The organism is Pseudomonas sp. NPDC089743 (assembly GCF_044748785.1).
Classification (GTDB): Bacteria; Pseudomonadota; Gammaproteobacteria; order Pseudomonadales; family Pseudomonadaceae; genus Aquipseudomonas; species Aquipseudomonas putida_X.
Genome location: NZ_JBIVGS010000016.1, coordinates 56,674 through 111,641 on the forward strand (window position 1 = coordinate 56,674; position 54,968 = coordinate 111,641).

Annotated in this window: 45 protein-coding genes, 1 other RNA gene and 2 pseudogenes (1 of these 48 running past the window's edge); 12 read left to right on the forward strand and 36 right to left on the reverse strand. The window is 62.3% G+C overall.

Annotated features, from left to right (window positions below; all coding sequences use genetic code 11):
• Together gabT and gabD are read right to left on the reverse strand one after the other, a co-directional pair.
• Positions 1-273, reverse strand: partial view of a 4-aminobutyrate--2-oxoglutarate transaminase gene (gabT, locus tag ACIPZC_RS21910; RefSeq protein ID WP_039601890.1) — the 5' end (the start) only. Its footprint begins 1,005 nt before the window's first position; 273 of the gene's 1,278 nt are visible here — the first part of the coding sequence; the start codon lies at positions 271-273; its stop codon lies beyond the left edge, outside the window.
• A gap of 178 nt (positions 274-451) precedes the next feature.
• The gene (gabD, locus tag ACIPZC_RS21915) at positions 452-1,894 is read right to left on the reverse strand and encodes an NADP-dependent succinate-semialdehyde dehydrogenase (protein WP_349976004.1); all 1,443 of its coding nucleotides are present in this window, start codon (positions 1,892-1,894) and stop codon (positions 452-454) included.
• 342 nt (positions 1,895-2,236) lie between these two features.
• Here gabD and ACIPZC_RS21920 point away from each other — a divergent pair, with 342 nt between their 5' ends.
• Positions 2,237-3,922: a GspE/PulE family protein gene (locus ACIPZC_RS21920; RefSeq protein WP_400629514.1), complete on the forward strand. Its 1,686-nt coding sequence runs from the start codon at positions 2,237-2,239 to the stop codon at positions 3,920-3,922.
• 89 nt (positions 3,923-4,011) lie between these two features.
• The gene (locus tag ACIPZC_RS21925) at positions 4,012-4,326 is read left to right on the forward strand and encodes a DUF2388 domain-containing protein (RefSeq protein WP_400629516.1); all 315 of its coding nucleotides are present in this window, start codon (positions 4,012-4,014) and stop codon (positions 4,324-4,326) included.
• A 34-nt stretch (positions 4,327-4,360) separates the two neighbouring features.
• Here ACIPZC_RS21925 and gcvP read toward each other — a convergent pair whose 3' ends face one another.
• The 10 genes from gcvP to ACIPZC_RS21975 all read right to left on the reverse strand — a co-directional run bounded on the left by gcvP (position 4,361) and on the right by ACIPZC_RS21975 (position 16,686).
• Positions 4,361-7,234, reverse strand: coding sequence for an aminomethyl-transferring glycine dehydrogenase (gene gcvP, locus ACIPZC_RS21930; protein ID WP_400629518.1), 2,874 nt, complete (start codon positions 7,232-7,234; stop codon positions 4,361-4,363).
• A gap of 131 nt (positions 7,235-7,365) precedes the next feature.
• Positions 7,366-7,749, reverse strand: a complete 384-nt coding sequence (gene gcvH / locus ACIPZC_RS21935) for a glycine cleavage system protein GcvH (RefSeq protein WP_267819553.1) — start codon at positions 7,747-7,749, stop codon at positions 7,366-7,368.
• Positions 7,750-7,796: 47 nt separating this feature from the next.
• The gene (gcvT, locus tag ACIPZC_RS21940) at positions 7,797-8,879 is read right to left on the reverse strand and encodes a glycine cleavage system aminomethyltransferase GcvT (protein ID WP_400629520.1); all 1,083 of its coding nucleotides are present in this window, start codon (positions 8,877-8,879) and stop codon (positions 7,797-7,799) included.
• A 123-nt stretch (positions 8,880-9,002) separates the two neighbouring features.
• Positions 9,003-10,625: an ABC transporter permease gene (locus tag ACIPZC_RS21945; RefSeq protein WP_400629522.1), complete on the reverse strand. Its 1,623-nt coding sequence runs from the start codon at positions 10,623-10,625 to the stop codon at positions 9,003-9,005.
• Positions 10,626-10,715: 90 nt separating this feature from the next.
• Positions 10,716-11,717: an extracellular solute-binding protein gene (locus ACIPZC_RS21950; protein WP_400629524.1), complete on the reverse strand. Its 1,002-nt coding sequence runs from the start codon at positions 11,715-11,717 to the stop codon at positions 10,716-10,718.
• Positions 11,718-11,872: 155 nt separating this feature from the next.
• Entirely contained in the window at positions 11,873-13,090 is a 1,218-nt protein-coding gene (locus tag ACIPZC_RS21955) for a 2-octaprenyl-3-methyl-6-methoxy-1,4-benzoquinol hydroxylase (protein WP_400629556.1), read from the reverse strand.
• Positions 13,091-13,099: 9 nt separating this feature from the next.
• The gene (locus ACIPZC_RS21960; RefSeq protein ID WP_241805487.1) at positions 13,100-13,582 is read right to left on the reverse strand and encodes a DUF4442 domain-containing protein; all 483 of its coding nucleotides are present in this window, start codon (positions 13,580-13,582) and stop codon (positions 13,100-13,102) included.
• Positions 13,579-14,778 carry a 2-octaprenyl-6-methoxyphenyl hydroxylase gene (gene ubiH, locus ACIPZC_RS21965; RefSeq protein ID WP_267819563.1) on the reverse strand — a complete coding sequence of 400 codons (1,200 nt, stop codon included), beginning with the start codon at positions 14,776-14,778 and terminating at the stop codon, positions 13,579-13,581. The genes ACIPZC_RS21960 and ubiH overlap by 4 nt, the downstream gene beginning before the upstream one ends.
• Positions 14,775-16,109: a Xaa-Pro aminopeptidase gene (gene pepP, locus ACIPZC_RS21970; RefSeq protein WP_400629527.1), complete on the reverse strand. Its 1,335-nt coding sequence runs from the start codon at positions 16,107-16,109 to the stop codon at positions 14,775-14,777. The genes ubiH and pepP overlap by 4 nt, the downstream gene beginning before the upstream one ends.
• 22 nt (positions 16,110-16,131) lie before the next feature.
• Positions 16,132-16,686: a YecA family protein gene (locus tag ACIPZC_RS21975; protein ID WP_241805484.1), complete on the reverse strand. Its 555-nt coding sequence runs from the start codon at positions 16,684-16,686 to the stop codon at positions 16,132-16,134.
• 181 nt (positions 16,687-16,867) lie between these two features.
• Between ACIPZC_RS21975 and ACIPZC_RS21980 the strand changes: the two genes are divergently transcribed.
• The 4 genes from ACIPZC_RS21980 (at position 16,868) to ACIPZC_RS21995 (ending at position 18,240) form a co-directional block, all read left to right on the forward strand.
• Positions 16,868-17,050 carry a TIGR02449 family protein gene (locus ACIPZC_RS21980; protein ID WP_042112137.1) on the forward strand — a complete coding sequence of 61 codons (183 nt, stop codon included), beginning with the start codon at positions 16,868-16,870 and terminating at the stop codon, positions 17,048-17,050.
• The gene (locus ACIPZC_RS21985) at positions 17,047-17,367 is read left to right on the forward strand and encodes a cell division protein ZapA (RefSeq protein WP_241805483.1); all 321 of its coding nucleotides are present in this window, start codon (positions 17,047-17,049) and stop codon (positions 17,365-17,367) included. Before ACIPZC_RS21980 ends, ACIPZC_RS21985 begins: the two co-directional genes overlap by 4 nt.
• 17 nt (positions 17,368-17,384) lie before the next feature.
• A non-coding RNA gene (gene ssrS, locus ACIPZC_RS21990) (6S RNA) lies at positions 17,385-17,564 on the forward strand.
• A gap of 67 nt (positions 17,565-17,631) precedes the next feature.
• Positions 17,632-18,240, forward strand: a complete 609-nt coding sequence (locus tag ACIPZC_RS21995) for a 5-formyltetrahydrofolate cyclo-ligase (RefSeq protein WP_400629529.1) — start codon at positions 17,632-17,634, stop codon at positions 18,238-18,240.
• 20 nt (positions 18,241-18,260) lie between these two features.
• Here ACIPZC_RS21995 and ACIPZC_RS22000 read toward each other — a convergent pair whose 3' ends face one another.
• Positions 18,261-18,410, reverse strand: coding sequence for a hypothetical protein (locus ACIPZC_RS22000; RefSeq protein ID WP_241805481.1), 150 nt, complete (start codon positions 18,408-18,410; stop codon positions 18,261-18,263).
• A 178-nt stretch (positions 18,411-18,588) separates the two neighbouring features.
• Here ACIPZC_RS22000 and ACIPZC_RS22005 point away from each other — a divergent pair, with 178 nt between their 5' ends.
• Positions 18,589-19,041: an EVE domain-containing protein gene (locus tag ACIPZC_RS22005; protein ID WP_400629531.1), complete on the forward strand. Its 453-nt coding sequence runs from the start codon at positions 18,589-18,591 to the stop codon at positions 19,039-19,041.
• A 33-nt stretch (positions 19,042-19,074) separates the two neighbouring features.
• Here the strand turns inward: ACIPZC_RS22005 and ACIPZC_RS22010 are convergent, their stop codons facing one another.
• Positions 19,075-19,479 carry a flagellar basal body-associated protein FliL gene (locus ACIPZC_RS22010; RefSeq protein ID WP_241805479.1) on the reverse strand — a complete coding sequence of 135 codons (405 nt, stop codon included), beginning with the start codon at positions 19,477-19,479 and terminating at the stop codon, positions 19,075-19,077.
• Positions 19,480-19,635: 156 nt separating this feature from the next.
• Between ACIPZC_RS22010 and ACIPZC_RS22015 the strand changes: the two genes are divergently transcribed.
• Positions 19,636-20,613: an NADPH:quinone oxidoreductase family protein gene (locus ACIPZC_RS22015; protein WP_267819571.1), complete on the forward strand. Its 978-nt coding sequence runs from the start codon at positions 19,636-19,638 to the stop codon at positions 20,611-20,613.
• 70 nt (positions 20,614-20,683) lie between these two features.
• On the opposite strand, the gene ACIPZC_RS22020 is transcribed toward ACIPZC_RS22015, so the two are convergent.
• From ACIPZC_RS22020 to trxA, 5 genes are all read right to left on the reverse strand, one after another.
• Complete coding sequence (locus ACIPZC_RS22020) at positions 20,684-21,334, reverse strand: gamma-glutamylcyclotransferase (protein WP_349976017.1); 651 nt, start codon at positions 21,332-21,334, stop codon at positions 20,684-20,686.
• A gap of 245 nt (positions 21,335-21,579) precedes the next feature.
• Entirely contained in the window at positions 21,580-22,548 is a 969-nt protein-coding gene (locus ACIPZC_RS22025; RefSeq protein ID WP_400629534.1) for a CDP-6-deoxy-delta-3,4-glucoseen reductase, read from the reverse strand.
• A complete protein-coding gene (gene ubiD / locus ACIPZC_RS22030; protein ID WP_012316791.1) occupies positions 22,548-24,014 on the reverse strand; it encodes a 4-hydroxy-3-polyprenylbenzoate decarboxylase in 1,467 nt (488 codons plus the stop codon). The genes ACIPZC_RS22025 and ubiD overlap by 1 nt, the downstream gene beginning before the upstream one ends.
• A 204-nt stretch (positions 24,015-24,218) precedes the next feature.
• Positions 24,219-25,478 carry a transcription termination factor Rho gene (gene rho / locus ACIPZC_RS22035; protein WP_003253661.1) on the reverse strand — a complete coding sequence of 420 codons (1,260 nt, stop codon included), beginning with the start codon at positions 25,476-25,478 and terminating at the stop codon, positions 24,219-24,221.
• A 228-nt stretch (positions 25,479-25,706) separates the two neighbouring features.
• A complete protein-coding gene (gene trxA / locus ACIPZC_RS22040) occupies positions 25,707-26,036 on the reverse strand; it encodes a thioredoxin TrxA (protein WP_009684153.1) in 330 nt (109 codons plus the stop codon).
• Positions 26,037-26,279: 243 nt separating this feature from the next.
• Here trxA and ppx point away from each other — a divergent pair, with 243 nt between their 5' ends.
• Positions 26,280-27,782, forward strand: coding sequence for an exopolyphosphatase (gene ppx, locus ACIPZC_RS22045; protein ID WP_400629537.1), 1,503 nt, complete (start codon positions 26,280-26,282; stop codon positions 27,780-27,782).
• Here ppx and ppk1 read toward each other — a convergent pair.
• Complete coding sequence (gene ppk1 / locus ACIPZC_RS22050) at positions 27,769-29,949, reverse strand: polyphosphate kinase 1 (RefSeq protein ID WP_372490516.1); 2,181 nt, start codon at positions 29,947-29,949, stop codon at positions 27,769-27,771. The two genes, ppx and ppk1, sit on opposite strands and share 14 nt — an antisense overlap.
• A gap of 275 nt (positions 29,950-30,224) precedes the next feature.
• Here ppk1 and ACIPZC_RS22055 point away from each other — a divergent pair, with 275 nt between their 5' ends.
• On the forward strand, positions 30,225-30,869 hold the full coding sequence (locus ACIPZC_RS22055; RefSeq protein WP_241805473.1) for a DedA family protein: 645 nt from the start codon (positions 30,225-30,227) through the stop codon (positions 30,867-30,869).
• A gap of 501 nt (positions 30,870-31,370) precedes the next feature.
• Here the strand turns inward: ACIPZC_RS22055 and ACIPZC_RS22060 are convergent.
• A pseudogene (locus ACIPZC_RS22060) lies at positions 31,371-31,997 on the reverse strand (sterol desaturase family protein); the annotation flags it as partial.
• Positions 31,998-32,110: 113 nt separating this feature from the next.
• Between ACIPZC_RS22060 and elbB the strand changes: the two are divergent.
• Positions 32,111-32,776 (forward strand): isoprenoid biosynthesis glyoxalase ElbB, encoded by a 666-nt coding sequence (gene elbB / locus ACIPZC_RS22065; RefSeq protein ID WP_267819584.1) that lies wholly within the window; start codon positions 32,111-32,113, stop codon positions 32,774-32,776.
• Here the strand turns inward: elbB and ACIPZC_RS22070 are convergent, their stop codons facing one another.
• From ACIPZC_RS22070 to ACIPZC_RS22110, 9 genes and pseudogenes are all read right to left on the reverse strand, one after another.
• Positions 32,777-33,229, reverse strand: a complete 453-nt coding sequence (locus ACIPZC_RS22070; RefSeq protein ID WP_241805471.1) for a YaiI/YqxD family protein — start codon at positions 33,227-33,229, stop codon at positions 32,777-32,779.
• Between the two features lie 132 nt (positions 33,230-33,361).
• Positions 33,362-34,325: pseudogene (locus tag ACIPZC_RS22075) on the reverse strand (FTR1 family protein); the annotation flags it as partial.
• A 317-nt stretch (positions 34,326-34,642) separates the two neighbouring features.
• Positions 34,643-35,539: an RHS repeat-associated core domain-containing protein gene (locus tag ACIPZC_RS22080; RefSeq protein WP_400629558.1), complete on the reverse strand. Its 897-nt coding sequence runs from the start codon at positions 35,537-35,539 to the stop codon at positions 34,643-34,645.
• Between the two features lie 225 nt (positions 35,540-35,764).
• Positions 35,765-37,183, reverse strand: coding sequence for an efflux transporter outer membrane subunit (locus ACIPZC_RS22085; protein WP_400629540.1), 1,419 nt, complete (start codon positions 37,181-37,183; stop codon positions 35,765-35,767).
• Positions 37,180-38,055, reverse strand: coding sequence for an HlyD family secretion protein (locus ACIPZC_RS22090; protein ID WP_241805469.1), 876 nt, complete (start codon positions 38,053-38,055; stop codon positions 37,180-37,182). The genes ACIPZC_RS22085 and ACIPZC_RS22090 overlap by 4 nt, the downstream gene beginning before the upstream one ends.
• On the reverse strand, positions 38,052-38,264 hold the full coding sequence (locus tag ACIPZC_RS22095; protein ID WP_209862598.1) for a DUF1656 domain-containing protein: 213 nt from the start codon (positions 38,262-38,264) through the stop codon (positions 38,052-38,054). The genes ACIPZC_RS22090 and ACIPZC_RS22095 overlap by 4 nt, the downstream gene beginning before the upstream one ends.
• On the reverse strand, positions 38,261-40,348 hold the full coding sequence (locus ACIPZC_RS22100; RefSeq protein ID WP_400629543.1) for an FUSC family protein: 2,088 nt from the start codon (positions 40,346-40,348) through the stop codon (positions 38,261-38,263). Before ACIPZC_RS22100 ends, ACIPZC_RS22095 begins: the two co-directional genes overlap by 4 nt.
• Complete coding sequence (locus tag ACIPZC_RS22105) at positions 40,345-40,797, reverse strand: MarR family transcriptional regulator (RefSeq protein ID WP_349976023.1); 453 nt, start codon at positions 40,795-40,797, stop codon at positions 40,345-40,347. Before ACIPZC_RS22105 ends, ACIPZC_RS22100 begins: the two co-directional genes overlap by 4 nt.
• Before the next feature lie 102 nt (positions 40,798-40,899).
• Positions 40,900-41,697, reverse strand: coding sequence for a tetratricopeptide repeat protein (locus tag ACIPZC_RS22110; protein ID WP_400629545.1), 798 nt, complete (start codon positions 41,695-41,697; stop codon positions 40,900-40,902).
• Positions 41,698-41,903: 206 nt separating this feature from the next.
• Between ACIPZC_RS22110 and ACIPZC_RS22115 the strand changes: the two genes are divergently transcribed.
• On the forward strand, positions 41,904-42,461 hold the full coding sequence (locus tag ACIPZC_RS22115; protein WP_400629547.1) for a WYL domain-containing protein: 558 nt from the start codon (positions 41,904-41,906) through the stop codon (positions 42,459-42,461).
• 13 nt (positions 42,462-42,474) lie between these two features.
• On the opposite strand, the gene ACIPZC_RS22120 is transcribed toward ACIPZC_RS22115, so the two are convergent.
• The 6 genes from ACIPZC_RS22120 to ACIPZC_RS22145 form a co-directional block, all read right to left on the reverse strand.
• The gene (locus ACIPZC_RS22120; RefSeq protein WP_241805464.1) at positions 42,475-43,338 is read right to left on the reverse strand and encodes an ABC transporter permease; all 864 of its coding nucleotides are present in this window, start codon (positions 43,336-43,338) and stop codon (positions 42,475-42,477) included.
• A gap of 14 nt (positions 43,339-43,352) precedes the next feature.
• The gene (locus ACIPZC_RS22125; protein ID WP_241805463.1) at positions 43,353-44,216 is read right to left on the reverse strand and encodes an ABC transporter ATP-binding protein; all 864 of its coding nucleotides are present in this window, start codon (positions 44,214-44,216) and stop codon (positions 43,353-43,355) included.
• Between the two features lie 6 nt (positions 44,217-44,222).
• Positions 44,223-45,242 carry an ABC transporter substrate-binding protein gene (locus tag ACIPZC_RS22130; protein ID WP_267819609.1) on the reverse strand — a complete coding sequence of 340 codons (1,020 nt, stop codon included), beginning with the start codon at positions 45,240-45,242 and terminating at the stop codon, positions 44,223-44,225.
• 17 nt (positions 45,243-45,259) lie between these two features.
• Complete coding sequence (locus ACIPZC_RS22135) at positions 45,260-46,159, reverse strand: TauD/TfdA dioxygenase family protein (RefSeq protein WP_400629551.1); 900 nt, start codon at positions 46,157-46,159, stop codon at positions 45,260-45,262.
• A 217-nt stretch (positions 46,160-46,376) separates the two neighbouring features.
• Positions 46,377-46,718 carry a tryptophan synthase subunit beta gene (locus ACIPZC_RS22140; protein ID WP_241805699.1) on the reverse strand — a complete coding sequence of 114 codons (342 nt, stop codon included), beginning with the start codon at positions 46,716-46,718 and terminating at the stop codon, positions 46,377-46,379.
• A gap of 156 nt (positions 46,719-46,874) precedes the next feature.
• A partial coding sequence (locus ACIPZC_RS22145) for an immunoglobulin-like domain-containing protein (protein ID WP_400629553.1) occupies positions 46,875-54,968 on the reverse strand: 8,094 nt, incomplete at its 5' end.

Here is a 54,968-nt window from a genome sequence, read left to right on the forward strand (position 1 = left end):
GCACAGCTCTACGTAAGGCTCGTAAGCCAGTACCTGGAAGCAGGTGTGGCTGACTTTGGTCAGCTGCTCTTGAACAGCGGCGACCACTTTAGGGTGCAGATGGCCGGTGTTCAGGACTGCGATGCCGCCGGCGAAGTCGATCAGTTCGCGGCCTTCAACGTCGATCACGGTCGAGTTCTTCGCGCTTTCGACGAAGATCGGGTGGATCTGGCCTACGCCACGCGGGACGGCGGCTACACGACGTTGCATCAAGGATTCGTTGGTCTTGCTCATAATGCCCTCATTTGCGCCGATCAGCGGCGCTTTTATTCGGGGGTGGCTGGGAGTGCTCGCGAACAGTATTCGTTGATCGACTGCCGTGAACGCCCTGGCCACCAGGTGCTGCGATGTCAAAAAAGCCAGCGAGACGTCGCTCTCGCGCCCCGCTGGCAGAGGTAAAGCCTTCAGCGCATCAGACGCTGATGCACAGGTACTTGATTTCGAGGTAGTCCTCGATACCGTACTTGGAACCTTCACGGCCCAGGCCCGAAGCCTTGATACCGCCAAACGGCGCGACTTCGTTGGAGATCAGGCCGGTGTTGATACCCACCATGCCGTATTCCAGCGCCTCGGCAACACGGAACACACGGCTCATGTCGCGGGCATAGAAGTACGAGGCCAGGCCGAACTCGGTGTCGTTGGACATGGCGATGACTTCGGCCTCGTCCTTGAAGCGGAACAGCGGCGCCAGCGGGCCGAAGGTCTCTTCCTTGGCGACGGCAGCGGTCTTCGGCACGTCGACCAGGATGGTCGGCTCGAAGAAGTTGCCTTCGATCAGCTTGCCACCGGACAGCACCTTGGCGCCTTTGGAGACGGCGTCCTCGATGTGCTCCTGAACCTTGGCGACGGCCTTGCCATCGATCAGCGGGCCAGTGGTGGTGCCGTCGTCCAAGCCGTTACCGATCTTCAGCTTGGCCACAGCGGCCTTGAGCTTCTCGGCGAAGGCATCGTAGACGCCGTCCTGCACGTAGATACGGTTGGCGCAAACGCAGGTCTGGCCGTTGTTGCGGTATTTGGAGATGATCGCGCCCTCTACCGCCTTGTCCAGGTCGGCATCGTCGAACACGATGAACGGGGCGTTGCCACCCAGCTCCAGGGAAACCTTCTTGATGTCCTTGGCACATTCTTCCATCAGCTGGCGACCGATTTCGGTCGAGCCGGTGAAGGACAGTTTGCGCACCAGGGAGTTGCCGGTCAGCTCGCCGCCGACTTCGCCAGCGCTGCCGGTCACCACGCTCAGCACACCAGCCGGGATGCCGGCACGGGTAGCCAGCTCGACCAGGGCCAGGGCAGAGTACGGGGTTTGCGAAGCAGGCTTGAGCACCATGGTGCAGCCAGCGGCCAGGGCCGGGCCGGCTTTACGGGTGATCATCGCCGCCGGGAAGTTCCACGGGGTGATGGCCGCGGTAACACCGATCGGCTGCTTGATGACGATCAGGCGCTTGTCAGGCTGGTGACCTGGGATGGTATCACCGTAAACGCGCTTGGCTTCTTCGGCGAACCACTCGATGAACGAGGCTGCGTAAGCGATTTCGCCTTTGGCTTCGGCCAGTGGCTTGCCTTGTTCGGTGGTCATCAGGCGAGCCAGGTCGTCCTGGTTCTCGATCATCAGTTCGAACCAGCGGCGCAGCTTGTTCGAGCGCTCTTTGGCGGTCAGAGCACGCCAGGCCGGCAGGGCCTTGTCGGCAGCTTCGATGGCGCGGCGGGTTTCCGCAGTGCCCATCTTCGGCACGGTACCGATGACTTCACCAGTGGCCGGGTTGGTCACATTGATGGTCTGGCCGCTGTCCGCATCCAGCCATTCACCATTGATGAAGGCTTGCTGGCGGAACAACTGAGCGTCTTTGAGCTGCATGTCGGCTTCCCGAATTGTTGATTGTTGAAAAGCGCCCAAGGCAGGGCATCGAGCGTTTGAAATCTCAAACGAATGCTAAGCGGCTGCTGGGGTATAGGACAATAGCCTGTTCGAAAAAAAGAACGAATGGTTGCACAGCCCATCTGAAAGCCCCCGGCAGCGCCCCGTATAGGGTAGACGACGGCGCGCAGCTCCAAGGTGATGGGAGTACCAGCCGACAGCACTCTGCGCACGACAGTACTACGACCAGCCCGGCAAGATCCCGAAACCTTTCACCCACGCTCGAACCCGCCCACCCGGCTAGCCTTGATCAGGACCTCATAACCTGGCACGGACGCCGCCATGCACAACCCTGACGATCAATCCCTCGACCTCAAACGCGTGCTGGACACGTTGCAAGCCGACCAGCTCCTGAGCGCCAGCGACGCCTGGCAAGTACTCGAATACGCCAAGGCACGGCCACCTTGCCATCCGCTCGAAGCCGTAGCGGCGCTGGAACTCCAAGACCGCCGGCACCCCGGCCAGCGCCTGCACCTGGACAGCCTGTGCCAATGGCTCGCCAGAAAAGTCGGCCAGCCCTATGAACGTATCGACCCACTGCAACTCGACCTGTCCAAGGTCAACGGGCTGATATCGCCAGCGTTCGCCCAGCGCCACGGCATACTCATCCTGGCCAGCGACAGCCTGGGCATCACCGTGGCCAGCGCGCAGCCTTACCAGTGTGACTGGCAAACCGATCTGGCCCGCAGCCTGGGCAAGCCGATCCGCCGCGTGTTCGCCAGCCCCCTGCAACTGCGCCAGGTGGGCCAGTCACTGTTTCGCCTCGCCCACTCGGTGCAAGGCGCCCAGCATCAGCAGTCGGCAAGCCTCGGTGAGCTCGAGCAATTGCTCGAGCAGGACAAGCGCCTGGGCAACGCCACGGCAGATGACGCGCATATCGTGCACATCGTCGACTGGCTGCTGCAGTACGCCGTCGAACAGCGCGCCAGTGATATCCATCTTGAGCCGCGCCGCGAACAGGGCCGCTTGCGCTATCGCATAGACGGCCTCCTGCATACGGTCTACGCCTTCCCGGCCGGCGTCACCCTTGCGGTCGTCAGCCGCCTGAAGCACTTGGGCCGCATGGATGTCGCGGAGAAACGCCGCCCGCAGGATGGCCGCGTGAAGTGCAGCCTGCCAGGTGGCCGCGAAGTGGAGCTGCGCCTGTCTACGCTGCCCACCCCCTTTGGCGAAAAGCTGGTGCTGCGGTTGTTCGACCCACAACAGCTACAGGAAGACTTCGACCGCCTGGGGCTGGAAGGTGAACAACTGCACCAGTGGCTGGCCCTGCTGCAACGCCGTCAAGGCATCCTGCTGGTCACCGGCCCTACCGGCTCAGGCAAGACCAGCACGCTTTACGCGAGCCTGAAGCAATTGGCCACGCCGGAGGTCAACCTGTGCACCATCGAGGACCCGATCGAACGTCTGGAGCCGGCATTCAATCAACTGCAGGTGCAGCCGACACTGGACCTCAGCTTCGCCAACGGCGTACGCGCGCTGTTACGCCAGGACCCGGACATCATCATGATCGGCGAGATCCGTGATCGCGAGACGGCTCTGGTAGCCGTGCAAGCTGCCCTTACCGGGCACCTGGTGCTCTCGACGCTGCACACCGACGACAGCTGTGCTGCCATTACCCGCCTGCTGGAGCTTGGCGTGCCCGATTACCTGATCAAGGCCACCCTCGGTGGGGTGATGGCGCAGCGCTTGGTGCGCTTGATTTGCCGTGAGTGCCAGCGCCGCGCAGCATCGGCCAGCGGCCACCCTTGCCTGATGTGTCGGGGCACCGGCTTTCATGGCCGAACGGGCTTGTTCGAGCTGCTGGTGCCGAGCGAAAACCTACGCGCCCGGATAGGCGCTGGGGCGGACCTTGCCAGCTTGCGGCTACAGGCGTTGAGCGAAGGGTTGCTGGACCTGAAACGCTGCGGGGAAGCCAAAGTGGCCCGTGGGCTGACCTGCCAAGAGGAAGTGCTGCGGGTCTGCGCATGAGCAAAAAACCCTTGTTTTCGAGGAACTTGCGCCCCGCAGGCACAATCAAATCGGGCTCCATCAGCCCTCACCCTTCGAGGTGTTTCATCATGCGTCTCCCAACCGCCATCGCAGCCGCTGCCCTGCTTTCGCTGCCCATTGGCTCCGCCATGGCCGATACCTTCTGGCGCAACGTGATTTCTTCCGGCGCGACCACGGCATCGACCTACCTGACCTCCAAAGATCACAAGTTGGTCGTCGCGGCGCAGGAAGACGCCGGCAGCTTCGTGGCCAGTGAAGGTGCTATTCGTGGGCCGTTCCTGGAGGCGGCAATGCGCCAGGTGCGGGCTGAGAACCCAGGCATGCAAGCCAGCGACATGGAACTGGCAAATGCCATCCTGGCGAAGAATGCGATAGTCGAGTAAGGCCCTGGGGCTGCCGTGCAGCCCCAGCTTCAACTCAGCGATACGCCTCCACCGGTACACACGCACAAAAAAGATTCCTGTCCCCGTACACATTGTCGACCCGGTTCACCGCTGGCCAGTACTTGTGCTGGCGCACGTGAGCGCTGGGGGCCACCGCCTGCTCAAGACTGTAAGGCCGGCTCCACGGCGCCAGCACATCGGCCAGGGTATGCGGGGCATGTTTGAGCGGATTGTCTTGCGCCGGCCAGTGACCCTCTTGCACCTCTTCGATCTCCGCCCGGATCGCCAGCATGGCTTCGACGAACCGGTCCAGCTCGGCTTTGGACTCACTCTCTGTCGGTTCGATCATCAAGGTCCCAGGAACCGGGAATGACATGGTGGGGGCATGGAAGCCATAGTCCATCAGGCGCTTGGCCACATCCTCTTCCGTTATCCCGGTAATGGCCTTGAGCGGCCGCAGGTCAAGGATGCACTCATGTGCCACCCGCTGGTTTCGGCCTCTGTAAAGCACCGGGAAGGCACCCTCGAGCTGCCTGGCCAGGTAGTTGGCCGACAGGATGGCCACTTCGCTCGCATCGGCCAGTTGCGGCCCCATCATGGCGATGTACATCCAGCTGATCGGCAAGATGCTCGCGCTGCCCCAGGGCGCGGCGCTGACCGCGCTGTTGTTCGGGTCCAGGCCCGGCACCGGCACCACCGGATGACTGGCGACGAACGGCTTGAGGTGCGCGCGGATGCCAATCGGCCCCATGCCGGGGCCCCCGCCGCCGTGCGGGATGCAGAACGTCTTGTGCAGGTTCATGTGCGAGACATCGGCGCCAATGTCAGCCGGCCGCGTGAGGCCGACCTGGGCATTGAGGTTGGCGCCGTCCATGTACACCTGCCCGCCCTGCTTATGAACGACTTCACAGATGTCCCGAATGCCCTCCTCATACACACCATGGGTCGACGGGTAGGTAACCATCAGGCAGGACAGCCGCTCGCCTGCAGCATGGGCCTTGGCCCTGAGGTCGTCGAGGTCAACGTTGCCGTGGTCATCGCAGTCGACGATCACCACGTCCATGCCTGCCATCTGCGCCGAAGCAGGGTTGGTGCCGTGGGCCGACGAAGGGATCAGGCACAGCGTGCGCTGGTGTTGATGACGGCTGCGGTGGTAACGGGTGATTGCCATCAGCCCGGCGTATTCGCCCTGGGCACCCGAGTTGGGCTGCATGCAGATGGCGTCGAAACCGGTAATAGCGCACAGCCAGCGCTCCAACTCGTCGATCATCGTTTTGTAACCCACGACCTGAGCTTCGGGCGCAAAGGGATGAAGCTGAGCGAACCCGGGCCAGGTAATGGGGATCATTTCGCTGGTGGCGTTGAGCTTCATGGTGCAGGAACCCAGCGGGATCATCGATTGGTTCAGCGCCAGGTCCTTGTTCTCCAGCTGCTTGAGGTAGCGCAGCATCTGCGTTTCGCTGTGATGCAGGTTGAACACAGGGTGGGAAAGGAACGGCGTGCGCCGTTGCAGCCCGGCGGGAATGCCGCCTGCCAGGGCCTGCTGGTCAAGCGCGGTGACCTCAAGGCCGTGATCCACGCCAAGAAAGATGTCGAACAGCCGAAGCACGGTGTCTTCGCTGCACGTTTCGTCCAGGCTCACACCCAGGTGGCCGCGGCCCAGAATGCGCAAGTTGATGCACGCCGCTTGCGCACTTTCGATGATGGCCGCCTGGGCACCGCCGACCTCCAGGGTAAGGGTGTCGAAGAAATGCTGGTTAAGGCGTTTGATGCCCTTGGCCTCAAGGCCGGCAGCCAACACGACAGTCAGCCGGTGCACGCGCTGCGCGATGCGCTGCAAGCCCTCAGGGCCGTGGTACACCGCGTAGAAACCGGCGATGTTGGCCAGCAGTACCTGGGCCGTGCAGATGTTGGAGTTGGCTTTTTCGCGGCGGATGTGTTGCTCGCGGGTCTGCAGGGCCATTCGCAGGGCGGTGTTGCCACGGGCGTCACGCGACACACCGATGATGCGCCCCGGCATCGCCCGCTTGTAGTCGTCACGGCAGGCAAAATAGGCCGCGTGCGGGCCGCCGTAGCCCATGGGCACGCCAAAGCGCTGGGTCGAGCCAAGCACCACGTCTGCGCCAAGTTCACCCGGCGGCGTGAGCAGCACCAGGCTCAACAGGTCTGCCGCCACGCATGCCAGGGCATGCTGGCCGTGCAACTGGTCAATCAGCGGGCGCAGGTCACGCACTGCTCCATGGGTATCCGGGTACTGCAGCAACGCGCCGAATACCTGGTGCTGGGCAAGGTTATCCACAGCGTCGACGATCAGTTCGAAACCAAAACCTTCGGCCCGGGTTCGCAACACCGACAGTGTCTGCGGGTGGCAGTCTTCATCGGCAAAGAAAGCATTGCTCTTGTTGCGCGCCACACGTTTGGCCAAGGCCATGGCTTCGGCTGCGGCGGTGGCTTCATCGAGCAGTGAGGCATTGGCCAGGGCCAGGCCGCTCAGATCGATGACCATTTGCTGAAAGTTGAGCAGGGCTTCCAGCCGGCCTTGGGCGATTTCTGGCTGATAAGGCGTATAGGCGGTGTACCAGCCGGGGTTCTCCAGCACGTTGCGCAGGATGACGGTTGGCGTGACGGTGCCGTGGTAACCCATGCCGATCAGGCTGGTCCACACCTGGTTCTGCTCGGCATAACTGGCGAGCTTGGCCAACGCGGCCTGTTCATCCAGGGCGGCGGGCAGGTCGAGGGCGCGGTTGAAGCGGATATCCGGCGGGACGGTCTGCTCGATCAGCTCGCTGCGGCTGCTCAAGCCCAGGGCACTGAGCATGGCCTGCTGCTCCGAGGCATCAGGCCCCAGGTGACGACGCAGGAATGGGTTGAGCTCTTGCAGTTGATGCAGGGACGGCGACTGGGACATGACGACGCTCTCTTCCTAGACCAGGCCTCGTGGAGACTTATAAGTCTAGGAAGGATTGCCGATACTGCGGGAAAACTTGCTTCGCCAGTACCGGCCTCATCGCTGGCAAGGCAGCGATGAGGCCAGCATGATCACTCGCCGATAGCGGCGCGGTAACCAGCAGCATCCAGCAGCTTGTCCAGCTCGGCCTTGTCGCTTGGCTTGAGCTTGAAGATCCAGGCGCCGTAAGGGTCCTCGTTGAGCAGCTCCGGGCTGTCGGCCAGCTCTTCGTTGACCGCGATCACCTCGCCACCCACCGGGGCATAGATATCCGAAGCGGCCTTGACCGACTCGACCACGCCAGCCGCATCGCCGGCAGCGAATACTTTGCCAACCTCTGCCAGCTCCACGAACACCACATCACCCAGGGCCTCTTGAGCGTGGTCGCTGATGCCCACGGTCACAGTGCCGTCGGCTTCCAGGCGCGCCCACTCGTGGCTTTCGGCAAAACGCAGTTCGGCGGGGATATTGCTCATGTCTTGTATTCCTCGATTGGGTCAGCGGTCGGCCCGCCGTTGATTGTTCAGATCAGAATCTTGCCGTGACGCACGAAGGTCGGTTTGACCACCCGCACCGGGTACCACTTGCCGCGGATCTCGACCTCGGCGCGATCACCGGTGGCCATGGGTACACGCGCCAGGGCAATGGATTTGCTCAGCGTAGGAGAGAAACTACCACTGGTGATCTCCCCTTCGCCAATGCCGGCAACGCGAACCACCTGATGGGCGCGCAAAACACCGCGCTCCTCCAGCACCAGGCCGACCAATTTGTCCTGTACGCCGCGCTCGATTTCCGCCAGCAGGCCAGCGCGACCGATGAAATCGCGCTCGGCCGGCTCCCAGGCGATGCTCCAGCCCAGGTTGGAGGTAAGCGGGGTGTGGGCTTCGTCGATGTCCTGGCCGTACAGGTTCATGCCGGCTTCCAGGCGCAAGGTGTCGCGGGCGCCAAGGCCACTGGGGGCGATGCCAGCGCCGACCAGGTCGTTGAAGAAGGCCACGGCCTCATGGCCCGGCAGGATGATTTCCAACCCGTCTTCACCGGTATAGCCGGTGCGGGCAATGAACCAGTCGCCCTCGCTGACCCCTTCGAACGGGCGCAGCTCACGGATGAGCGCAGCGCGCGAAGCGCTGAGCAAGGCAGCGACCTTCTCGCGGGCCTGGGGCCCCTGGATGGCGAGAATGGCCAGGTCAGGGCGCACCTTGAATTCGGCCGAAAAGCCGCTACTGCGGGCCTCCAGCCACGCCAGTACGTTGGCGCGGGTAGCGGCATTGGTGATCAGCCGGTAGCCATTTGCCGTGCGGTAGGCGATCAGGTCATCGATCACCCCGCCCTCCTCGTTGAGCAACGGGCTGTACAACGCCTTGCCGACACTGCCGAGGCGGGCAACATCGTTGGCCAGCAAATGCTGCAGCCAGGCGGTGGCCTCGGTGCCATCGATGTCGATCACGGTCATGTGGGAAACATCGAACACCCCACAGTCACTGCGCACCTGATGGTGCTCTTCGACTTGCGAGCCGTAGTGCAGGGGCATGTCCCAGCCACCGAAATCGACTGTCTTGGCGCCTAGCGCCAGGTGCAAGTCGTACAAAAGCGTGCGCTGTCCCATGGGTTTCTCCTTCCGGGCGTGGCGAAGCGGCGGCGGTCGATGACGTTTGGTCGTCAGCTCTTCTTGTAGGACCCGTCGCGCGAATGCCGCGCATTGTAGCCGCAAGGGCGCAGGCTGGCACCCTCAGTGACTGTGACCAGGGCGCCTGGCTGAACGATGAATCAGGCCGATGACCGGCAGCAGGCCAACCAGCACCAAGGTCAAGGCAGGCAGTGAGGCACGGGCCCACTCGCCTTCACTGGTCATCTCGAACACCCGTACGGCGAGGGTATCCCAGCCGAAGGGCCGCATCAGCAACGTCGCGGGCATTTCCTTGAGCACATCGACGAAGACCAGCAGTGCGGCACTGAGTGCACCGGGAACCAGCAGCGGCATATACACTTTGAAAAACAATCTCGCCCCTCCCACACCCAGGCTCCGTGAAACCTCGGGCAACGACGGGCGGATGCGCTCCAGGCTGCCTTCCAGTGGCCCATAGGCCACGGCGATGAAACGTACCAGATAGGCCACCAGCAATGCCGCGAGGCTGCCCAGCAGCAAGGGCTTGCCTGCCCCGCCCAGCCACGTCGACAGGGGGATCACCAGGTGGTTGTCCAGGTAACTGAAGGCCAGCATGATCGAAACCGCCAGCACAGAGCCGGGCAAGGCATAGCCCAGGTTGGCCAGGCCGACCCCGGCACGGATGCCGCCAGTCGGCGCCTGGCGCCGAGCAAAGGCCAACACCAGCGCGACGCACACCGTGATCAAGGCTGCCATGGCGCCCAGGTACAGGGTGTGCAGCACCAGGCCGACATAGCGCTCGTCCAGGTCATGCCGCCCACGCTGCCAGAACCATACCAGCAGCTGCAGCACCGGGATGACGAAGGCACAGGCAAATACCAGCAGGCACCAGCCACTGGCCAGCAGTGCCTTCACCCCGCGCAGGTGATAGAGGGCCTGACCCCGAGGGCGTTCATTGGCGCTGCGCGAGGCGCCACGAGCGCGGCGCTCTGCGTACAGCACCAGCATGACCGCCAGCAACAGCAGGCTGGCCAGCTGGGCCGCGCTGGACAGGCTGAAGAAGCCATACCAGGTCTTGTAAATGGCAGTGGTGAACGTGTCGAAATTGAACACCGCCACCGCGCCAAAGTCTGCCAAGGTCTCCATCAGGGCCAAGGCGATGCCTGCGCCGATGGCCGGCCGCGCCATGGGCAGGGCAACCCGCCAGAAGGCTTGCAGCGGCGAAAGGCCCAGCACCCGCGCCGCTTCCATGAGCCCCTTGCCCTGGGCCAGGAATGCCGTGCGTGCGAGCAGGTAGACATACGGGTAGAACACCAGCACCAGTACCACAATCACCCCGCCGGTGGAGCGCACCCGCGGCAGGCGCATGGGCCCGAACACTTCACGCAAGGCGCTCTGCACGGGGCCGGCGAAATCAAGCAGGCCGACGAAGACGAACGCCAAGACATAGGCAGGGATGGCAAACGGCAGCATCAGCGCCCAGTCCAGCCAGCGCCTGCCGGGGAACTGGCAAAGGCTGGTGAGCCAGGCCAGGCTAACGCCGAGCACGGTGACGCCTACGCCTACGCCCGCCACCAAGGTTAATGTGTTGCCGAGCAGGCGGCTCATCTGGGTGTCGAGCAGGTGCGACCAGATCTGCACGTCGATCGATTGCCAGGACAGCAGCAAGACGCTCAAGGGCAGGAGCACGAGGGCGGCGATCAGGATGACCGGGAGGTACCAGCGGCGTTGGGGAGCGTGGGGCAAGGCAACTGTCTCTGTGGCAGATGGCAACCGCTGCGCGGGCTTGCCCCGCGAAGAGGCCCCTGCGGGCCTCCGAAGGATAAAGCCTGGGGCTTAGTTCCAGCCAGCCCGATCCATCAAGCGAATGGCCTCGGCCTGGCGTTTGCCTGCCACTTCGACCGGGATGCTGTCAGCCTTGAAACTGCCCCATGCCTGGACCTCGTCCGATGGCTGGACCTTCGGATTGGCCGGGAACTCCTGGTTGATGTCGGCGAACAGCTTTTGCGCCTGTTCCCCGGTCATCCACTCCACCAGCTTCTTGGCCGCTTGCGGATGCGGTGCGTGCTTGGTCAGGCCGATACCGGACAGATTGACGTGCACGCCACGGTCACCCTGGTTAGGCCAGAAGATCTTCACGGGCAGGTCCGGGTTCTGCTTGTGCAGGCGGCCGTAGTAGTAAGTGTTCACCACCCCCACATCGCACTGGCCGGCCTCGATGGCCTGGATAACCGAGTTGTCGTCAGAGAACACGTCGGTAGACAGGTTGTTGACCCACCCTTTGACGATCTGTTCGGTCTTGGCCTCGCCATGGTTCTCGATCAGGGTGGCGGTCAGCGACTGGTTGTAGACCTTCTTCGCCGTGCGCAGGCACAGGCGCCCTTCCCACTGCTTGTCTGCCAGTGCCTCGTAGGTGCTCAGCTCTTCAGGCTTGACGCGCTCGGTGGAGTAGATGATGGTCCGTGCACGCAGGCTCAGGCCGGTCCATTCATGGGACGAGGCGCGGTACTGAGCGGGGATGTTCTGGTCGATGATGGGCGATTCGATGGGCTGCAGGATGCCCATCTGCTCGGCCTGCCACAGGTTACCGGCATCGACGGTCAGCAGCAGGTCGGCCACCCCGTTGTCGCCCTCGGCCTTGATGCGTTGCATCAGCGGGGCTTCTTTGTCGGTGATGAACTTGATCTTGACGCCGGTCTCGGCGGTGTAGGCGTCGAACACCGGCTTGATCAGCTCGTCGATGCGCGAGGAGTACACCACTACTTCGTCCGCCGCCTGGGCGTTGCCACCGAACAGCGTCAGGGCCAGGGCGGCCAGTAGGGGCTTGCGTGGCAACATGGGATGCACTCCTCGAATCGTATGAGAGGCGCAAATGGTAGTGAATCCCATTTTCTGGCTCACCTACCCAGCCGTTACCAGATGTTGCAAGGGTACGCTGACGCTTCCAGCAATGGCCCTGTGTGGCGAAAGGGCCGCAAAGCGGCCCCTCAATCTCAAGGCTTGGCCAGGTCCGGCAAGTCGCCTGAAAGCCCCAACGCCTGGCGCACGAACAGCGCCTTGGCCTCGGGCATTTGCTGCACCAGCTTCAGGCCGCTGTTACGCAACCAGCGCAACGGCAGCGGATCGGCCTGGAACAGCCGCTCAAAGCCCTCCATCGCAGCCATCAAGGCCAGGTTGTGCGGCATGCGTCGGCGCTCATAACGGCTGAGCACTTTCACATCGGCCAGCCGTTCACCACGCTCGCACGCCTTCGCCAGCACCTCAGCCAGTACCGCTGCATCGAGAAAACCCAGGTTCACGCCTTGCCCAGCCAGCGGATGAATGGTGTGCGCGGCATCACCGATCAGTGCCAGCCCCTCATCCACGTAGCGCTTGGCGTGGCGCTGACGCAACGGCACACAGACCCGAGGGTCGGCGTGCAGCACTTGGCCCAGTCGCCCCTCGAAGCCACGCTCCAAGGCCTTGAGGAAAGCGTGATCATCCAGCGCCATCAACTGCTCGGCCTGCTCGGGCGTGGTCGACCATACGATCGAGCACCAGCCCTGCTGGCCGTCTCGCGACAAGGGCAAAAAGGCCAGCGGCCCTTCATCGGTGAAGCGCTGCCAGGCGGTAGCCTGGTGTGCAGCGCTGCAGCGCACGCTGGTTACGATGGCGTGATGCAGGTAATCCCATTCACGGGTCTGGCAGCCGGCCAGGCGCCGCACCGCCGAGTTGGCACCGTCGGCAGCCACCACCAGCGGCGCCCGCAGGCGGCGACCATCGGCCAGGGTCAGCAACCACTCATCGCCAGAACGGCGCATCTGCTCCAGGCGGGCGTTGGGCAGCAGGCCGATATCGCTGTCATGCAGGCGCTCCAGCAGGCCATCCTGCACCACCCGGTTTTCGACGATATGGCCAAGCACCTGCGCGTGCACGCTGGCGGCGGAGAAGTGAATCTGCCCAGTGCCGCTGCCGTCCCAGACATGCATGTCCGAGTAGGGCGAAACACGCCGTTTGGCAATTTCTTCCCAGGCGCCCAACCGCTCGAGGATGCGCTGGCTGGCCGCCGAGAGGGCGCTGACCCGCGCCTCGAATGGCGCATCGCTGTCAAACGGCTTCACCGTCAGCGAACCACCGTCGAGCAGGAGTATTTCCAGGCCACTGTGGCGCAACGCCAAGGCCAAGGCGCTGCCGACCATACCAGCACCGACAATCAACAGATCTGCGCGCATTTCCATGCCTTACGCCTGCCTCGCTTGCGGCTTTAGCCGCACGTATAGGGTTTTATCGACCCGCGCCACCAGCTCGCCGGCACCGTCACGGACATCGACCTGCAAACGTGGCAGGTATTTCTTGCCGCCGGCGGTCTGCTGGCGGATCTCATCCAGCAGGGCGTCTTCGATGTGGAAATCGGCATACACCGGGCCTTTGCCGGGTGTGATGAAATCAATGCTGGCAGCCTTGTCCCAGACAATGTACTCACGGCCCAGCAGTTCGATCAGCATCAGCATGTAGAACGGATCGACCATCGAATACAAGCTACCGCCAAACTGGGTACCGACGTAGTTGCGGTTCCAGCGCGTCAACTTCATGCGCACCCTGACACTGCGCATGTCTGGGCTGATGTGCTGAATGCGAATGCCAGCACCCAGGTACGGTGGGTAAAGGTTCAGCAGCCAGCGCAACATGCGCGCCCGGCGCGCCAGCTTGCGCGGGTTGCTCATGCCTGACCCCGCGGATCAGGGCGGGTGCCCAAGCCCATGGCCTGGCGGGCGAACCAGCTTCTTGCCGGCGGCAGCAAGTCGAGTCCAAGCAAACCGATGTTGCGCCCAGCGGCCAACAATGGCTGGTTGCTGCCGAACAGGCGGGTGACCTGGTCGGAAAAACCGATGGTCATGGCCTGATCGAGTTGCTGGCGTCGATGGTACGCCTGCAGGGTCGCCAGATCGCCTGGCTGCTGCGGGCCGGCCAGCAGCGCATCGGCCAGCGACTGCACGTCACGCAGCGACAGGTTGAAGCCCTGCCCGGCAATGGGGTGCAGGCTGTGCGCGGCATTGCCTAATACAACCAGATGAGGGCGCACCTGCTCCTGGGCTTCGACCAGTGCCAGCGGGTAAAGATGCCGTGCGCCGACCTGGCGCAGGGCGCCGAGGCGATAGCCGAATACATCCTGAAGCTCGCGCAGGAAGCTGCGCTCGTCGATCTCGGCCAGGCGCTTGGCGTCCATACCCTGACGGGTCCAGACCAACGCACAGCGATTCTCGGGCAGCGGCAGCAGTGCCATGGGGCCTTGCTCGGTAAAACGCTCGAAGGCTTGCCCGCGATGGGATTCGCCTGGGGTGATGTTGGCGATCAGCGCGCTCTGCTCGTACGGCGTGCGGCGCACATGTATGCCCAATTGCTCGCGCAAGCCCGAGCGACCACCGTCGGCCAGCACTGCCAGGTCGCACTCCAGGCTGGTGTCATCGTCCAGCTGCAAGCGATAACCACCGGCAACAGCCTGCATCGCCTTCACTTCGGCCGGGCAGCGCCAGCTCACCACCTCACTGTCCAGCCCTTGCCAAAGGCACTGGCCAAGCCAGGCGTTCTCGACCACGTAGCCCAACGCTGGCACACCCTCCTCCAGCGCATCCAGGCGGGTGCAGCCAAAGCGCCCACGGTCCGAGACCTGAATTTGCCGGATCGGCTCGGCGCGCGGGCTGATCGCTTGCCACATGCCCAGGTGCTGATAGATCTGCCGGGTACCGAACGATAGCGCAGAGGAGCGTGCATCATAGCTGGGCTGGAAGCTGTCGCCCGGGGCGAACGGCTCGATCAGCAGGATCTTCCAGCCACGCGCCTTGGCGCCAGCCTGCAGGGCCAGCGCCAGGCTGGCGCCGACCAGGCCGCCACCAATGATGGCCAGGTTGACTCGATTCATGCCGCGTCCTTACGTGCCGCCAGCATCAGCGCTTCGATCTCGGCGACCGTCCGGGGCACGCCCGACGTCAGAATTTCACAACCTTGCCTGGTCACCACCACGTCGTCCTCGATCCTTACGCCGATGCCACGCCATTTCTTCGCGACCTGCTGATTGTCGGCGGCAATGTAGATACCCGGTTCGACGGTCAGCGCCATGCCGGACTCCAGCACTCGCCACTGGCCGCCGACCTTGTACTCGCCCACATCGTGCACATCCATGCCGAGCCAGTGCCCGGCACGGTGCATGTAGAAGGCGCGATACGCTTCACTTTCGATCAGCGCCTGCACCTTGCCCTTGAGCAACCCCAACTCCACCAGCCCTTCGGTGATTACCCGCACGGTCGCTTCATGGGCGTGGTTCCAGTGCTTGCCGGGAGCAATTTCGGCGAAGGCAGCGGCCTGGGCCTTGAGCACCAATTCATAAATGGCCTTCTGCTCAGGCGAAAAACGCCCGCTGACCGGGAAGGTGCGGGTGATGTCGCTGGCATAGCAATCGATTTCGCAACCGGCGTCGATCAGCACCAGGTCACCGTCCCTGAGCGCAGCATTGTTTTCTTGATAGTGCAGGATACAGCCATTGCGGCCAGCCGCGACGATCGACCCGTAGGCTGGCATTCTTGCCCCACCCTTACGGAATTCGTAGTCCAGCTCGGCTTCCAGGCTGTACTCGTGCAGCCCTGCCCGGCAGGCCTGCATGGCCCGCACATGGGCGCGTGCGGAAATGTCTGCAGCGGCGCGCATCACTTTCACTTCCGCCGCTGATTTATACAGACGCATGTCGTGCAGCAGATGATCCAGGGCAACGAACTCGTTGGGAGGCTGGGCGCCAAGGCGCGCCTTGGAGCGGATCACGTTGATCCAGTCCATCAGCCGGCGGTCGAACTCGGGGTTGCTGCCCATGGCGCTGTAGACCCGTTCGCGACCTTCGATGAGGCCTGGGAGGATCTCGTCGATGTCGGTGATCGGGAAGGCATCGTCCGCGCCAAAGTCGCGGATGGCACCTTCCTGGCCGGCCCGCAGGCCGTCCCATAGCTCACGCTCGGGATTACGCTCGCGGCAGAACAGTACGTACTCGCCATGCTCGCGCCCCGGGATCAGCGCAATCACCGCCTCCGGCTCCGGGAAGCCGCTCAGGTACTGGAAATCGCTGTCCTGGCGGTACACGTGTTCGACATCGCGGTTACGAATGGCGACCGCGGCAGCCGGCAGGATGGCAATGCTGTTGGGGACCATCTGCGCCATCAGCGCCTTGCGCCGACGGGCATATTCGGCCTTGGGTATGCGGCTCATGGGCAGGACTACCCCCGGTTGATCAGTGCAGCGAAGGTTTTGGCGCGGGCGCGGCGGGCGCGGCCAGCTCTGTGTAGAGCAGCAGCGGCGCAACGCGCAGATACTCCATGACTTCCATGTAGTCGCTTTCGCCGTCCTCGGATTCTTCCAGCGCTTCCTGGACCTGGGAAATGGCCACCAGGTCCTGGAGCACTTCCTTGGCATCAGTGGACAGGTCCTTGCCGCCAGCATTCAGCCCGAAGCCGGCGATGAAGCCCTGGCACCACTGGCCCAGGGCCGTGGCACGCTCGGTCAGCGAGGTTTCATCGGTTGGCAGCAGCAGCACGATGGCAATGTCCTCGCCGGTCAGCTCGGCCTTGACCATCTCCTGCAGGCCGATCAGTGCAGCACGCACATTGTCTTCAGGTTCGTTTTCCAGCACCCCGGCAGCATCGGCCAGCCAGGCATCGGCGTCGAAGCCGGCACCGGCGCAACTGCGGCCAATCAGCAGGCCGTGCAGCTCGGCGGGGGAAACAGGGTGGCCGTTGCTCGAGAGCAGTGCGGCGAATGCGGTGTAGGGCGATTGGGTATTAGGCATGGGCGGCTAGGCGCCAGACGGCGCATTTGACTAGAATGAAGGCCTTGTATCCTAGCACCGGCAGGCGCGCCAAGACCATCGGCACTGGCCGTCACCGCTCAGGGAGAGGCATCATCGACGGGTGATTCATGACGGAGCGAATCGAGTGCAACCCACGCAAGAGAACGACCTGCAAGCATTGATGAGCCGGTTCGAGTCGCTGATCGAGCGGGTCGAGCAACTTAAACGGCAAAATGCACTCCTAGTAGCTCAGGAAAAATCCTGGCGCGAAGAGCGCGCCCACCTCATCGAAAAGAACGAGATCGCCAAGCGCAAGGTCGAGTCGATGATCTTACGCCTCAAGGCCCTGGAGCAAGACTCATGAGCTCAAGCAATAGTGTCACCGTGCAGATCCTGGACAAGGAATACTCGATCATCTGCCCGCCGGAAGAACGCAACAACCTGGTCAGCGCCGCACGCTACCTGGACGGCAAGATGCGCGAGATCCGCAGTAGCGGCAAGGTGATCGGTGCCGACCGGATCGCGGTGATGGCCGCATTGAACATCACCCACGAAATGCTCCACCGCCAGGACGACCGCACCGACGCCCCCGCTGGCAGCGCCACCCGCGAACAGGTCCGCGACCTGCTCGATCGCGTCGACAAGGCTTTGTCCGACGACACGGATACCAAAATCGGCTGAGGTTGGTATACTGGCGCCACTCCCTGGTGGATGCGCCAGTCGGTTATGTCCCTGAGCCGATACGCACAACCACGGGGGTTGCACGCTGGGGCCGGTGTGCATGTCCGCCCGACGGAAAGCCTTAACGCCCCCTGCAATCTCCACCTTGAACTTTCGGGTTCAAGGGCTACACCGATAGCGGTCTTATCGGGGAGCCTGTTTTCGATTGCCCACCCCGGTGGGCAGTTCTCGCTTTGAGCTTCGACACCTGGGAACGCCCGTGCCATGACCGACACCGCGCCGCTCACACGCCCCCAGCTTCGTCGCCTGCTTCGCAATGCCCGCCGCGCACTCACGCCAGCCCAGCAACGCCAGGCCTCCCTGGGGCTTTATCGGCAGCTGGCGCAAAACCCGCTTTTCCGCCGCGCCCGGCACATCGCCCTGTACCTCCCCAACGACGGTGAAATCGACCCGCAGCTGCTGCTGCGCGAGGCGCAACGGCGCGGCAAACGCACTTACTTGCCGGTACTGCACGCCTGGCCGCGTACGCGCATGGTGTTCCAGCGGTTCGAGAAGGGTGAACGGCTCAAGCGCAACCGTTTCCGTATCCCCGAGCCGCTGACTGACCGCAAGCGCCAGCGCCCGATCTGGTCGCTGGACCTGATCCTGCTGCCACTGGTGGGCTTCGATGAAACCGGCGGGCGGCTAGGCATGGGCGGGGGCTTCTACGATCGCAGCCTGGCTTACCAGGCGCGACGCAAGACATGGAAAAAACCCCTGCTGCTGGGGCTGGCCCATGAATGCCAGAAGGTCGAACGACTGGCGCAGGCCAGCTGGGATGTACCACTGCAGGGCACAGTCTCGGACCGTGCCTGGTACCTGGCGCCGAAATAACCGGCGTCAGCGGGGAAGGTTCAGCGCTGCTGCTGGCCGGCTTCGACCGGTGTCTGGTACGCGGTATCGAGCTTGCGCTCCCAGATACCTTGCGCGTAACCGGTGGTAACCACACCCAGACCAAAAATGAAGACTAGGACCCAGAGCAGGTCCGGTTTGCGTTGATTCATCGAAGAATGCCCCCCTAGGCATACTTACTGGCTCGGCGACCTTCTTGGTGCCGCCGGAGCATATGACGTTAAAATCGGCGCATTTTCCGACAACCTGAGTCGACACGCAAACGTTGACGCCAACCGGCTGTCGGTTTCGTGCAACAGGTTATTTCAAACCTTTTCAGGAGCAGTATCCATGGCCTACTGGCTGATGAAATCCGAGCCCGATGAGCTTTCGATCGAAGGCCTGGGCCGCTTGGGCGAAGCTCGCTGGGACGGCGTGCGCAACTACCAGGCGCGCAACTTTATGCGCGCCATGAACGTAGGCGATGAGTTTTTCTTCTACCACTCCAGCTGCCCTCAACCTGGCATTGCCGGGATCGCCCGAATCACTGCAGCGGCCTACCCGGACCCGACTGCGCTGGACCCTCAGGGCCATTACTACGACGCCAAGGCCACTGCCGAAAAGAACCCTTGGAGCGCCGTGGATGTGGCGCACGTGAAGACGTTCAGGCAGGTACTGGGGCTGGGCTTGCTCAAGCAGCAAAGCGCGTTGGAGGAATTGCCGCTGGTTCAGAAAGGCACTCGGCTGTCGGTGATGCCGGTGACCGCAGAGCAGTGGGCGGCGATCATTGCGCTAAGCAAATGACCGGCCCCGCGAAGGGGCCAGCCTGGATCTCGTTCACTGCACGATCAGGTTATTGAACAGCAGATCCTCGACAATCGGCTTGCCCTCTTCTGCTTCCATCACCTGCTGCACTTGCTTGAGTGCCTCTTGGCGCAGTTTTTCTTTCGCTTCGACGTTGCTCAAGTTATCCACACCCTGCTGGGTGAACAGCGCCACCAGCTGGTTGCGAATCAACGGCTCGTGGTGCTTGACCGCCTTGGCTGCCTCGTCGCCAGTCACGCGCAGGGCTACGTCAGCCTTGTACACGCGCAACCTGGGGCCACCATCGAGCGCATAGTTGCCTACAAAGGGCGGGCTCAGGCTGATATAGGAGACCTTGGGGGCTCCTTCCTTGGCTTCTTCGGCCAGAGCCGCCGCTGGCAGCATCAGGGCCAGCACCATCAAGATCCACGCTTTCACGAATTCGCTCCTCAAAACAATTGGCGCCAGCTTACCCAGCATGCGACCCAAACCCAAGCCCGGGCTTATGCCACCCCATCAGGGCGAGCCATGCTCGTTGACCCGGCAGGTCGCCCTCCTACACTTATCGGCCACTACCCGCAAAGGAATAGCCCGATGAAAGCTGTGTTGTGTAAAACCTTGGGGCCCGCACGCAACCTGGTTCTGGAAGAGGTGGCCAGCCCGGTACCGAAGAAAAACGAGATTCTGCTCGAGGTGCATGCGGCCGGGGTCAACTTCCCAGATACCCTGATCATCGAAGGCAAATACCAGTTCCAGCCACCGCTACCGTTCTCTCCAGGTGGCGAGGCGGCGGGTGTCGTTGCCGCTGTGGGCGAGCGCGCCGGTGCCTTCCAGGTCGGGGACAGAGTGATGGCCCTCACCGGCTGGGGGGCGTTCGCCGAACAGGTGGCCGTGCCGTTCTACAACGTGCTGCCCATCCCCGAAAGCATGGACTTCACCACCGCTGCCGCCTTTGGCATGACCTACGGCACCTCGATGCACGCGCTCAAGCAGCGCGGCCAGTTGCAGCCAGGGGAAACCCTGTTGGTGCTAGGTGCGTCCGGTGGCGTCGGCCTGGCGGCCGTGGAGATCGGCAAGGCGATGGGCGCCAAGGTGATCGCAGCTGCCAGCAGCGCCGAGAAACTGGCTGTGGCCAAGTCTGCAGGTGCGGACGAGCTGATCGACTACAGCCAGGCCAGCCTCAAGGAGGAAATCAAACGTCTGACCGGCGGCCAAGGGGTAGATGTGATCTATGACCCGGTCGGCGGTGAACTGTTCGACCAGGCCGTGCGCGGGCTGGCGTGGAACGGGCGGTTGCTGGTGGTCGGCTTCGCCAGCGGGACGATTCCACAGATGGCGGCCAATCTGGTACTGCTCAAGGGCGCCGCGGTGTTGGGGGTATTCTGGGGGGCCTTTGCCCAGCGCCAGCCGCAGGACAATGCGGCCAACTTCAGCCAGCTGTTTGCCTGGCATGCCGAGGGCAAGCTGAAGCCGCTGGTATCGAAGACTTACCCGCTGGCCGAGGCGGGCGCGGCGATCGAGCAGCTGGGCCAAAGGAAAGCGGTAGGTAAGTTGGTGGTACAGGCCAGATGATCATTTGAGAAAAGGCTGACCCCGCAGCGCTCTTCGCGGATGAGCCCGCGAAGAGCGCTGCACCGCCCGATCAGACCTCACGCAGGTTGTGGCAGCGCCTGAAGCGCGCTTCGAGGTTGCGGTCGGGCATCTGGTGGCTGCGCAGTGCGTTCAACGTCTGCTCGACATACTCACGCGTGGTGCCATAGCGCCCTTTGGCACTGGCAAGAATCTGGCTAAGCAGCGTATCGGGCAAATTCCCGGCGTAGCACGGCAGGTGTCGCTCAAGTACGAAGCCCAAGGCCTGCACCTTGTTGCCATCACCCAGCCGGCAGCTGAGCCAGTGAGGCCGGTACGCCGGGTAGGGCATCTCTCTTTGCCACAAGGCCATCAGCGAGTCGTCGAGGTTGCTTTCATCGAGGCGGTAGGCAAAACCGCTGCACGAACCGCCGCGGTCGAGGCCGAATACCAGGCCTGGCGTTTCCGGCGTGCCCCGATGCTCGTGCGACCACAGATAAAGGCCACGGTGATAGCCATGCACCCGTGCACGCTGGCGCTCGACCGAACTGCACTCCGGGCGCCATATCAACGAACCATAGGCAAATAACCAGACCGGGCCGCCGTGATGGCGCGACATGGTGGTATGCATGGAGTTGATCAATTGCTCGCGGGTCAGTTGCTGGCCGAAGTCGAGTGCCGGAGGATAAGTGCTTTTCCAGGATAAACTTTCAAGTGCCGACATAAGCTGCCGCCATTATTCCCTGTGAACTACTGATAGAGCGAAAAGCCCTGTAGGGCGGGGCTTGCGCCGATGCCCTTGGAGGCAGCAATCACCTTAAGAAGAAGCGCGCCAACACTCAAGCCCTGGAGCCTGAGTTTCACGCGAACTTCCGACGACTGGAGAGCCTTGCTGCAAAGTAGAGTGAAAGTTATCAGGCAAGGCGGCAGTAATTACCGCCTTATACCCAGTACTTGGAACTTCGGTTATTAACCACGCGGGGCGTAGGCAAACACATCAGCGCGCATGCGATGCGCATCCATACCGGCCTCGACCAGGGCGTCGAGCGTGGCATAAACCATGTTGGGCGAGCCACTGGCATAAACGTGAACCGTATTGAGGTCTTGCACGTCCTCGCATACCGCCTCGTGCAACATGCCACAACGGCCTTCCCAACCACACAAGTCGCTCACCACCTTGTGCAGGAACAGGTTGGGCAGGCGCTCCCACTCGGCCCAGTGCTCGATGGCGTAGAAATCTTCAGGGCGTCGCACCCCCCAGTAGAGGTGCACCGGGTGCTCGAAGCCCTGGGCGCGGCAATGCTCGACCAGGCTGTGCATCTGCCCCATGCCGGTCCCCGCAGCGATGAGCACCAGGGGCCCATCGGGCAGCTCGGCCAGGTGGGTGTCCCCGAATGGCATCTCGATGCGCGCGACAGGGTCGCGCTGCAACTGCGCCAACAGCTGCCTGGCACTGTCTTCGCGGACCAGCACGTGAAGCTCAAGGTCGCGCCCACTGTGGGGGGCAGACGCCAGCGAGAAGGCCGCCGGCTTGCCGCCCTCGCGCTCGATCATCAGGTACTGCCCGGCGTGATAGCGCAGTGGCTTGCCAGCCGGCGCACGCAAGCGCACGCGCCAGACGTCGCCACCTACCTCTACGCATTCAGTGACGCTGCATGCCAGCTTGCGCACTGGCAGCTCGCCCAAGGCCAGCACACCATCCCAGAGCAGCACGCAGTCCTCCAGTGGTTCGGCGATGCAGGTGAACAGCTCACCATGGTCGCGCACCTCACCATTCTGGCGAACGCGACCCTCGACCAACAATGCGGCGCACACATGGCAATTGCCATTGCGACAGCTGTTCGGGCAGTCATAGCCCAGCCGCCGCGCTCCATCCAGGATCCGTTCCCCGGGTTCGAGCGCCAGCACCGCCCCGGACGGCTGCAACGTTACCTGCATCAATCTATTCCCAACTGGTCCCACAACTCATCGATGCGGCGGGTGACGGCCTCGTCCTTGACGATGACCCGGCCCCATTCGCGTGTAGTCTCGCCCGGCCACTTGTGAGTGGCATCCAGACCCATCTTCGACCCCAGGCCCGATACCGGCGACGCAAAGTCCAGGTAGTCGATCGGCGTGTTGTCGATCATCACCGTATCACGCTTGGGGTCCATGCGCGTGGTGATGGCCCAGATCACGTCATTCCAGTCACGGGCGTTGATGTCGTCATCGGTGACGATAACGAACTTGGTGTACATGAACTGTCTCAGGAACGACCACACACCCAGCATCACGCGCTTGGCGTGGCCCGGGTACTGCTTCTTCATCGTCACCACCGCCATGCGGTACGAGCACCCTTCCGGCGGCAGGTAGAAGTCGACGATCTCCGGGAACTGCTTTTGCAGGATTGGCACGAACACTTCATTGAGTGCCACGCCAAGGATGGCTGGCTCATCTGGCGGCCGACCGGTATAGGTGCTGTGGTAGATCGGTTTTTGCCGGTGAGTGATGCGTTCGACGGTGAACACCGGGAAGCTGTCCACTTCGTTGTAGTAGCCGGTGTGGTCACCATAGGGGCCCTCCGGGGCCATCTCGCCCGGGTGGATCACACCTTCAAGGATGATCTCGGCGGTGGCCGGCACCTGCAGGTTGCTGCCTCGGCATTTGACCAGCTCGGTGCGGTTGCCGCGCAGCAGGCCAGCGAAGGCGTACTCGGAAAGCGTATCGGGCACCGGCGTGACGGCGCCGAGGATGGTTGCCGGGTCAGCGCCCAGGGCAACGGCGACCGGGAACGGCTGGCCGGGGTTCTTCTCGCACCACTCGCGATAATCCAGCGCACCACCGCGGTGGCTCAACCAGCGCATGATGACCTTGTTGCGGCCGATGACCTGCTGGCGATAAATGCCCAGGTTCTGGCGGTCCTTGTTCGGCCCGCGAGTCACGGTGAGGCCCCAGGTGATCAGCGGCGCCACGTCGCCCGGCCAGCAGTGCTGGATCGGCAGTTGGCCAAGGTCGACGTCATCGCCCTCGACCACCACCTCCTGGCAAACGGCATCCTTGACCACCTTCGGTGCCATGGACACGACCTTCTTGAAGATCGGCAGTTTCGACCAGGCATCCTTGAGGCCTTTAGGCGGCTCCGGCTCCTTGAGGAAGGCCAACAGCTTGCCGATCTCGCGCAGCTCCTCGACCGATTCGGCGCCCATGCCCATGGCCACCCGCTCCGGGGTGCCGAACAGGTTGCCGAGCACCGGGATATCGAAGCCCGTGGGCTTTTCGAACAACAACGCCGGCCCCTTCGCACGCAGGGTGCGGTCACACACCTCGGTCATTTCCAGGACGGGGGAGATCGGAACCTGGATGCGCTTGAGTTCACCGCGCTGTTCCAGGCCACGGATGAAGTCGCGCAAGTCGCGATACTGCATGCATGAGCCTCGTGTTGGCCGTATCGGTCGGGGTGCAGAGTGTAGCGCCGTTCAGTGCTCAATGGCCAAAAATGACTTGGGGCCGCTTCACGCCCCATCGTCGGCAGGCCGGCCGCCACAAGGGTCGCAGAGGACCTGTGGAAGCCGGTTTGCCGGCAATGGGGCGCGAAGCAGCCCCAATCATTGCTTGGACGATCTGAGCGCTTACTTGCGCTTCATCGACAGGAAGAACTCGTCGTTGGTCTTGGTCTGCTTGAGCTTGTCGACCAAGAACTCGATGGCGGCGATTTCGTCCATCGGGTGCAGCAGCTTGCGCAGGATCCACATGCGCTGGAGTTCGTCGTCGGCGGTCAGCAGCTCTTCACGGCGGGTGCCCGAGCGGTTGATGTTGATGGCCGGGAACACACGCTTCTCGGCGATACGACGGTCCAGGGGCAGCTCCATGTTGCCGGTACCCTTGAACTCCTCGTAGATCACTTCGTCCATCTTCGAACCGGTTTCTACCAGCGCGGTGGCGATGATGGTCAGCGAACCGCCTTCCTCGATGTTACGCGCAGCACCGAAGAAGCGCTTCGGCTTCTCCAGGGCGTGGGCATCGACACCACCGGTCAGTACCTTGCCGGAGCTCGGGATCACGGTGTTGTAGGCACGCGCCAGACGGGTGATGGAGTCGAGCAGAATGACCACATCCTTCTTGTGCTCGACCAGGCGCTTGGCCTTCTCGATGACCATTTCGGCAACCTGCACGTGGCGGGTTGGCGGCTCATCGAAGGTCGAAGCCACCACTTCACCGCGCACGGTGCGCTGCATTTCGGTCACTTCTTCCGGGCGCTCGTCGATCAGCAGAACGATCAGGTGGCACTCGGGGTTGTTACGGGTGATGTTGGCCGCGATGTTCTGCAGCATGATCGTTTTACCGGCTTTCGGCGGGGCGACGATCAGGCCACGCTGGCCCTTGCCGATCGGCGCGCACAGGTCGATGACGCGGCCGGTCAGGTCTTCGGTGGAGCCGTTGCCGGCTTCCATCTTCAGGCGCTTGTTCGGGAACAGCGGCGTAAGGTTTTCGAAGAGGATCTTGTTCTTTGCGTTTTCCGGGCGATCGAAGTTGATCGTGTCGACCTTGAGCAGCGCGAAGTAACGCTCCCCTTCCTTCGGCGGGCGGATCTTGCCGACGATGGTATCGCCGGTACGCAGGTTGAAGCGGCGGATCTGGCTAGGCGAGACGTAGATGTCGTCGGGGCCGGCCAGATAGGACGCATCAGCCGAACGCAGGAAACCGAAACCATCCTGGAGAATCTCCAGCACGCCGTCACCTGAGATCTCTTCGCCGCTTTTCGCGTGCTTCTTCAGCAGGGCGAAAATCACGTCCTGTTTGCGCGAACGGGCCATGTTTTCGATGCCCATCTGTTCGGCCATTTCCAGCAGATCGGTAATCGGCTTTTGCTTGAGTTCAGTCAGGTTCATAAGGGGAATGACGTAATCATGTATGAAGGGAGGATTAAGCTTCTGGCTTAATGAAGCCGCGCCGCTAGAAGGCGATAGGATCGCGCACAGATTCTAATTAGGAGTGCGTCGGCGACGGCGTGCAGGGGGCACTGGAGAAACAGTGCGAGGCCGAATGTAACACTTGCTTTTTTAGACGTCTAGTGGGTTGGAAAAGAAAAGCCCCGGAAATTCCGGGGCTTTTTCACATCACAGGTGGGCGTCGAGGAACGCAGCCAGCTGGGATTTGGACAGGGCGCCGACCTTGGTGGCCTCGACGTTGCCGTTCTTGAACAGCATCAGCGTCGGGATGCCACGCACGCCGTGCTTGGCCGGGGTTTCCTGGTTGTCGTCGATGTTCAGCTTGGCGACGGTCAGTTTACCCTCGTAGGTGCTGGCGATGTCGTCCAGAACTGGAGCGATCATCTTGCATGGGCCGCACCATTCAGCCCAGTAGTCGACCAGCACCGGGCCTTGGGCTTGCAGGACTTCGGCCTCAAAGGTGGCGTCGGTGACGTGTTTGATAAGGTCGCTGCTCATGGATATCTCCAGGGTCGTAAGCAAAAATCGTGGCCCATCATAGCCGCACCCACGCGCTACAGGAAGTCACGGACGATTGAGTGTCACTATAGTTGTGCAAGACGCCACGAATCGAAACTGTCACAGAAGTGTCATAGCATCGACTGGCACATTGCCTTGCATCAAGCCCTGGCGAGTCGTGCGTTGGCGACAGCCTGCTAACGTGGCACGATTGCCGGGTTACCGACCGAGACTACTCAGATCATGCCGCATACCTTAGCGAAGAACCTGTCCCTGATTGCCGCCATCGACCTGGGCTCCAACAGTTTTCACATGGTCGTGGCCAAGGCTCACCATACCGAAATCCGCATCCTGGAACGGCTTGGGGAGAAGGTTCAGCTCGCCGCTGGCATCGACGAAGCACGCATGCTCAGTGAAGAAGCCATGGTCCGGGGCCTGGAATGCCTGAAACGCTTTGCCCAACTGATCAACGGCATGCCTGCAGGCGCCGTGCGCATCGTTGGCACCAACGCCCTGCGCGAGGCGCGCAACCGCAACGAATTCATCCAGCGTGCCGAAGTGATCCTCGGCCACCCTGTGGAAGTGATCTCCGGCCGCGAAGAAGCGCGCCTGATCTACCTGGGCGTGTCCCATACCCTGGCCGACACCCCCGGTAAACGCCTGGTCGCCGACATCGGCGGCGGCAGCACCGAGTTCATCATCGGCCAGCGCTTCGAGCCGCTGCTGCGTGAAAGCCTGCAGATGGGCTGCGTCAGCTTCACCCAGCGCTATTTCCGCGATGGCAAGATCACCCCGGCCCGCTACGCCCAGGCCTACACGGCAGCGCGCCTGGAGCTGATGAGCATCGAGAACGCCCTGCACCGCCTGACCTGGGATGAAGCGATTGGCTCGTCCGGTACCATCCGCGCCATCGGCGCCGCGATCAAGGCTGCAGGCCTGGGCAATGGCGAAGTCAACGCCGAGGGGCTGGCATGGGTCAAACGCAGGCTGTTCAAGCTGGGCGACACCGACAAGATCGACTTCGACGGGGTCAAACCCGACCGCCGCGCCATCTTCCCAGCCGGCATGGCGATTCTCGAAGCGATCTTCGACGCGCTGGAACTGCAACGCATGGACCATTGCGATGGCGCGCTGCGTGAAGGCGTGCTGTTCGACCTGCTTGGCCGCCACCACCACGAAGACGTGCGCGAACGCACCCTGAACTCGCTGATGGAACGCTACCACGTCGATCAGGGCCAGGCTGCGCGCGTCGAGCGCAAGGCGCTGCACGCTTTTGACCAGGTGGCCAAGGCGTGGGACCTTGAAGAGGGTAACTGGCGCGATCTACTGGGCTGGGCTGCCAAAATTCACGAAATCGGCCTGGACATCGCCCACTATCACTACCACAAACATGGTGCCTACCTGATCGAGCACTCCGACCTGTCGGGCTTCTCGCGTGAAGACCAGCAGATGATGGCGCTGCTGGTCCGTGGCCACCGGCGCAACATCCCCAAGGAAAAGTTCGCCGAACTGGGCGATGAAGGGGTGAAACTGCTGCGTCTTTGCGTACTGCTGCGCTTCGCCATTCTGTTCCATCACATCCGCGGCACCCAACAGATGCCGAAGGTGCAACTGCAGGCCGCAGACAATAGCCTCGATGTGGCCTTCCCGGCCGGCTGGCTGGAGCAGAACCAGCTGACCCAGGCCGACTTCGCCAACGAGGCGGAGTGGCTGGCCCGGGTCAACTTCGTCCTCAGCGTACGTTAAGTACCGGGTTGCTCAGGCGCTCCAACAGGGTCGCCTGGGCGCTGCGCGGGTTCTGGTTGCCGGTCGGCGTGCTGCGCACATAGCGCCCGTCCGGCTGCAGCGTCCAGGCGTGGGTGTTGTCGGTCAGGTAGCCTTCCAGTTCCTTTTTCACCCGCAGCAGCAGCTTCTTGCCCTCCACCGGGAAGCAGGTCTCTACACGCTTGTCGAGGTTACGCTCCATCCAGTCGGCGCTGGACAGGTAGATCTGCTCGTCGCCGCCGTTGAGGAAGTAGAACACCCGGGTATGCTCCAGGAAGCGGCCGATGATCGAACGCACCTGGATATTATGCGAAACCCCCGGAATGCCTGGGCGCAAGCAGCACATGCCACGGACCACCAGGTCGATCTTCACACCCGACTGGCTGGCCTTGTACAGCGCCTTGATGACCTTGGCATCGGTCAGCGAGTTGAACTTGGCGATGATATGCGCGGGTTTGCCTTCCAGGGCGAACTGGGTCTCCCGGGCAATCATGTCGAGCATGCCCTTTTTCAGGGTGAACGGCGCGTGCAGCAGCTTTTTCATGCGCAAGGTCTTGCCCATGCCGATCAACTGGCTGAACAGCTTGCCCACGTCCTCGGTGAGGGCGTCGTCGGAGGTCAGCAAGCTGTAGTCGGTGTACAGGCGGGCATTACCGGCGTGGTAGTTACCGGTGCCCAGGTGGGCGTAGCGGACGATCTCGCCCTGCTCGCGGCGCAGAATCAGCATCATCTTGGCGTGGGTCTTGAAGCCCACCACGCCATAGATGACCACGGCACCGGCGGCCTGCAGGCGGCTGGCCATCTGCAGGTTGGACTCTTCGTCGAAACGCGCACGCAGCTCGATCACCGCAGTGACCTCCTTGCCGTTACGTGCCGCATCCACCAGCGCATCGACGATTTCCGAGTTGGCCCCTGAACGGTACAGCGTCTGGCGCACAGCGAGCACGTGCGGGTCCTTGGCGGCCTGGCGCAGCAGGTCGACCACGGGGGTGAAGGACTCGAACGGGTGCATCAGCAGGATGTCCTGCTTGCTGATGACACTGAAGATGTTGTCGGCGTTGGCCAGCAGCTTGGGGATCGCCGGGGTGAACGGCGTGTACTGCAGCTCCGGGTGGCTGTCCAGGCCTGTGATGCTGAACAGGCGGGTCAGGTTGACCGGGCCGTTGACCTGGTACAGCTCGCTCTCGCTGAGGCTGAACTGCTTGAGCAGGTAGTCGGACAGGTGCTTGGGGCAAGTGTCAGCCACTTCCAGGCGCACGGCATCACCGTAGCGGCGCGAGAACAGCTCACCGCGCAGGGCGCGCGCCAGGTCGTCGACTTCTTCCGAATCCAGTGCCAGGTCGGCGTTACGGGTCAGGCGGAACTGGTAGCAACCCTTGACCTTCATGCCTTGGAACAGGTCATCGGCATGGGCGTGGATCATCGAGGACAGGAACACGTAGTTGTCCCCAGGGCCACCGACGTCTTCCGGCACACGGATGACCCGCGGCAGCAAACGCGGCGCCGGGATGATCGCCAAGCCCGAATCACGACCGAAGGCATCGACCCCTTCGAGTTCGACGATGAAGTTCAGGCTCTTGTTCACCAGCAACGGGAACGGGTGCGTCGGGTCCAGACCGATCGGGGTGATGATCGGCGCAATTTCGTCACGGAAGTAGCGGCGCACCCAGGTCTTGAGTTTGGGCGTCCAGTAACGGCGGCGGATGAAGCGGATCGCGTGCTTTTCCAGCTCCGGCAGCAGCACGTCATTGAGGATGGCGTACTGGCGCTCCACTTCGGTGTGCACCAGCTCGCTGATGCGCGCCAGCGCCTGATGCGGCTGCAGGCCGTCGGCACCGGCCTGTTCACGGGCGAAGTTGATCTGCTTCTTCAGGCCCGCGACGCGGATCTCGAAGAACTCATCGAGGTTGCTGGAGAAGATCAGCAGGAATTTCAGGCGCTCGAGCAGCGGGTAGGACTCATCCAGCGCCTGCTCCAGCACGCGGATGTTGAACTGCAGTTGCGACAGCTCGCGATGAATGTACAGGCTGCTGTCGTCCAGGCTTGGGATGGCGATGGCCGGCGCGGGGGCAGCATGCACGGGCGCTGGGGCGGCGGCCTCTGCTGCAGGCTCCGGGGCCTCTGGCAGATCCGGCGGGGTCTGCACCATCTCTTCAGGGACTGCCTGAGCATCCTTGATCGCGACAGGGGTTAGCACTTCATTATTCATCTGGCGTTCCTGGAGGACGTTAACGCCCTATCATCAATTGAGCGGGACGATAAGCGGCCATTATGACGTCTGTGTTACATCTATAGGCAAGCCCGCGACTTATGGCTCAAGCCATTGTCCTTCTACGAATTGTTCACGTCGAGACGCGCCTGGGCACTTTCACGAACGCGCGTGAAGGGGTAGGCTGCGCGTTCATTTCGCCAGCACCTCAGAAAATGCTTCAACAATTCCTGCAGGATTTCGGCTATTTTGCCCTTTTTCTAGGCACCTTCTTTGAAGGCGAGACCATCCTGGTGCTTGCAGGATTCCTTGCGTTCCGCGGGTACATGGACATCAGCCTGGTGGTGATCGTGGCATTCTTCGGCAGCTATGCCGGCGACCAGCTGTGGTACTTCATGGGCCGCCGGCACGGGCGCAAGATCCTTGCGCGCAAGCCGCGCTGGCAGGCGATGGGCGACCGGGCGCTGGAGCATATCCGCCGCCACCCCGACATCTGGGTACTGAGCTTCCGCTTCGTCTATGGCCTGCGCACGGTGATGCCCGTGGCTATCGGCCTGTCTGGCTACCCACCCCGGCGTTACCTGCTGCTCAACGGCATCGGTGCAGCCGTATGGGCCTTGGCCCTGGGCGCTGCCGCGTACCACTTCGGCGCCATTCTGGAAGGCATGCTGGGCAACGTGAAGAAGTACGAGCTATGGGTGCTCGGTGGCTTGCTGCTGCTCGGTGCCCTGCTGTGGCTGCGCCGGCGCTTTCGCACCTTGCGCGCCGAACGCAAGGCCGCCGCACAAGCCCAGGCCGACGAGGCTGAGCAAACTGTAAAGCGCGAGCATGGCCCAGACCAAGGGCGTGACAACCCCTAAGCCCAGAGCGCCAGCCAGATACAGTGCGGGCGCATTCAACAACAGGCGCACCAGCTCCAGGCGCCCTGCCCACGGCCGGTTCTCCAGGGCCGCGCCCAAGGCAAACAGGCCCAACGCCATCACCGCCCAGCCCAGCACCAGGGCCGCTGTCGGCACCTGCTCGGCAACGCTCATCAAGTAGCTGCCCAATGCCACGTAAACAGCGAACTGCAGCACCACGTAAACCTGCTGCGCCCGCCCCAGGGCCACCGCGAACTTACGGAACAGCGCCAGGTTCTGCTTGGCCTGTGGATAACGCGCGGCCACATCCGCCGGCCGCCAGCCAGTGGGCATGAACCAGATACGCAGTTTGTCCCACAGGCTTTCGGTGCGCCGGGCATCGTCCCAGAGCTGGGCATAGAACTGCAGGTTGGCCCACAACGGGTTCCAGCTGGCCAGCGGCGTGGTCACGCCAAACACCACGGGCTCGGCCGGATCTTCCTCCTTGAATGTGCCAAACAGACGGTCCCAAAGAATGAACACACCGCCGTAGTTGCGATCCAAATAAACAGGATTTTGCGCATGGTGGACGCGATGGTTGGACGGAGTGATCAGTATCCATTCGAGCCAGCCCAACTTGGGAATGTGCCGGGTGTGCACCCAGAACTGGTACAGCAGGTTGAGCGACGCCACCGTTATGAACACCCAGGGCGACACGCCGAGCAGCGCCAGCGGCAGGTAGAAGATCCACGAAAAGAGGAAACCGCTGCTGGTCTGGCGCAACGCGGTGGTGAGGTTGTACTCCTCGCTCTGGTGATGCACCGAATGGGCTGCCCACAGCACATTGCGCTCATGCCCCAAGCGGTGCAGCCAGTAATAGCAGAAGTCGTACAGCACGAACGCCAGCAACCAGACCCAGAGGGCGTGGTCCGGCAAGTGCAGCAGCGCCAGATGCTCCCACGCCAGTGCATAGGTCACCACCCCTACCCCCTTGGTCAGCAGGCCGGTGCTGGTGGAAAGCACGCCAGTGCTCAGGCTGTTGATCGAATCGGCCACGGTGAAATTACGCTGGCCACGCACACGGTCGGCGACCAGTTCAACCGCGATCAGCACGAAAAAGAACGGTACGGCCAGCAGAATCAGGTCCATGGACAGCTGCCTCCAAGGGTACCCAGAGAGATTAGGATGCTCCCATGGCAACCCCTATGGCCACATCTGCCAAACTAGAGGACATTTAGCGCCTCGACACTGGAGTAATGAGCATGACGAAAAAAGTAGCGGTGATTCTTTCCGGCTGTGGCGTCTACGATGGCGCCGAAATCCATGAAAGCGTGATCACCCTGCTGCGCCTCGACCAGCGCGGCGCACAGGTGCAGTGCTTCGCGCCGAACATCGCGCAGATGCATGTGATCAACCACCTCACCGGTGAGCAGGTGCCTGAGTCGCGCAATGTGCTGGTGGAATCGGCGCGCATCGCCCGCGGTGAGGTCAAGGACATCAGCGAGGCCAGGGCCGAGGACTTCGACGCGCTGATCGTGCCGGGTGGTTTCGGCGCGGCGAAGAACTTGTCCGACTTTGCCACCCAAGGTAGCGAGTGCACGGTCAACCCGCAGGTACTGGCCTTGGCCGAAGCCTTTGCCGAAGCCTGCAAGCCGGTTGGCCTGATGTGCATTTCACCGGCACTGGCGGCGAAGATCTACGGCCCGGGTGTGGTCTGCACCATCGGTAACGATGCCGATACTGCCGCTGCGGTGGTCAAGATGGGGGGCACCCATGAAGAGTGCGATGTGCATGACATTGTCGAGGACACCCAGCGCAAGCTGGTGACTACGCCGGCGTACATGCTGGCCCAGTCGATCAGCGAGGCGGCTGGCGGCATTTACAAGTTGGTGGATCGTGTGCTGGAAATGACCCACGAGGCTGACTGATCAGCCCTTGGCCAAGCGGGCCAGAATACGGTCCAGCGCATTGGCGAACGCCTGCTTCTCGCGTTCGCCATAAGGCGCCTGCCCGCCGCCGACCTGGCCCTGCTCGCGCAACTCGGTAAACAGGTTGCGCACTGCCAGGCGGTCGCCCATGTTGCGCTCGTCGAACTCACGGCCACGTGGGTCCAGTGCCGCTACACCCTTCTTGATCAGGCGGTCGGCCAGCGGCACATCGCTGCAGATGACCAGCTCACCTGGCACGGCGTGCTCGACCAGGTAATCATCGGCGGCATCCATGCCGCTGGGTACCACGATCAGCCGCACCACGGCGAAGGCCGGTTTGGCCACGGCCTGCCCGGCCACCATTACCACCTCGAGCTTGCGCTTGAGGGCGAATTTGACGATCAGGTCCTTGGCTGCCTTGGGGCAGGCGTCGGCGTCGATCCATATGCGCATGTAGCAATCTCTTCTGTCAGAGCCGGCCTCTTCGCAGGACAAGCCCGTACACAGGAACACCTCTGAGCCTAAGGCCTGTGGCGATCCCGTGGGAGCGGGCTTGCCCCGCGAAGAGGCCAGCAACATCAATACCTAAACGGCAGCCCGGCGCTTCTCAGCCAGGCGACCACGCCCATAGAGCACCAAAATAGCCAGCAACGCCACCGCCTGTGCCGCCAGCGAGTACGCATCGGCATGAATTGCCAGCCAGTCGAACTCGAAGAACGCCACCGGCCGCGTGCCCAGCACTCCCGCTTCCTGCAGCGCCTTCACGCCATGCCCGGCGAACACTACCGAGAGCGCGCACAGCAAGGCTGCGTTAATGCTGAAGAACAACGCCAGCGGCAGTTTCGCCGAACCGCGCAAAATCACCCAAGCCAGGCCGACCAGCAGCACCAGTGCGGTGGCATCCCCGGCGAGTACCGCCTGGTGCCCTGCCGGGCCAGCCTGCAGCCACAGGGTTTCATAGAACAGGATCACTTCAAACAGCTCGCGGTACACCGAGAAGAACGCCAGCATGGCAAAGCTGAAGCGCCCGCCGCCGCTGACCAGGCTGCTCTTGATATGATCCTGCCAGGCGGCTGCATGGCGACGGTCGTGCATCCACCCGCCAAGCCACAGCACCATCACGGCAGCGAACAACGCCGTGCAACCCTCCAGCAGTGCTCGTTGGGCGCCACCGACGTCGATCACATAGGCCGCCAGGGCCCGGGTGCCGAAGCCGGCGACCAGCGCCAGCGCCCAACCGATGTTGACGCTGCGCACCACCGACTGCTGGCCGGTGTTACGCAGCAAGGCCAGGATCGCGGCCAATACCCGAATCGCGTCAAGGCCCTCGCGCAGTAGGATCAACAAACCGGAAATGTAGCTCAGCGACCAGCTCAGGCCATGGCTGCCCAGCAGCTTGGAGGCTTGGTCAAGCTTGACCTTGGCTTCGGCCAGGCGCTGTTCGGCCTGGGCGATAGGCAAGCCGTCCTGCAGTGACTGGCGGTAGGCCATCAAGGACTTTTCGGCGTCCTTGCGCCTGGGTGTCTATGTTGTCCAGGCAATTTCGAAGGGAATGTGAAAGAGAACATTGTTCACTTCCACTCAGCTTCGCTCAAGGTTTGTGGGGCGGATTTCATGAAAAATCTTGAGACAAAAACCCGGCGCGGGCTCCGCCCTCGATCGCCGGTTGGCCTGCTCCCCCAGTCTTTTTTACAGGTTTTAAGGACGGCGCTGTGCTTGTGGTAGCTGGCTTTCCGGCGATGGGCGGCGTAGGCCTGAAGGCTGTCCAACAGACGCCGCAGGATAAATCGACCCAGAATCAGAACTTAAGCATTTTTTATTCGGAAAACTCTTACAATTTCAGGTGTTAGGGAATATTTAGCGTAACTACTCATGCCCTCCTACTTGGCGGATGATCACGGTTTTATCTTGCACCTGAAAATGAACACGTTGAGCTCCACTGAGGCGAAACTGATAAATCCCTACGTTTTTATCATAAATTTTGTAGCGAGCATCACCCAAACGCAATGCTGCTTCCCAAGGCGGCAACCCCTCATTGTGAATCGCGTTTTGAAACGTGTCGAACTTCCCCTGCTCCACTTCTGTCAACACCGTTAGGTTCTTGCGCACCCCAACCTTGTCTAACTTCCAACCTTCATGTTCTTTTGAGATAGCGTTGATAAATACAGCGTTTTTCGAACTGTGCCGGTCGCTTGTGCCGGGAGTCGAAGGCGTCGAGAGGGGCGATGATAATGACGAATTGGAGGTACTCGAAATAGATCGATTCATCGCAGGTTTCGCAGGTGTCCTCGAACCAGGCGCCTGCTGCGAATTGGGAGGCATAATCAATTTTTTCGGCCTGTTAATCGGTTGGGTCAATAATCGCTTAGGCATATGCCCGGTTGGATCACTGAAATTGACAGGGTCACCGGAGACATACGCATAGCAGTTGAGCCCTCCCTGACCAAAGGGGCTCAACACATCCTGACTTAAGAATCGCATCAGAGCCGGGCTGTAACCACGAGCGCCATTACCTAGCAGATACCAACCCGTGAGATCTTCACGTGGTTGCCCGTTGAATCCAGGCAAGATGGGTGATTGAGGAAAGCTCAAACCATAAGGGCTGTAGCTAAGCATTTCATGGCGCACTGCAGTCGCACCGCCCATAACCGTACGCATCGGGCCTGATAATAAAAGTGTGCTGCCTGACACCTCCCCAGCTCCGATTTGCGCAAGGTCGCCCGCTTCAGCCTTAACTATCGAACTCGCAGCACGCGCTCCCATCACCGTCACGAGCTCAGTGTTCCGGTAGAATCTTTTTTGAGAATAAATAGATTTCGCGCTCGGTGTAGCTCCCATAAAGACCTCACACGCACTCAACAATCTTGAACGAAGCGTGACAGAACCGTGCGAGCGGGAAAACTGACAAAAATATCAGTTGCAGGGCATTAGGATTAACACCTTATATCGGCCTGCCCCGCCGACAGACATCCAGCGACCCGGGCAATCTCAATGCTTGGCGGCATCCTTCCAGCCACCGCCTAACGCCAGGAACACCCCGATCTGCCCCATGGCTACCTGGCTGTTGGCCGCAGCCAGCTGCGCACGCATATCGGTATACGTCCGAGTCGCCTGCAAGTCCGCCAGGAATGACTCACGTCCCGCCTGGTAATACCGGTGCGTCTGGTCCGCCGCTTCTTTCGCCGATTTTTCCGCCTCGGCCAGCGCATCACGCCGGTCCAGCAAGGCGCTGTACTGGGCCAGGCGGGTCTGAGTTTCGCGAATGGCGTTGAGCACCACGCCGTCGAAATGTGCCAGCGCCGCCTGGGTCGAGGCCTCGGCCATGCGAATGCGCGCACGGGTGCCGTTGGTGGGGATGCTCCAGCTGATCTGCGGGCCGAAGCCCCACCGGTTGGTTGCAGGTTCCCCCAGGTTTTCGAGAATACCGATGGTACCGACCTGGGCGCCGATGCTGATGTCGGGATACAGCGCGCCCGTGGCCACGCCGATATTCGCTGTAGACGCCGCCAACTGGCGTTCGGCCTGGCGCACGTCGGGGCGGCGCTTGAGCAGCGCGGCGCCATCACCGACCGGCAACAGCTGGTTCAGATGTGGCAGCTCGGCACAATCGGCAGTGCCGGCCGGCAGTTGCTCCACAGGCTTGGCCAGCAGCGCAGCCAACGTATACAAGCCAGTTTCCCGCTCGGCCTTGAAGCGCGGCAACTCTGCGCGCAGCGATTTGAACTGGGTCTGCGAGCGGGTGACCTGGGTTTCGTCACCCCGGCCAGCATCACGCAGGCGCTGGTTGAGCTGCACGCTCTGCTGCTGCAGATCGAGCGACTCACGGGCGATGTGGTATTCCTCGTTGGCCGAACACACCTGGGTGTAAGCCTTGACCACATCGGCCACCAGCGTGATGCGGGCAGTATCGGCGGCGGCCTGCACAGCGTCGGCATTGGCTTTGGCGGCTTCGGTGCCGCGCTTGAAGGTGCCCCAGAGGTCAAACTGGTAGGAGGCACTGATGATCGCCTCGCCGATGTTGGCCACTGGCACCTTCTCGGTCAGCAGGAAAGCCTCGCCAGACTCCTGCAAGCGCTGGGCGCCGGCCTTGATGCCGCCATTGAAGCCACCCTGCGACTGCGCGACCTCGACCTGCGCACGGGCCTTGGCAATGTTGGCCGCCGCCACACGCAGTTCGGTGTTGGCACTCAATGCCTGGCGCACCAGCTCATTGAGGCGTTGATCCTGATACAGCTGCCACCAGTCCTCAGGTACCGGCGCCGACACCACGCTGGCAGCATCCTGGCGCAGTGGCCCACTGAGGTCGCTGCGCTGCACTGCCGCGTCCTTGGGCACTTCATAGTCCGGGCCGACCATCATGCAGGCCCCAAGCGACAGGCAAACGCCAGCCAGGATCAGCTGTTTCATGGGCGCGGGCCCTCGATGATCGAGACCGTGGCGGTACGCCCGGCGATCATGCGGAAGTCTTGCGGCACTTCATCGAAGGCGATGCGTACTGGGATCCGCTGGGCCAGGCGCACCCAGCTGAACGCCGGGTTGACGTTGGGCAGCAGGTTGCTGCCGCTGCTGCGGTCGCGGTCTTCGATGCCAGCGGCAAAGCTCTGCACATGGCCACGCAGGCGAGTGTTGTCGCCCATCACACGGATGTCCACGGCATCGCCAATGTGGATGCCGCCCAATTTGGTCTCTTCGAAATAGCCATCGACGTGATACGAAGCACTGTCGACGACCGAAAGCACTGGGCGGCCAGCCGTGACGAATTCGTGGTTACGTGGCGCGCGGTCGTTGAGGTAGCCGTCCACCGGGCTGCGCACCACCGAACGGTCAAGGTTGAGCTGGGCGGTGTCGACCGCCACTTGGGCCTCGCTCACCGCCGAACGGGCACGGGCCTCGCGGGACTGGCTTTCTTCCAGTTGCTCGGCTGCCACCAGGTTGCCCAGCTTACGGTTGCGCTGCGCTTCGCGAGAGGCCTGGGCCAGGGTTTCCTGGCGTTCGCCAAGGGTCGCCTTGGCCTGGCGCAGCGCCAAGGTGAAGCGGTCCTGGTCGATGGTGAACAGCACGTCGCCGCGTTTGACGGTCTGGTTGTCATGCACTTCGACCTTTTGGATCAACCCGGAAACATCCGGGGCGATCTGGATCACGTCGGCGCGGATGTGGCCGTCGCGGGTCCAAGGGGCGAACATGTAGTACACCACCATCTGCCACACGAGCACAGCGGCGAAGGTCACTACCAGCAAGGTCAGGACCACACGGCCCAGGGTCAGCAAAGGTTTTTTCATGGCAGCATCAGGCTTCGGCAAAAATGGTCCACCGCGCCAAGCAGCACGGCATACAGAGCAACGTTGAACAACGCCCGGTGCCAGACCAGGCGGTAGAAGTGCAGGCGCACCAGCACCGCGTGCACCCCGAGAAACAGCACGTAAGTGCAGACCATCATCACCAGCAGCGTGGGCAGGAACACCCCGCTGATATCCAGTTCACCGATCACAGGGGCGCTCCGTCGAGGCCGGGGGGCAGTTGCGGTTGTTCGGCAGGCTCGAGCATCACCTCGACACCCGGCAGCAATGCCAGGCGCAGGCCACTCAGGGCATGCAGCAGGTGCGTGCGGGCATCGCCGCGTTCGTACAGCTCATCCAGGTTCAGCACCAGGCGCGCCCGCTCCATGTTGCGCAGCAGCGCCGCAGGGGCATGCAGGCGCTGACCGGCGCGCAGGCAGGCCTGGTAGTGGCCGCCCACTTCCTCGATCACCGTTTGCAGGCGTTCGCGGGCCTGGGTGCCTGCGCGCGGCAGGTAGGCCAGCAGGTCGAGCAGGTTCAGCCCCACGCGCAGGTCGCGCAGGGCTGCGCCAGTGTCCTGGCCGGTCTGCGACAGGCGCGGCAGGTGCTGCATCAGGCGGTCGAGCATCTGCACGCCGAGCTGGCGACGTTCGGCCAGGGTCGCCGGCGCAGTCATCTCGACGATGTCCCGCCAGGCGAAGCGAGTCATGCGCTTAGCGGCCAGTTCCACCCCGAAAGGGCGCATCACCAGGGTCCAGATGAACGCGAACAGAAGCCCTGCAGGCCCTGCCAGGTTGGAGTTGAGGAAGGTGAAGAAATCAGCGTCGTAGGCGCCCTGGATGCTGATGAAGGTGGAGGTGTTGACGATTGTCAGTAAGGTGCCCAGGTAGAAGCGGGGCTGCACGGTCAGGGTGCCGACGCATATGAACGGCACGGCGAATGCCAGCACCAGCATCGGGAAATCGTGCAGGTGGGGCAGCACCAGGAACAAGTACAGGCTGGAGAAGATGACCGACATCAGGGTCCAGAAGAAGAACCGGTAGATCTGCGGTGCGGGGTCGTCCATGGCGGCGAAGAAGCTGCATGACACGGCGGCGAGAATCACCGCACTGGCGCCGTCGTTCCAGCCCAGGCCAATCCACAGGCCGCAGGCGACAATGATCGCCAGCACGGTGGAAACTACCGAATACAGCATCAAGCCACGGTCGAAGAAGGGTGTCAGGCGGCCCAGGCGCCAGTGGCGGTAAACTGCGCGCCAAGGCTTGGGGTCATCCATGCGCAGGGCATGCTGCAAGGTGCAGCAGTCCTGCCAGAGGTCGGCCCACTCGGTCAGGCGATACAGTGCATTGGACAACAGCAACTCAGCACGCTGGTCGAGGGCGGCGGCTCCGGGCTGCAGGCGGTCGATCTGCTCGTGCAGGGCGGTCCAGCGTGCTACCGAGGCACTGTCGGCGGTGCCCTTGAGCCATTCGCGAGCGGCGGCCAACACTGGCTGCACTTGGGCGAACTGCGCAGGGGCGCGGCCTTCGAGGGCCACCAGGGCGTCGTCGAGGGCGTCTATGACCGGCAACAGGTGGATCATCCGCCCACGCAGTTCGCGTGCGTTCTTCACCACATGCGGGCCTGCCCCCTCATGGCCCAGCTGGCCAATCATCAACTCCAGCGAGTTGAAGGTGGTGACCATGGCACCGCGCATACCCCCTACTTTGTCGGCAGCCATATCCCGGGCGAGGTAGGTATCGCTGTAGCGAATCGCCTCGGTGAACCAGGTGCCGGTCGAGCCGACCACGACAGGCGCCAGGCGTCGCGGCCAAAAAATGGCGCCGACCACAGCGGCGCAGACGATCCCCAGGCAGATTTCCTGAGCACGTGAAGACGCAACGTCAAACACTGCCAGCGGGTTGTCGACCACCGCCAGGGCGATCATCGGCAGCGTATAGCCTGCCAGCATCAGCATGTAGTTGTTCGCGGTGCGCAGGTTCAGCGAGAGGTACAGCAATGTGCCGGTCCACAGGGCGATCGCGACGGTCAGCAACAATGGCGACTGCACCAGCGGCGGTACCAGGAAGATTGCCCCGCCAGCGCCGAGCAGCGTACCAAGGGCGCGGTACAGGGCCTTGGAGCTGGTAGGCCCAACGAACGGGCTGGAAACGATATAGACCGTCGCCATCGCCCAGTACGGGCGTGGCAGCTGCATGAGCAGTGCGATGTACAACGCGATCATCGACGCGGCAAAGGTACGCACACCATAGAACCAGTCGCGGGCCGGCGGTAGGGAACTGAAGAAACCGTTCATGCCACCCCGCCAGTGCTGCCAAGGCCTGCCGCCTCGAAGGCACGAAGCACGCGCAAGGCGGCATGCAGGTCAGCTTCATCGATGCCCTGCAGCACTTCGTGGCGGACTCGCACCAGCTCAGCTTCGATGGCTTCGGCCAAAGCCCGGCCCTCGCCCGTCAGGCTCAGGGCCTTGGCACGGCGGTCCAGCGGATCCTCGCTACGGCATACCAGGCCGGCCTTGCACAGCTGGTCAAGCAGGCGCACGAGCGACGGGCTTTCCAGGCCCGCGGCCTGAGCCACGGCTACCTGGTGCACTCCATCGCCCAGGCGCACGATCATCAGCAAGGGTGCGGCGCAGGCTTCGGAAATGCCGTAACTGGTCAGCGCCGTATGGCAGATGCGCCGCCAATGGCGAGCGGAAACGATCATGCCAGTGCTGACTTGCAGGCGCAGTGAATCAAGCGTCATGTAAAGAACCAGGGATATTCATAGTTTGCTAACTATCAATATACGCCTGGCCCTCCCCCTGTCGTCAACCGCGGGCGACGGGGGGTGTACATGAATTGTTGTTCATCGAGGCTGTACCTGGTCCTCCAACTTCATCGCCAATGCCAGCGTACTACCCATCTGCACGGCCCGATCCCGCCAATCCAGATAGCGCGCCGCATCGCTACGGCTGAAATGCACGGCCAGCTCCTCGGCCGCCTGCATGACCCCGGTCGCCGCCGCCAGCTCCAGCCAATACAGCCCGGCCTTGATATCGGCCTGCACACTAAAGCCATGCAACAAGCGGTAGCCCACCTCGAAGCGGCAACGCACCTCGCCCCGTTCGGCGCCACGAAGAAACCATTGGTAAGCCTGCGCAAGATCAACCTGCCAGCCCAGTTGCGCATCGCAGACTTCTTCTTCGTACAAATCGCCGAGTGCGGCTGCGGCATGCAGCAGGCCACGGTCAAAAGCATGGCGATAACACTCTGCGGCCTGGGCGTAGGAAACCTCCACACCCTTGCCGAAGTAGTGTTGCTGCCCCAGGTTGAACCAGGCGGCGGCATTGCCTTGCATGGCCGCCATGCGCAGCAGGTGCCCGGCCAGCACGGTGTCGGCACGCCAGTACTTGCCGTTGAGCCAGACCCAACCCAGGTCATTGAGCGCCGCCACATGGCCAGCCAGCGCTTGATGGCGCAGGTCGGCATACACCGCTTGCAGGTCCGCCGCTTCGTCCAGGCGGTTGACCAGCAGCGCCCGCTGGCTGGGCAACCCCACCCCGGCGAACAGCCGCTGTCGCCTGCCAGCGGGGGTCGGCGCGGGAATGACCTGCTCAGGCAGAAGACGGGCGAGCAGCGAGTGGATATTGCTGACAGCTGACATGTTCATCCTCATTGAACGACCCACAGGCCTTACTGCGGCTGTGATGAGGCGTGATTCTGCGCGACGTCACGTCAAAACCTGTCGCGAACGATTCGACGCCAGGCAACCAATTGGCGGCTGCTTGATCTGATCGGATCGTGGCTAATTGCCATGACCCGCTAATGCCGCCATCCTGATGCGGCAAGCCTAGACAAGGACGTTACCTTTTGCCGTTCGCCACTACCCGCGCCACCCTCAGCCGTCAGTGGGCGCTGTTGCGCCAGCTACCCAGCCGTTCCCCGGGCATTACCAGCGCAGAACTGGTGTGGCGCCTGCGCGATGTGGGTTTCAGTGTCAGCAAGCGCACGGTTGAACGCGACCTCAATGAGCTGTCGTTGATCTTCCCGCTGGAGCGCAATGACAAGAGCATTCCATTCGGCTGGCACTGGTCGGTCAACGCCGCGGGGGAGCTGCGCGGGAATTTCGACCTGCAGGGCTACTTGCGCGGTGAAGCGCTACAACCGGCGCAAGGTGATGGGCTGGTGCTGCAAGCCTGGGTCAACGACAGGGTGGCGCGGCAGTTGCGCGATCAGCCGTTGAGTGCAGACATGCAGCTGACTGCCCTGGAGCATGGGCATCGGCTGCAGGCGACGATGGAAGATGGCTGGGCGGTACGCTGGTGGGTGTTGAGCCAAGGGGACGCCGTGAAGGTCGAGCAGCCGGATGAACTGCGCAGTGAGATTGCCCAGACCCTGAGCAATGCGGCTGCGCAGTACCAGAACTAAGGGCCGCTGCAGATCAGCGCTGCATCCCCCAGCGCCGCACGGTCGCCCGCTCCAGAGTATTGAATACCAAACCTTCGACCAGCAGCCCGATCAGGATCACCACCGCCAACCCGGCAAAAACCTTGTCGGTATACAGCTCGTTGCGGTTCTGGAAGATGTACCAGCCCAGCCCGCCCTTGCCGCTGCTGGCACCGAACACCAGCTCGGCGGCGATCAACGTGCGCCAGGCAAAGGCCCAGCCGATCTTCAGCCCCGACAGGATCGACGGCAGTGCCGCGGGCACCAGGATGTGCAGCACCAACCGTAGCCCCTTTAGGCCATAGTTGCGCCCCGCCATGCGCAACGTCTCCGACACCCCCAGAAAGCCCGCGTAGGTATTGAGCGCCAGCGCCCAGAGCACTGAATGCACCAGCACGAAAATCAGGCTGTTGTCGCCCAGGCCGAACCACAGCAAAGCCAGAGGCAGCAGGGCAATCGCCGGCAGCGGGTTGAACATTGAGGTCAAGGTACCGAGCAAGTCACGGCCCAACTGGGTGGATACCGCCAGGCTGGTAAGACCGAACGCCAGCACGATACCCAGCACGTACCCCTTGAGCAGGATCACCAGCGACACGCCGACTTTGGCCGGCAGCTCACCGCTGAGCAGGCCGCCCCACAGCGCTGCGGCAGTCTGCAAGAAGCTCGGCAGCAGCAGGTCGTTGCCTTGGTAGCGGGCAATGGCCTCCCACAATGCTGCGATCACCACCAGGATCACCGCCTTGCGTAACCAGCCGTGCTGCCACAAGCGTTGCGCCAGCGGCAGGTTGCGCTCCAAAGGCACACTGAGCAGCGGCTCGAGCTGCACCTCGTATTCCTGTCGTACAGGTGTAGTGGTCATGGCTCAAGCTCCTGTCAGTAGGCGATGCGGATGTCGTTGAAACCCAGCTCTTCGGCCGGCCCGGGGGCATCGGCCTCGTCGAACAACAGCCGATGGATGCGCCGGGCGCTGGCCTGGAAGTCACTGGCGCCGAGGCTGCCGAGATCATACTGATGGCTGTGCACCTCGGCCCGCACCCGCCCTGGATGAGGTGACAGCAACAGAATGCGGTTGCCCACCACCAGCGCCTCTTCGATGGAATGGGTGACGAACAACAGGGTGAAGCGCACTTCCTCCCACAGCAGCAGCAGCTCTTCCTGCATCTTGCGCCGGGTCAGCGCATCGAGCGCGGCGAACGGTTCGTCCATCAACAGGACCTTCGGTTGCGTGGCCAGTGCACGGGCAATTGCCACGCGCGCTTTCATGCCGCCCGACAGGGTATGCGGATAAGCGTCGGCAAACGCCGCCAGGCCAACCTTGTCGAGGTAATGCAACGCGCGCTCTTCGGCCTCGGCTCGCTTGAGCTGGCCGGAAACGAGCAGCGGGAACATGACGTTCTGCTTTACCGTCTTCCACGGCGGCAGCTGGTCGAACTCTTGGAACACCACGATGCGATCGGGGCCAGGGCCGTTGACCGGCTGGCCCTGCAGCAGGATCTGCCCGTGTTGCGGGCTGATGAACCCGGCCACGGCCTTGAGCAATGTGGACTTGCCACACCCCGAGGGGCCCAGCAAGACAAAGCGGTCGGCACGGTCGACTTCGAAGCTGACCTGATGGGTGGCCCGCACCACGCGCTGCGCAGTACGGTATTCGAGGCTCAGGTTATCCACCTTGAGCAAGGGCGGTGTGGCCACACGGCTAAGGTTGCTGGCCGTGTGGCCTGGCAATGGGGCGGTCATGGTCGATCAGCTCCCCTGCAGTGGGCGTTCATCCTGGAAGAAATAGTCCTTCCACGACTCTGGCTTGTGCTTGATGGCGCCTACCCGGTAGAGAAACTCGGCCAGCTTGTAGGTGTTCTTCGGGGTTACCGTGAACTCGTACTGGGGGTTGTCGATCAGCTTGATCAGCACATCGCGGTCAATCTTGGCCTTGGTGACGCGGATATAGGTATCGGCAGCCGCCGCCTTGTCCTTCTGGGCAAAGTCCGCAGCCTCGGCCAGGGCATCGACGAATGCCTTGTAAGTCTTGGGGTTGTCGTTGCGGAATTTCTCGGTGGCAAACAGCAAGGTCGGCGAGTTGGGGCCGAGCAGGTCATAGCTGTTGAGCACCACGTGCACGTCCTTGTTGGCCAACACCTGGTCCTGGAACGGCGGGTTGGAGAAGTGCCCATTGAGCTCGGTGCCGCCAGCGAGCAACGCGGCGGTGGCATCTGGGTGCGGTACGGCCAGGGTGTACTTGTCGAGGCGGTTGTATTGCGTGTCGCCCCACTGCTGGGCAGCGGCGTACTGCAGCAAGCGGGATTGTACCGACACGCCCACGGCCGGCACGGCAATGCGGTCCTTATCGGAAATGTCGGCGATGGTCTTCACGTTCGGGTTGCTGCTGACCAGGTAGTACGGGAAATTGCCCAGCGAGGCCACTGCCTTGACGTTCTGCCGGCCTTTGGTGCGGTCCCATACGGTCAGCAACGGCCCAACGCCGGCACCGGCGATGTCCACCGAGCCGGACAACAGCGCGTCGTTGATCGCGGCCCCCCCGGATAGCTGGGCCCAGTCGACGTCGATGTCGATGCCCTGCTCCTTGCCGTGCTTTTCAATCAGTTGTTGGTCACGCACCACATTGAGCAGCAGATAGACGATGCCGAACTGCTCGGCGATGCGGATCTTGCCTTCGGCATGGGCCAGGGTGGGGGCTGCAAGGCTGCCCACGACCAGGCTTGCGCCCAGGCTGATACTTGCCGCCAGGCGGCTGATGGATTTGCGCATGATGGTTTCCTCAGTCGTCAGAACGGGGCATCGCCCTGGATGGTGGTGCGGAAAAGCTTGCGTCGCAGGTGGGCCGGGCAGCCTGTGGCAAGGTGGATCAGCGAGCGGTTGTCCCAGAACACCAGGTCGTGTGGCTGCCACTGGTGGCGGTAGATGTTCTTTTCGAGCACGCTCAGGGCATAAAGCTGCTGCAGCACATCGCGGCTTTCATCATCCGGCAGGCCGATGATCCGGGTAGTGAACCCTTCGCTGACGAACAGGGCCTTGCGGCCGTTTTCCGGATGGGTACGCACCACCGGATGGACCACTTCCTGTACCTGTGCAAGCTGCTCGGCGCTAAGGGTCGGGCGCCAGTTGCCTTCGAACTTGGTCTCGGCATAACGGGCGGTGTAGGAGTGAGCGGCGCTGCGGCCCTCGACCTGCTTGCGCAGTGCTTGAGGTACCGCGTCCCAGGCTTTGTGCATGTCGGCGAACAGGGTGTCGCCACCTTCGCTGGGCAACTCTTGGGCATGCAGCATGGATCCCAGGCTGGGGAGCGCTTTGTATGAGAGGTCTGAATGCCAGAACTTGCCGGCATCGCCCAGGCCGATGTTTTGGCCGTTCTCGATGATGTTGGAGACGATCAGTATCTCGGGGTGGCCTGTGAGCAGAAACTGCTTCAGCACATGGATCTGCAGTTGCCCGAAACGGCGGCTGAAAGCGATCTGCTGTTCAGGGCTGATGCGCTGGTCGCGCAGCACCAGTACGTGGTGGTCGAGGTGGGCGCGATGAATGAGGCTGAAGTCCTCGGCGTTGACCGGTTTAGCCAGGTCCAGGCCGATGATCTCGGCGCCAACGGCACCCGAGAACGGGCGGATTTCAAAGGCTTGCGGCTGAGCGCGGTGGTTGGACGGCAAGGCGTTCGAGGCGGCGGACATTTTTCACTCCCACGCAGTGCGCGACTTCAATGACGCGCAACGATCAGAAACGCACGGGGGTTTACCCGTGTGGGTTCAAGTCGTGCGGCGCATCGATTGGTCGACGGGTACGCAGTGGAGTGACTATAAGGTAATTAAAATAATAATTTAAATACCTTTAATGAATAACGATATGAGAGGGCAGTTGTCTGCCGGCCAAGCAGACAAGCGCGGAGGATTAAATCAGCCCACCCTCCTCCTCTTCCTCGATCAGGTTGTTCAAGCTGCCGAGCGCCTTTCGCGCGGTGGAGCGACTGAGCAGCTTGGCTTGGGCGCCAGGCGGCAGGTCGGTGATGCTGAAGACACCTTTGGCAGTGAGCACCTCGATCAAGTCCTCAAGCACCCGGATCATGTCCAAGTCGCTCTGTTTCAGCTGCTTGAGGCTATTTTCGACGACATCGTCAGCAAACCACTCCTGAATCTCGGCATGATCTGCTGGGAGGATCTCCGTGTGTTCGGCATAAGGTGCAGCTTCTACCCGCAGCAACTGGCCCTCGGCGTCGCGTTGCACGTAGAACATGGCGTCATCCCTCGTCACGATGGTTCCTTGTTGGTAGTCAGCAGCATAGGCAAAGTTCATCGGGCATGACAGCCCGGCGCAGAAGTATGCGCTGCACGAAGATGACAGAAAAGACCGCGCTGCGCGGTGGCCGAGGTGGCCACCGCGCAGACGGGATCAGGCGTTATCGATCTTGATGGTGGGGTCGGCACCGCTGATCAACGAGTTGACCGTGGTATTGGACCAGTTGACCCCTTCCAGCTTGATAGACACATCGGCATTGGCCAGGCCACCGGCTGCGTTGAGCTTGCCTTCGGTGCTGACCTGCAAGGTCGAGGACCCATCGACGGTGGTGATCTTCAGGAAGTTGTCGATAGTGCTGGCCTTCTCACCTTGCAGCAGGTCGCGCAAGTCCAGGCGGTCACCCTCGCTGACTTTGAAGTCCTTGATCACGTCACTGCCAATGTCACCGGACTTCCACACGAAGGTGTCGGCACCGCTGCCACCGATCAGCATGTCATTGCCTTGGCCGCCGATCAGGGTGTCGTTGCCAGTGCCGCCCAGCAGGATGTCATTACCTTTGCCGCCATCGAGGGTGTCATTACCCCCCTGGCCGAAGAGGATGTCATTGCCTGCGCCCCCCATAAGGGTGTCGGCGCCATCATTGCTGCCCGCAATATCGAACTCGGTGTAATGCTCGTTGATGTACTTGTGCATTGCCCGCGCGTCGACATCGCCCGCATCCACACCGAGCTTGTTCGCCACGTAACCCTGGATCGCTTCTACACCCGTGCCGGCGACCGTCGGGAAGGTCAGCAGGTCGCCGAAGATGATGTCGTTGCCATCACCACCGTTGACAGTGTCGTTGCCCGGCTGGGTGACTTCGGTGTGGCCGAGGATGGCATCTGCCAGTTTGCTCGGGTCGATGTTGGCCTGTGGCTTGCCATCGGAGTCATAGGGCTTCAGGTCATCCTTGTTCACGCCGCTGTTGAGGCCAATCGCCTCGACGTCGGACAAACCAGCGAGGATCTTGAAGCTGTCAGTCGAGTTGTTGGTGGTTGCCCGGTCAGTCGAGTTGCCCGTGCCGTCGCGGGTCGACAGCTCATAACCCCCATTACCCTCGGCACGTATAGTGGCTGTGCTCTGGGTGGACCACTTGTAGTAGTAACCCGAGTTCCAGCTCCAGTCCAACTCGCGAACCTGCATGGTCAACTTGCCGCTGCTGTCGATCGAGAGACGGTTGTTGGTATCCAACTGATAGTTGGTAACGGTATCGCCCATCTTGTAGTTGATCGACGACAGGAACGTATCGAGCTTGACGTTGGTGTTGCCCAGGTTCGGGTTGCCCTGTTCACTGGTCTGGTAGTAGGTCGGCTCACCGTCAGTGATGAAGAATGTCTGGTTACTACCGGTGCTACCTGCAGCCTTGAGGTTGGCGAACCAGTTGGCTGTCGTTTTGAAGGCATCCTCATAGTTGGTGCCGCCATTGGAGTTCAACGTGCCCAGCGCACTCAGCAGGGTTTTCAGGCCCGCATCGTTGAGGGTCACCGATACGCTGCTCTTGACCTGGGTGGCAAAGTCGACCAACAGAATATTCACCGTCCCGGACTGTGCGCCCTTGACGCTTGCAGCCAAGGTCTTGAACACCGACTCCAGCGATTGCTTCGCGGCATCGACGCCCGCAGAGCCCATGCTGCCCGAGGTGTCGACGATGAAGGCGATGTTGTAGTCCTTGCCTGGTACCACGTGCAGGCCGCTGACATCCGCGACCACGATGTCATTGCCATCGGTGCCGGTGATGCTATCGCTGTCGGACGACAGGTTGCTGGTGGTGTACGACTGCGGGTAGACCGTGACCTTGATGCTGCCTTCGCTGGTGGCAGTGCTGCCGCCAACGCTTTCGGTGGACGTCGAAGTGACTTTCACGTCGAACTGGCCGGAGTAGTAGGCCGGCGGCTTGATGGTCAGGCTGCCCAGATTCCAACCCGTGACATCCACCGCACTGGCACCAACGGTGAAGGTATGGCCTGCATTGTCGGCCACTACCGAGCCTGTCGGGATGCCGCTGAGCTTGACGCTCAGGCTCTCGGAGCCATCGGTGTCGGTCAGCGCGGTACTGATGCCTACCAACTTGACCGGCGCACCATTCTCGCCGCCTTCGTTGAGCTTGTAGCCGTCGTAGTAACCCACGCCGTTGCTGCCATGCAGGTCGGACACCGTGACACCGGCGTTGGCCAGCGCGGCGACGTTCGGGTACATCGGGATGTTGGCGCTGCTAAGGTCTGTGACCGCGCCATTACCCACCTTGATGTTGACGTCAAGGCTACCTGGCCCGGCCTGGTTGGCGTTGTAGATCTCCAGGGTGTAATAGCCGCTGGTGGTCGGGGTGTAGCTGCCGGAAATGCTGCCGCTGGCCGAGCCCCAGGTACCGCCGGCGACGTTCTTGCCGCCGATGACGATTTGCAGGCTGTCGTCAGCGGTGCCACTGAAGGTGTAGGTCTTGCCGGCCTCCAGGTAGATCAGGCCTGAGGTCTTCGAGCCCGACCCCGGGGTGACGGTGGCCGTGGTGTCGACCGTGGTCACCTGCTCGCTCTTGCCGGCGCTGCCGGAGTTGGCGAACACGTTCTTCAGCGCGTCACCGGTGATGCCATTGCCGTTGGTGCCCAGGCCGTTGAGGCTGGTCCAGGTTTCCTTGGTCAGGCCCAGCGAATTGACGTTGTTGCTGCCAATGCTCAGGTCCGGCTTGTCGGCCATCGGCGTGATATCGACCTTGAGCGTGGCTTCGCTGCCCGTGCCCTTGCCATCGGTAGGCGCGTACTTGATCTGCGCGTAGTCCGCCTGCTTGTTGCCCACACCGGTACCACCGTAACCGTCGACACCCGATTGGTTAGCCACGGGAACGAACTTGAGCTTGCCGGCGGCGATGTCGGCCTGGCTGATGGTCTGGCCTGCCTTCACATCGACCCAGCTGGTGCCGTTGTACAGCTTCAAGGTACCGGCCCCTGGCAGCTGGGTGATGGTCACCCCTAGGCTGCTAAGCGAGGAGTCGACATCGCTGATGTTGAAGTCGCTCCAACCCAGCACCAGGTCGGTGTCCTCGGTGCCGGTGACCGCTCCGCCGGTAGTGGTGGGCAGGTCATTGACCGCCACGACGTTGACCGTGGTGGTGGCCGTGTTCGAGGTGTTCACACCGTCAGTCACCGTGACCGTGATGATCCGAGGGACGGTGCTCGGGTCTTCACTGGTGTTGATGAAGGTGATGTTCTTGATCGCCTGGATGTAGTCAGCCAGCGAAGCGGTGCCGCTCAGGGTCAGGACCACCTTGCCATCGGTGCTGTTGGCGTTGATCGAGATGCCATTGACGCTGTTGCCCAGGTTCAGGGCATCGCCTGGCTGGCGATTGGTCAGGGTCACCGTCGCGCCGGTCAGCATCGAGCTGTCGAAGTCGGTGATCGACACGTCGATATCGCCGATCGAAACACCGCTTCCTGGTTGGTTCTCGGTGAACGTGGTCTGGTAGTCGGCGCCGGTCTTGCCGCTAGAATTGTTGGCGTCCAGGTCCAGGACGGGCGCCGGCTCGAAGATCTGGGTGGTGACGCTACCAGCGCTGCCGCTAACCGCCAGGTTTTCGAAGTTGCCGCCGGTGGCCGAGTCGATCTTGACGGTGAACTGCTCGGTACCTTCGGTGACGTTGTCCTTGATGGTCGGGATGGTGAAGGTGGCTGAGTTGCTGCCCGCTTTGATCGTGACGATGGCCACACCGGTGTAGTCGGCGCCATTGGTGGCGGTGCCGGTATACGAAAGCTTCACCGTCACATCGGTTTGCGCATTGTTGCTGAGGTTCAGCGTGTAAGTCGCGTTGCCACCTTCGGCAACAGCGGTTGTACCACTGATGCTCAGGGTAGTCGTCTGGATGGTGTCGGTCACGGCGGTGACCGCTGGCGTGTTACTGACGACGAGGTTTTCGAAGTTGCCACCTGAAGTGCCGGTAATTTTCGCCGACACGTCCGCCGCATCGATGTACACATCCTCGGCGGGCGCGGCGACAATCACCGAGCCTGACGTTTTGCCTGCTGCAATGTTGATGGTCTGGCCATTGCTCAGGGTGACCGTCATCGCCGTGCCCGCCGGGTTGCTCAACGTGGCGGTGTAGGTGATCTGGCCACCTTCGGCGACGGTGGGCGTGGCGCTGAGGGTCAGGCTGGTATTGTCGATCGTATCGGAGACCTTGGTCACGGCGTAAGCGCCGTCGACGGCGAGCAATTCGAAATCGCCGCCGGTGCTGCCGTCGATCTTGACCTGTACCGAGCCGGCATCGATGTAAGGGTCATCGGCGGGCGCGTTGAGGGTGATGCTGCCCTCGGTCTGACCTTTGGCAATGGAGATGGTCTCGCCATTGCTCAATTTGATGGTCATGTCAGAACCGGCCTTGTTGGACAAGGTTGCGGTGTAGGTGATTTTGCCGCCTTCGGCGACCGTTGGCGTCGCGCTCAGGACAAGGCTCGTGGTGTCCTTGGTGCCTGCCACATCCGTTACCGTCGTTGACGGGGAGCCAGCGGTGACCAACTTCTCGTAGTTGCCGCCGTCGACCTTGGTGATGCTGTTGGTCAGCGCGGTGTTGGTGTTGTAGACGTTGTTCGGCGCGGTGAAATTGACCGAGCCGGACGATTCGCCGACGCCGATGGTAATGCTCTGGCCGTTGGCCAGGGTGACAACCAAGGGGCTGCCGGTGACTGGGGCCGACACCGACGCGGTGTACACCACGGTGCCGCCCTCGACCACGCTTGGAGTGGCGGTCAACGTGACGGTCGACGTGTCGAGCGTATCGCTGACGTTGGTCACGGCTTGCGCCGGGTTGACCGCCAGCTTCTCGAAGTCGCCACCGGTGGTGCCAGTGATGGTGGCTTTGACCTGGCCGGCATCTTTGTAGACGTCATCGGCCGGGGCGGCGACGGTCACTTGGCCAGAGGTCTGGCCGGCCGCGATATTGATGGTCGCGCCGTTGCTCAGGGTGACGGTCATTGCCGTGCCGGCGGGGTTGCTCAGCGTGGCGGTGTAGACGATCTGACCGCCCTCGGCGACTTCGCCAGTGGCGCTCAGCACCAGGTTGGTGGTGGCCTGAGTAGCCGGGCTGTCGGTGACCGTCGTAGCTGGAGTACCAGCGGTATCCAGCTTCTCGTAATTACCGCCGTCGACCTTGGTGATGCTGTTGGTCAGCGGTGCATTGGTGTTGTAGACGTTGTTTGGCGCGGTGAAGTTGACCGAGCCGGACGATTCGCCGACACCGATGGTGATGCTTTGACCGTTGGCCAGGGTCACGACCAGCGGGCTGCCGGTGACCGGCGCCGACACCGAGGCGGTGTAGGTCACCACGCCACCTTCGACAACCGAGGCATTGGCCGTCAGGGTCACGGTCGACGTATCGAGCGTATCGCTGACATTGGTCACGGCTTCAGCCGGATTGACTGCGAGGTTCTCGAAGTCACCACCAGTGGTACCAGTGACGGTCGCTTTGACCTGGCCGGCGTCTTTGTAAACGTCATCCGCCGGGGCTGGAACAGAGACCGTGCCAGAGGTCTGGCCTGCCGCGATATTGATGGTCGCACCATTGCTCAGGGTCACGGTCATCGCCGTGCCTGCCGGGTTGCTCAGCGTGGCGGTGTAGACGATCTGGCCGCCTTCAGCGACATCGCCGGTGGCGCTCAGCACCAGGTTGGTGGTCGCCTGGGTAGCAGGGCTGTCGGTGACCGTGGTGGTCGGGGTGCCCGCGGTTTCGAGCTGTTCGTAATTACCGCCTTCAACCTTGGTGATGCTGTTGGTCAGCGGTGCATTGGTGTTGTAGACGTTGTTCGGTGCGGTGAAGTTGACCGAGCCGGACGATTCGCCGACGCCGATGGTGATGGTTTGGCCGTTGGCCAGGGTCACGACCAGCGGGCTGCCGGTGACCGGCGCCGACACCGAGGCGGTGTAGGTCACCACGCCACCTTCGATTACCGAAGCATTCGCCGTCAGGGTCACGGTCGACGTATCGAGCGTATCGCTGACATTGGTCACGGCTTCAGCCGGATTGACTGCGAGGTTCTCAAAGTCGCCACCGGTGGTACCGGTGACGGTGGCTTTGACCTGACCGGCGTCTTTGTAAACATCGTCAGCCGGGGCTGGAACAGAGACCGTGCCGGAGGTCTGGCCTGCCGCGATATTGATGGTCGCACCATTGCTCAGGGTCACGGTCATCGCCGTGCCTGCCGGGTTGCTCAGCGTGGCGGTGTAAACGATCTGACCGCCTTCGGCGACATCGCCGGTGGCGCTCAGCACCAGGCTGGTAGTCGCCTGGGTAGCCGGGCTGTCGGTGACCGTGGTGGTCGGGGTGCCCGCGGTTTCGAGCTGTTCGTAATTACCGCCGTCGACCTTGGTAATGCTGTTGGTCAGCGGCGCATTGGTGTTGTAGACGTTGTTTGGCGCGGTGAAGTCGACCGAGCCGGACGATTCGCCGACACCGATGGTGATGGTTTGGCCGTTAGCCAGGGTGACCACCAGTGGGCTGCCGGTGACTGGGGCCGACACCGACGCGGTGTACACCACGGTGCCGCCCTCGACCACGCTTGGAGTGGCGGTCAACGTGACGGTCGACGTGTCGAGCGTATCGCTGACGTTAGTTATGGCTTCAGCCGGATTGACTGCGAGGTTCTCGAAGTCACCACCGGTGGTGTCGGTGATGGTGGCTTTGACCTGGCCGGCGTCTTTGTAAACGTCATCCGCCGGGGCTGGAACAGAGACCGTGCCAGAGGTCTGGCCGGCCGCGATATTGATGGTCGCGCCGTTGCTCAGGGTGACGGTCATCGCCGTGCCGGCTGGATTGCTCAAGGTCGCGGTGTAGACGATCTGACCGCCTTCAGCGACATCGCCGGTGGCACTCAGCACCAGGTTGGTGGTCGCCTGGGTAGCTGGGCTGTCGGTGACCGTGGTGGTCGGGGTGCCCGCGGTTTCGAGCTGTTCGTAATTACCGCCGTCGACCTTGGTAATGCTGTTGGTCAGCGGTGCATTGGTGTTGTAGACGTTATTCGGCGCAACGAAGTCGACCGAGCCGGACGATTCGCCGACACCGATGGTGATGGTTTGGCCGTTAGCCAGGGTGACCACCAGTGGGCTGCCGGTGACTGGGGCCGACACCGACGCGGTGTACACCACGGTGCCGCCCTCGACCACGCTTGGAGTGGCGGTCAACGTGACGGTCGACGTGTCGAGAGTATCGCTGACGTTAGTTACGGCTTCAGCCGGATTGACTGCGAGGTTCTCGAAGTCACCACCGGTGGTACCAGTGACGGTGGCTTTGACCTGGCCCGCGTCTTTGTAGACGTCATCGGCCGGAGCTGCGACGGTCACTTGGCCAGAGGTCTGGCCGGCCGCGATATTGATGGTCGCGCCGTTGCTCAGCGTCACGGTCATCGCCGTACCCGCTGGGTTGCTCAGCGTGGCGGTGTAAACGATCTGACCGCCCTCGGCGACATCGCCAGTGGCGCTCAGCACCAGGTTGGTAGTCGCCTGAGTAGCCGGACTGTCGGTGACCGTCGTGGTTGGAGTACCTGCGGTATCCAACTTCTCGTAATTCCCGCCCTCGACCTTGGTAATGCTGTTGGTCAGCGGTGCATTGGTGTTGTAGACGTTATTCGGCGCAACAAAGTTGACCGAACCGGACGACTCGCCGACACCGATGGTGATGCTTTGACCATTGGCCAGGGTCACGACCAGCGGCGAACCAGTAACAGGCGCCGACACCGAGGCGGTGTACACCACGGTGCCGCCCTCGACCACGCTTGGAGTGGCGGTCAACGTGACGGTCGACGTGTCGAGCGTATCGCTGACGTTAGTTATGGCTTCAGCCGGATTGACCGCAAGGTTTTCAAAGTCACCACCGGTGGTGCCGGTGACGGTGGCTTTGACCTGACCGGCGTCTTTGTAAACATCGTCAGCCGGTGCGGCGACAGTCACTTGGCCAGAGGTTTGGCCTGCAGCGATATTGATGGTCGCGCCATTGCTCAGGGTCACGGTCATCGCCGTGCCCGCTGGGTTGCTCAGCGTGGCGGTGTAAACGATCTGACCGCCTTCAGCGACATCGCCGGTGGCACTCAACACCAGGTTGGTGGTCGCCTGGGTAGCCGGGCTGTCGGTGACCGTGGTGGTCGGGGTGCCCGCGGTTTCGAGCTGTTCGTAATTACCGCCGTCGACCTTGGTAATGCTGTTGGTCAGCGGCGCATTGGTGTTGTAGACGTT

What these genes read in the sequence shown, in the direction of transcription:
- gabD (WP_349976004.1), bottom strand. Translation starts at nt 1,894, where the DNA reads ATGCAGCTCAAAGACGCTCAGTTGTTCCGCCAGCAAGCCTTCATCAAT.
- ACIPZC_RS21920 (WP_400629514.1), top strand. Translation starts at nt 2,237, where the DNA reads ATGCACAACCCTGACGATCAATCCCTCGACCTCAAACGCGTGCTGGAC.
- ACIPZC_RS21925 (WP_400629516.1), top strand. Translation starts at nt 4,012, where the DNA reads ATGCGTCTCCCAACCGCCATCGCAGCCGCTGCCCTGCTTTCGCTGCCC.
- gcvP (WP_400629518.1), bottom strand. Translation starts at nt 7,234, where the DNA reads ATGTCCCAGTCGCCGTCCCTGCATCAACTGCAAGAGCTCAACCCATTC.
- gcvH (WP_267819553.1), bottom strand. Translation starts at nt 7,749, where the DNA reads ATGAGCAATATCCCCGCCGAACTGCGTTTTGCCGAAAGCCACGAGTGG.
- gcvT (WP_400629520.1), bottom strand. Translation starts at nt 8,879, where the DNA reads ATGGGACAGCGCACGCTTTTGTACGACTTGCACCTGGCGCTAGGCGCC.
- ACIPZC_RS21950 (WP_400629524.1), bottom strand. Translation starts at nt 11,717, where the DNA reads ATGTTGCCACGCAAGCCCCTACTGGCCGCCCTGGCCCTGACGCTGTTC.
- ACIPZC_RS21955 (WP_400629556.1), bottom strand. Translation starts at nt 13,090, where the DNA reads ATGCGCGCAGATCTGTTGATTGTCGGTGCTGGTATGGTCGGCAGCGCC.
- ACIPZC_RS21960 (WP_241805487.1), bottom strand. Translation starts at nt 13,582, where the DNA reads ATGAGCAACCCGCGCAAGCTGGCGCGCCGGGCGCGCATGTTGCGCTGG.
- ubiH (WP_267819563.1), bottom strand. Translation starts at nt 14,778, where the DNA reads ATGAATCGAGTCAACCTGGCCATCATTGGTGGCGGCCTGGTCGGCGCC.
- pepP (WP_400629527.1), bottom strand. Translation starts at nt 16,109, where the DNA reads ATGAGCCGCATACCCAAGGCCGAATATGCCCGTCGGCGCAAGGCGCTG.
- ACIPZC_RS21975 (WP_241805484.1), bottom strand. Translation starts at nt 16,686, where the DNA reads ATGCCTAATACCCAATCGCCCTACACCGCATTCGCCGCACTGCTCTCG.
- ACIPZC_RS21980 (WP_042112137.1), top strand. Translation starts at nt 16,868, where the DNA reads ATGAGCCGGTTCGAGTCGCTGATCGAGCGGGTCGAGCAACTTAAACGG.
- ACIPZC_RS21985 (WP_241805483.1), top strand. Translation starts at nt 17,047, where the DNA reads ATGAGCTCAAGCAATAGTGTCACCGTGCAGATCCTGGACAAGGAATAC.
- ACIPZC_RS21995 (WP_400629529.1), top strand. Translation starts at nt 17,632, where the DNA reads ATGACCGACACCGCGCCGCTCACACGCCCCCAGCTTCGTCGCCTGCTT.
- ACIPZC_RS22000 (WP_241805481.1), bottom strand. Translation starts at nt 18,410, where the DNA reads ATGAATCAACGCAAACCGGACCTGCTCTGGGTCCTAGTCTTCATTTTT.
- ACIPZC_RS22005 (WP_400629531.1), top strand. Translation starts at nt 18,589, where the DNA reads ATGGCCTACTGGCTGATGAAATCCGAGCCCGATGAGCTTTCGATCGAA.
- ACIPZC_RS22015 (WP_267819571.1), top strand. Translation starts at nt 19,636, where the DNA reads ATGAAAGCTGTGTTGTGTAAAACCTTGGGGCCCGCACGCAACCTGGTT.
- ACIPZC_RS22020 (WP_349976017.1), bottom strand. Translation starts at nt 21,334, where the DNA reads ATGTCGGCACTTGAAAGTTTATCCTGGAAAAGCACTTATCCTCCGGCA.
- ACIPZC_RS22025 (WP_400629534.1), bottom strand. Translation starts at nt 22,548, where the DNA reads ATGCAGGTAACGTTGCAGCCGTCCGGGGCGGTGCTGGCGCTCGAACCC.
- ubiD (WP_012316791.1), bottom strand. Translation starts at nt 24,014, where the DNA reads ATGCAGTATCGCGACTTGCGCGACTTCATCCGTGGCCTGGAACAGCGC.
- rho (WP_003253661.1), bottom strand. Translation starts at nt 25,478, where the DNA reads ATGAACCTGACTGAACTCAAGCAAAAGCCGATTACCGATCTGCTGGAA.
- trxA (WP_009684153.1), bottom strand. Translation starts at nt 26,036, where the DNA reads ATGAGCAGCGACCTTATCAAACACGTCACCGACGCCACCTTTGAGGCC.
- ppx (WP_400629537.1), top strand. Translation starts at nt 26,280, where the DNA reads ATGCCGCATACCTTAGCGAAGAACCTGTCCCTGATTGCCGCCATCGAC.
- ppk1 (WP_372490516.1), bottom strand. Translation starts at nt 29,949, where the DNA reads ATGGTGCAGACCCCGCCGGATCTGCCAGAGGCCCCGGAGCCTGCAGCA.
- ACIPZC_RS22055 (WP_241805473.1), top strand. Translation starts at nt 30,225, where the DNA reads ATGCTTCAACAATTCCTGCAGGATTTCGGCTATTTTGCCCTTTTTCTA.
- elbB (WP_267819584.1), top strand. Translation starts at nt 32,111, where the DNA reads ATGACGAAAAAAGTAGCGGTGATTCTTTCCGGCTGTGGCGTCTACGAT.
- ACIPZC_RS22070 (WP_241805471.1), bottom strand. Translation starts at nt 33,229, where the DNA reads ATGCGCATATGGATCGACGCCGACGCCTGCCCCAAGGCAGCCAAGGAC.
- ACIPZC_RS22080 (WP_400629558.1), bottom strand. Translation starts at nt 35,539, where the DNA reads ATGGGAGCGCGTGCTGCGAGTTCGATAGTTAAGGCTGAAGCGGGCGAC.
- ACIPZC_RS22085 (WP_400629540.1), bottom strand. Translation starts at nt 37,183, where the DNA reads ATGAAACAGCTGATCCTGGCTGGCGTTTGCCTGTCGCTTGGGGCCTGC.
- ACIPZC_RS22090 (WP_241805469.1), bottom strand. Translation starts at nt 38,055, where the DNA reads ATGAAAAAACCTTTGCTGACCCTGGGCCGTGTGGTCCTGACCTTGCTG.
- ACIPZC_RS22100 (WP_400629543.1), bottom strand. Translation starts at nt 40,348, where the DNA reads ATGAACGGTTTCTTCAGTTCCCTACCGCCGGCCCGCGACTGGTTCTAT.
- ACIPZC_RS22105 (WP_349976023.1), bottom strand. Translation starts at nt 40,797, where the DNA reads ATGACGCTTGATTCACTGCGCCTGCAAGTCAGCACTGGCATGATCGTT.
- ACIPZC_RS22110 (WP_400629545.1), bottom strand. Translation starts at nt 41,697, where the DNA reads ATGTCAGCTGTCAGCAATATCCACTCGCTGCTCGCCCGTCTTCTGCCT.
- ACIPZC_RS22120 (WP_241805464.1), bottom strand. Translation starts at nt 43,338, where the DNA reads ATGACCACTACACCTGTACGACAGGAATACGAGGTGCAGCTCGAGCCG.
- ACIPZC_RS22125 (WP_241805463.1), bottom strand. Translation starts at nt 44,216, where the DNA reads ATGACCGCCCCATTGCCAGGCCACACGGCCAGCAACCTTAGCCGTGTG.
- ACIPZC_RS22130 (WP_267819609.1), bottom strand. Translation starts at nt 45,242, where the DNA reads ATGCGCAAATCCATCAGCCGCCTGGCGGCAAGTATCAGCCTGGGCGCA.
- ACIPZC_RS22135 (WP_400629551.1), bottom strand. Translation starts at nt 46,159, where the DNA reads ATGTCCGCCGCCTCGAACGCCTTGCCGTCCAACCACCGCGCTCAGCCG.
- ACIPZC_RS22140 (WP_241805699.1), bottom strand. Translation starts at nt 46,718, where the DNA reads ATGTTCTACGTGCAACGCGACGCCGAGGGCCAGTTGCTGCGGGTAGAA.